Annotated in this window: 54 protein-coding genes and 3 tRNA genes (1 of these 57 running past the window's edge); 20 read left to right on the top strand and 37 right to left on the bottom strand. The window is 61.9% G+C overall.

Features of this window, described 5'->3' with window-relative positions; genetic code table 11:
- On the bottom strand, window positions 1–248 hold the start of the coding sequence (locus AC1DXS_RS03570) for a phosphomannomutase/phosphoglucomutase (protein ID WP_477736204.1). Its footprint begins 1138 nt before the window's first position; 248 of the gene's 1386 nt are visible here — the first part of the coding sequence; the start codon lies at window positions 246–248; its stop codon lies off the left edge, out of view.
- Window positions 249–469: 221 nt separating this feature from the next.
- Here AC1DXS_RS03570 and AC1DXS_RS03565 point away from each other — a divergent pair, with 221 nt between their 5' ends.
- The 13 genes from AC1DXS_RS03565 to AC1DXS_RS03505 all read left to right on the top strand — a co-directional run bounded on the left by AC1DXS_RS03565 (window position 470) and on the right by AC1DXS_RS03505 (window position 9344).
- Complete coding sequence (locus AC1DXS_RS03565; RefSeq protein ID WP_477736203.1) at window positions 470–1978, top strand: DNA-3-methyladenine glycosylase 2 family protein; 1509 nt, start codon at window positions 470–472, stop codon at window positions 1976–1978.
- A gap of 196 nt (window positions 1979–2174) precedes the next feature.
- Window positions 2175–2696, top strand: a complete 522-nt coding sequence (locus AC1DXS_RS03560; RefSeq protein ID WP_477736202.1) for a methylated-DNA--[protein]-cysteine S-methyltransferase — start codon at window positions 2175–2177, stop codon at window positions 2694–2696.
- Window positions 2693–3640: a DMT family transporter gene (locus tag AC1DXS_RS03555; RefSeq protein ID WP_477736201.1), complete on the top strand. Its 948-nt coding sequence runs from the start codon at window positions 2693–2695 to the stop codon at window positions 3638–3640. Before AC1DXS_RS03560 ends, AC1DXS_RS03555 begins: the two co-directional genes overlap by 4 nt.
- Window positions 3637–3807 (top strand): hypothetical protein, encoded by a 171-nt coding sequence (locus AC1DXS_RS03550; protein WP_477736200.1) that lies wholly within the window; start codon window positions 3637–3639, stop codon window positions 3805–3807. The genes AC1DXS_RS03555 and AC1DXS_RS03550 overlap by 4 nt, the downstream gene beginning before the upstream one ends.
- Before the next feature lie 81 nt (window positions 3808–3888).
- Window positions 3889–5118 (top strand): serine hydrolase domain-containing protein, encoded by a 1230-nt coding sequence (locus tag AC1DXS_RS03545; RefSeq protein ID WP_477736199.1) that lies wholly within the window; start codon window positions 3889–3891, stop codon window positions 5116–5118.
- Between the two features lie 72 nt (window positions 5119–5190).
- The gene (locus AC1DXS_RS03540; protein WP_477736198.1) at window positions 5191–5487 is read left to right on the top strand and encodes a hypothetical protein; all 297 of its coding nucleotides are present in this window, start codon (window positions 5191–5193) and stop codon (window positions 5485–5487) included.
- Between the two features lie 99 nt (window positions 5488–5586).
- Window positions 5587–6171: a hypothetical protein gene (locus AC1DXS_RS03535; RefSeq protein ID WP_477736197.1), complete on the top strand. Its 585-nt coding sequence runs from the start codon at window positions 5587–5589 to the stop codon at window positions 6169–6171.
- Window positions 6172–6226: 55 nt separating this feature from the next.
- Window positions 6227–6628 carry a hypothetical protein gene (locus AC1DXS_RS03530; protein ID WP_477736196.1) on the top strand — a complete coding sequence of 134 codons (402 nt, stop codon included), beginning with the start codon at window positions 6227–6229 and terminating at the stop codon, window positions 6626–6628.
- A 107-nt stretch (window positions 6629–6735) separates the two neighbouring features.
- Entirely contained in the window at window positions 6736–7143 is a 408-nt protein-coding gene (locus tag AC1DXS_RS03525) for a hypothetical protein (protein ID WP_477736195.1), read from the top strand.
- A 17-nt stretch (window positions 7144–7160) separates the two neighbouring features.
- Window positions 7161–7679, top strand: a complete 519-nt coding sequence (locus tag AC1DXS_RS03520; protein ID WP_477736194.1) for a DMP19 family protein — start codon at window positions 7161–7163, stop codon at window positions 7677–7679.
- Between the two features lie 531 nt (window positions 7680–8210).
- Window positions 8211–8459, top strand: coding sequence for a hypothetical protein (locus tag AC1DXS_RS03515; protein ID WP_413327766.1), 249 nt, complete (start codon window positions 8211–8213; stop codon window positions 8457–8459).
- Between the two features lie 24 nt (window positions 8460–8483).
- Window positions 8484–8852 (top strand): hypothetical protein, encoded by a 369-nt coding sequence (locus AC1DXS_RS03510; protein WP_477736193.1) that lies wholly within the window; start codon window positions 8484–8486, stop codon window positions 8850–8852.
- A gap of 117 nt (window positions 8853–8969) precedes the next feature.
- Window positions 8970–9344, top strand: a complete 375-nt coding sequence (locus AC1DXS_RS03505; RefSeq protein WP_477736192.1) for a VOC family protein — start codon at window positions 8970–8972, stop codon at window positions 9342–9344.
- Window positions 9345–10125: 781 nt separating this feature from the next.
- Here AC1DXS_RS03505 and AC1DXS_RS03500 read toward each other — a convergent pair.
- The gene (locus AC1DXS_RS03500) at window positions 10126–11277 is read right to left on the bottom strand and encodes a S41 family peptidase (RefSeq protein WP_477736191.1); all 1152 of its coding nucleotides are present in this window, start codon (window positions 11275–11277) and stop codon (window positions 10126–10128) included.
- A gap of 32 nt (window positions 11278–11309) precedes the next feature.
- Here AC1DXS_RS03500 and AC1DXS_RS03495 point away from each other — a divergent pair, with 32 nt between their 5' ends.
- Window positions 11310–11453 carry a hypothetical protein gene (locus AC1DXS_RS03495; RefSeq protein ID WP_477736190.1) on the top strand — a complete coding sequence of 48 codons (144 nt, stop codon included), beginning with the start codon at window positions 11310–11312 and terminating at the stop codon, window positions 11451–11453.
- A 22-nt stretch (window positions 11454–11475) separates the two neighbouring features.
- On the opposite strand, the gene AC1DXS_RS03490 is transcribed toward AC1DXS_RS03495, so the two are convergent.
- The 21 genes from AC1DXS_RS03490 to pip all read right to left on the bottom strand — a co-directional run bounded on the left by AC1DXS_RS03490 (window position 11476) and on the right by pip (window position 33885).
- Window positions 11476–12135, bottom strand: a complete 660-nt coding sequence (locus tag AC1DXS_RS03490; RefSeq protein ID WP_477736189.1) for a DUF1345 domain-containing protein — start codon at window positions 12133–12135, stop codon at window positions 11476–11478.
- Window positions 12136–12179: 44 nt separating this feature from the next.
- Window positions 12180–13334, bottom strand: a complete 1155-nt coding sequence (locus tag AC1DXS_RS03485; protein WP_477736188.1) for an aromatic ring-hydroxylating oxygenase subunit alpha — start codon at window positions 13332–13334, stop codon at window positions 12180–12182.
- 75 nt (window positions 13335–13409) lie between these two features.
- Window positions 13410–14234 carry a siderophore ferric iron reductase gene (locus AC1DXS_RS03480; protein WP_477736187.1) on the bottom strand — a complete coding sequence of 275 codons (825 nt, stop codon included), beginning with the start codon at window positions 14232–14234 and terminating at the stop codon, window positions 13410–13412.
- Window positions 14231–16114: an IucA/IucC family protein gene (locus AC1DXS_RS03475; protein WP_477736186.1), complete on the bottom strand. Its 1884-nt coding sequence runs from the start codon at window positions 16112–16114 to the stop codon at window positions 14231–14233. The genes AC1DXS_RS03480 and AC1DXS_RS03475 overlap by 4 nt, the downstream gene beginning before the upstream one ends.
- On the bottom strand, window positions 16111–16725 hold the full coding sequence (locus AC1DXS_RS03470) for a GNAT family N-acetyltransferase (RefSeq protein WP_477736185.1): 615 nt from the start codon (window positions 16723–16725) through the stop codon (window positions 16111–16113). The genes AC1DXS_RS03475 and AC1DXS_RS03470 overlap by 4 nt, the downstream gene beginning before the upstream one ends.
- Window positions 16715–17953, bottom strand: coding sequence for an MFS transporter (locus AC1DXS_RS03465; RefSeq protein ID WP_477736184.1), 1239 nt, complete (start codon window positions 17951–17953; stop codon window positions 16715–16717). The genes AC1DXS_RS03470 and AC1DXS_RS03465 overlap by 11 nt, the downstream gene beginning before the upstream one ends.
- A 17-nt stretch (window positions 17954–17970) precedes the next feature.
- Complete coding sequence (locus AC1DXS_RS03460) at window positions 17971–19284, bottom strand: lysine N(6)-hydroxylase/L-ornithine N(5)-oxygenase family protein (protein WP_477736183.1); 1314 nt, start codon at window positions 19282–19284, stop codon at window positions 17971–17973.
- A gap of 117 nt (window positions 19285–19401) precedes the next feature.
- The gene (locus tag AC1DXS_RS03455) at window positions 19402–21813 is read right to left on the bottom strand and encodes a TonB-dependent siderophore receptor (RefSeq protein ID WP_477736182.1); all 2412 of its coding nucleotides are present in this window, start codon (window positions 21811–21813) and stop codon (window positions 19402–19404) included.
- Window positions 21814–21937: 124 nt separating this feature from the next.
- Complete coding sequence (locus AC1DXS_RS03450) at window positions 21938–22999, bottom strand: FecR family protein (protein ID WP_477736181.1); 1062 nt, start codon at window positions 22997–22999, stop codon at window positions 21938–21940.
- Between the two features lie 91 nt (window positions 23000–23090).
- Entirely contained in the window at window positions 23091–23648 is a 558-nt protein-coding gene (locus AC1DXS_RS03445; protein WP_477736180.1) for a sigma-70 family RNA polymerase sigma factor, read from the bottom strand.
- 265 nt (window positions 23649–23913) lie between these two features.
- The gene (locus AC1DXS_RS03440; protein ID WP_477736179.1) at window positions 23914–25377 is read right to left on the bottom strand and encodes a leucine-rich repeat domain-containing protein; all 1464 of its coding nucleotides are present in this window, start codon (window positions 25375–25377) and stop codon (window positions 23914–23916) included.
- A 140-nt stretch (window positions 25378–25517) separates the two neighbouring features.
- Window positions 25518–25594: transfer RNA gene (locus AC1DXS_RS03435), tRNA-Asp, on the bottom strand.
- Between the two features lie 103 nt (window positions 25595–25697).
- A tRNA-Glu gene (locus AC1DXS_RS03430) sits at window positions 25698–25773 on the bottom strand.
- Between the two features lie 78 nt (window positions 25774–25851).
- Window positions 25852–25927, bottom strand: a tRNA-Ala gene (locus tag AC1DXS_RS03425).
- 77 nt (window positions 25928–26004) lie between these two features.
- The gene (gltX, locus tag AC1DXS_RS03420) at window positions 26005–27399 is read right to left on the bottom strand and encodes a glutamate--tRNA ligase (RefSeq protein ID WP_477736307.1); all 1395 of its coding nucleotides are present in this window, start codon (window positions 27397–27399) and stop codon (window positions 26005–26007) included.
- A gap of 8 nt (window positions 27400–27407) precedes the next feature.
- Complete coding sequence (locus tag AC1DXS_RS03415) at window positions 27408–28625, bottom strand: O-succinylhomoserine sulfhydrylase (protein WP_477736178.1); 1218 nt, start codon at window positions 28623–28625, stop codon at window positions 27408–27410.
- A gap of 8 nt (window positions 28626–28633) precedes the next feature.
- Entirely contained in the window at window positions 28634–30163 is a 1530-nt protein-coding gene (gene purF / locus AC1DXS_RS03410) for an amidophosphoribosyltransferase (RefSeq protein ID WP_477736177.1), read from the bottom strand.
- Between the two features lie 34 nt (window positions 30164–30197).
- Entirely contained in the window at window positions 30198–30683 is a 486-nt protein-coding gene (locus tag AC1DXS_RS03405; RefSeq protein WP_477736176.1) for a CvpA family protein, read from the bottom strand.
- A gap of 31 nt (window positions 30684–30714) precedes the next feature.
- The gene (locus AC1DXS_RS03400; protein ID WP_477736175.1) at window positions 30715–31509 is read right to left on the bottom strand and encodes an SPOR domain-containing protein; all 795 of its coding nucleotides are present in this window, start codon (window positions 31507–31509) and stop codon (window positions 30715–30717) included.
- Window positions 31510–31598: 89 nt separating this feature from the next.
- The gene (folC, locus tag AC1DXS_RS03395; RefSeq protein ID WP_477736174.1) at window positions 31599–32915 is read right to left on the bottom strand and encodes a bifunctional tetrahydrofolate synthase/dihydrofolate synthase; all 1317 of its coding nucleotides are present in this window, start codon (window positions 32913–32915) and stop codon (window positions 31599–31601) included.
- A 37-nt stretch (window positions 32916–32952) separates the two neighbouring features.
- The gene (gene pip / locus AC1DXS_RS03390) at window positions 32953–33885 is read right to left on the bottom strand and encodes a prolyl aminopeptidase (protein WP_477736306.1); all 933 of its coding nucleotides are present in this window, start codon (window positions 33883–33885) and stop codon (window positions 32953–32955) included.
- Window positions 33886–34093: 208 nt separating this feature from the next.
- Between pip and AC1DXS_RS03385 the strand changes: the two genes are divergently transcribed.
- Together AC1DXS_RS03385 and AC1DXS_RS03380 are read left to right on the top strand one after the other, a co-directional pair.
- Window positions 34094–34438, top strand: a complete 345-nt coding sequence (locus tag AC1DXS_RS03385; protein ID WP_477736173.1) for an ArsC family reductase — start codon at window positions 34094–34096, stop codon at window positions 34436–34438.
- A gap of 277 nt (window positions 34439–34715) precedes the next feature.
- Window positions 34716–35432 carry a glycine zipper 2TM domain-containing protein gene (locus tag AC1DXS_RS03380; protein ID WP_477736172.1) on the top strand — a complete coding sequence of 239 codons (717 nt, stop codon included), beginning with the start codon at window positions 34716–34718 and terminating at the stop codon, window positions 35430–35432.
- A 71-nt stretch (window positions 35433–35503) separates the two neighbouring features.
- On the opposite strand, the gene AC1DXS_RS03375 is transcribed toward AC1DXS_RS03380, so the two are convergent.
- On the bottom strand, window positions 35504–36274 hold the full coding sequence (locus AC1DXS_RS03375; protein WP_477736171.1) for an anti-sigma factor: 771 nt from the start codon (window positions 36272–36274) through the stop codon (window positions 35504–35506).
- Complete coding sequence (locus AC1DXS_RS03370; RefSeq protein WP_477736170.1) at window positions 36271–36846, bottom strand: RNA polymerase sigma factor; 576 nt, start codon at window positions 36844–36846, stop codon at window positions 36271–36273. The genes AC1DXS_RS03375 and AC1DXS_RS03370 overlap by 4 nt, the downstream gene beginning before the upstream one ends.
- A gap of 173 nt (window positions 36847–37019) precedes the next feature.
- On the opposite strand from AC1DXS_RS03370, the gene ppnP reads away from it, so the two are divergent.
- Together ppnP and argG are read left to right on the top strand one after the other, a co-directional pair.
- Entirely contained in the window at window positions 37020–37346 is a 327-nt protein-coding gene (gene ppnP, locus AC1DXS_RS03365; protein ID WP_477712938.1) for a pyrimidine/purine nucleoside phosphorylase, read from the top strand.
- A 34-nt stretch (window positions 37347–37380) separates the two neighbouring features.
- A complete protein-coding gene (argG, locus tag AC1DXS_RS03360; protein WP_477736169.1) occupies window positions 37381–38709 on the top strand; it encodes an argininosuccinate synthase in 1329 nt (442 codons plus the stop codon).
- 58 nt (window positions 38710–38767) lie between these two features.
- Here argG and AC1DXS_RS03355 read toward each other — a convergent pair whose 3' ends face one another.
- The 9 genes from AC1DXS_RS03355 to murB form a co-directional block, all read right to left on the bottom strand.
- On the bottom strand, window positions 38768–39859 hold the full coding sequence (locus AC1DXS_RS03355; RefSeq protein WP_477736168.1) for an endonuclease NucS domain-containing protein: 1092 nt from the start codon (window positions 39857–39859) through the stop codon (window positions 38768–38770).
- A gap of 13 nt (window positions 39860–39872) precedes the next feature.
- Window positions 39873–40730 (bottom strand): HNH endonuclease family protein, encoded by an 858-nt coding sequence (locus AC1DXS_RS03350; protein WP_477736167.1) that lies wholly within the window; start codon window positions 40728–40730, stop codon window positions 39873–39875.
- Window positions 40727–42562: an AAA family ATPase gene (locus AC1DXS_RS03345; protein WP_477736166.1), complete on the bottom strand. Its 1836-nt coding sequence runs from the start codon at window positions 42560–42562 to the stop codon at window positions 40727–40729. Before AC1DXS_RS03345 ends, AC1DXS_RS03350 begins: the two co-directional genes overlap by 4 nt.
- Before the next feature lies 1 nt (window position 42563).
- The gene (locus AC1DXS_RS03340) at window positions 42564–44516 is read right to left on the bottom strand and encodes a restriction endonuclease subunit S (RefSeq protein ID WP_477736165.1); all 1953 of its coding nucleotides are present in this window, start codon (window positions 44514–44516) and stop codon (window positions 42564–42566) included.
- A gap of 153 nt (window positions 44517–44669) precedes the next feature.
- Entirely contained in the window at window positions 44670–46466 is a 1797-nt protein-coding gene (locus AC1DXS_RS03335; RefSeq protein ID WP_477736164.1) for a class I SAM-dependent DNA methyltransferase, read from the bottom strand.
- Window positions 46467–46504: 38 nt separating this feature from the next.
- Complete coding sequence (hsdR, locus tag AC1DXS_RS03330; RefSeq protein WP_477736163.1) at window positions 46505–48943, bottom strand: EcoAI/FtnUII family type I restriction enzme subunit R; 2439 nt, start codon at window positions 48941–48943, stop codon at window positions 46505–46507.
- Between the two features lie 10 nt (window positions 48944–48953).
- Window positions 48954–49868: a nuclease-related domain-containing protein gene (locus tag AC1DXS_RS03325; RefSeq protein WP_477736162.1), complete on the bottom strand. Its 915-nt coding sequence runs from the start codon at window positions 49866–49868 to the stop codon at window positions 48954–48956.
- 551 nt (window positions 49869–50419) lie between these two features.
- Complete coding sequence (locus AC1DXS_RS03320; RefSeq protein ID WP_477736161.1) at window positions 50420–51097, bottom strand: glycine-rich domain-containing protein; 678 nt, start codon at window positions 51095–51097, stop codon at window positions 50420–50422.
- A gap of 187 nt (window positions 51098–51284) precedes the next feature.
- Window positions 51285–52349: a UDP-N-acetylmuramate dehydrogenase gene (murB, locus tag AC1DXS_RS03315; RefSeq protein ID WP_477736160.1), complete on the bottom strand. Its 1065-nt coding sequence runs from the start codon at window positions 52347–52349 to the stop codon at window positions 51285–51287.
- Window positions 52350–52412: 63 nt separating this feature from the next.
- Between murB and AC1DXS_RS03310 the strand changes: the two genes are divergently transcribed.
- Together AC1DXS_RS03310 and AC1DXS_RS03305 are read left to right on the top strand one after the other, a co-directional pair.
- The gene (locus AC1DXS_RS03310; RefSeq protein ID WP_007866093.1) at window positions 52413–52898 is read left to right on the top strand and encodes a YajQ family cyclic di-GMP-binding protein; all 486 of its coding nucleotides are present in this window, start codon (window positions 52413–52415) and stop codon (window positions 52896–52898) included.
- Between the two features lie 2 nt (window positions 52899–52900).
- Window positions 52901–53575: a retropepsin-like aspartic protease family protein gene (locus tag AC1DXS_RS03305; protein ID WP_477736159.1), complete on the top strand. Its 675-nt coding sequence runs from the start codon at window positions 52901–52903 to the stop codon at window positions 53573–53575.
- Window positions 53576–53597: 22 nt separating this feature from the next.
- Here the strand turns inward: AC1DXS_RS03305 and plsY are convergent, their stop codons facing one another.
- From plsY to AC1DXS_RS03290, 3 genes are read right to left on the bottom strand one after another with little or no spacing between them, the layout of a single operon-like run.
- Window positions 53598–54230, bottom strand: coding sequence for a glycerol-3-phosphate 1-O-acyltransferase PlsY (plsY, locus tag AC1DXS_RS03300; protein ID WP_477736158.1), 633 nt, complete (start codon window positions 54228–54230; stop codon window positions 53598–53600).
- Between the two features lie 45 nt (window positions 54231–54275).
- Entirely contained in the window at window positions 54276–54800 is a 525-nt protein-coding gene (locus tag AC1DXS_RS03295) for an aminoacyl-tRNA deacylase (protein WP_477736157.1), read from the bottom strand.
- Between the two features lie 28 nt (window positions 54801–54828).
- Window positions 54829–55890 carry an aldo/keto reductase gene (locus tag AC1DXS_RS03290; RefSeq protein ID WP_477736156.1) on the bottom strand — a complete coding sequence of 354 codons (1062 nt, stop codon included), beginning with the start codon at window positions 55888–55890 and terminating at the stop codon, window positions 54829–54831.
- Window positions 55891–56129 lie beyond the last annotated feature (239 nt).

The following is a 56129-nucleotide window of genomic DNA, read 5'->3' as shown; positions in this document are numbered from 1 at the left end:
ATGGGCGTGGTCACCATGCCCACATCGATCACGTCGATGCCCGTAGCGGCCAGGCCGCGCATCAGCGCCGCGCTCAGCGACTGCCCGCTGAGCCTGCCGTCGCGGCCCACAGCCACGGCTTTCTCGCCTTCGGCCAGCGCCGCCATGCCGAAGGCCTTGCCCAGCGCCTCGGCCATCGCTTCATGGATGGTGGACGGCACGATGCCGCGTATGTCGTAGGCCTTGAAGATGGACGGGTTGATTTGCATCAGGGTCGGTTCCTGCGGATGGGAGATATGGAGACGCAGCCGGGATAGGCTGGGAAAGCGCATTCATTGTAGGTGGCGCCCCTGCGGCTTTCTGTAGGCGGCAGCCGTTTCCGGCCAGTCCGTTCAGACTATTGCAGGCCCCGTTTTGGGCCGTCACGGGCCCCAAGGGACATGTCCGAAAACGGCCAGTCAAAACCGCCCTGCGGCGTATCATTTCTTCCATGGACCGCGACAACACCCCTCTGGCCGACAACGACTGCTACCTCGCCCTGAAGGCGCGGGATGCGCGTTTTGACGGCAGCTTTTTCACCGGCGTGACCTCCACCGGCATCTATTGCCGGCCGGTCTGCAGCGTGAAAACGCCCAAGCGCGAGAACTGCCGTTTCTTCCACCATGCGGCCCAGGCCGAGAATGCGGGCTTCCGGCCCTGCCTGCGCTGCCGGCCCGAGCTGGCACCGCATTCGGTGGTGTGGTCCATCCAGGATGCTTCCTACATCCTGGCCCACCAGGCGGCACGCCTGCTCGACGAGCCCGAAGTCTGGGCCGGCGAAGCGCCCTCGGTCGACAAACTCGCGGCGCGGCTGGGCGTGAGCGACCGCCATGTGCGGCGCATCTTCGAAGCGCAGTTCGGCGTCTCGCCCATGCAGTATTTGCAGACGCACAGGCTGCACACCGCCAAGCAGTTGCTGGCCGACACCGACCTGCCGATCACGCAGATCGCGCTAATCAGCGGCTTTGCCAGTGTGCGCCGCTTCAACGCTGCCTTTGTCGAGCATTACAAGCTCAACCCCACGCAGCTGCGGCGCCAGGGTGCGGCACGCAGCGGCGATGTGGGCGAAGGCGCAACCATACGGCTGGGCTACCGCCCGCCTTATGACGTGCAGGCCATGCTGGCTTTCTTCAGCAAGCGATGCATCAGCGCCATCGAATTCATTGACGCCGAAGCGGCGCGACCCTGCCTGGGCCGGACTTTGCGCATGGAGTCCGCCGGCAAGCAACACACAGGCTGGCTGCTGGCGAGCTTTGAGGAAGACCGATCGCGGCTGGTGCTGCGCGTGAGCGATTCGCTGCGCGAAGTGCTGCCGCTGGTGATACGCCGCGTGCGCACCACCTTTGACCTGGACGCCGACCCGACGGCCGTCAACGGCGTGCTGCATGCCGCCTTCCCCGAAGGCGACGGGCTGCGCGTGCCGGGCGCGCTGGACGGCTACGAACTCGCGGTGCGCGCCGTGCTGGGCCAACAGATCACCGTGRCCGCCGCGCGCACCCTGGCCCAGCGCATGGTGGACCGCTTTGGCGAGCCGGTGGAAACGCCGTGGCCCAAGCTGACGCGGCTCTTCCCCGCCCCCGCCGTGCTGGCGGCCGCCAGCGGCGACGCGCTGGGGCAGTTGGGCATCGTCAAGCAGCGCCAGGCCGCGATTGTGGGCATTGCCCAGGCGGTGGCCGACAAACGCCTGCAGCTGCACAGCGGCGCCGATGTCAACGCCACGCTGGCCACGCTCAAGGAATTGCCCGGCATAGGCGATTGGACCGCCCAGTACATCGCCATGCGCGCGCTGCGCTGGCCCGACGCCTTTCCGGCGGGCGACGTGGCGCTGCACAAGGCCCTGGGCGTGCAGGGCCTGAAGAACCCGGCGCGCGAAGCAGAGCTGGCCTCGGCGGCCTGGAAACCCTGGCGCAGCTACGCCGTGATACGCGCCTGGAGCGGCACGCTGGAGCGCCCCGGCTGACGGCGATTCATGCGTGAGCGGAATGAATCCGGTGCCCCGATTTCATTGGACGGTTCAGCGCCCCGGCGCGAACATCGCCGGTGGATCATCGAGCCGACCTTTGCCCGCAAAACACCCAGCCAGCCAAAGCCGCCTATTCAGGGCTCAAAAAGACCTGATAAGGCAGACACTCGAAACCATTCAAAAGGTGAACAAGATGAAATTCGACAACTCCATCGTCCAGACAACTTTTCACAGCCCCCTGGGGGAAATGATCATTGCCGCCACCGACAAAGGCCTGGCCGGCGTCTGGTTTGCGGGCCAGCGGCATTTGCCGCCGCAGCTCGTGAAACCCTATGTGTGGCGTGAAGACGCCGAGCACCCGGTGCTCAGGCAGGCCATCACCCAGCTGACTGAATACTATGCCGGTACGCGCACCGCCTTCGACCTGCCACTGGACCTGGGCCACGGCACGGCCTTCCAGCAGTCGGTGTGGCAGGCCTTGCTGGCCATCCCGCAAGGCGGCACCTTGAGCTACGGCCAGGTCAGCCAGCGCATAGGCAAACCCGAGGCGGTGCGCGCCGTGGGCGCGGCAGTCGGCCGCAACCCGCTCAGCGTGATCGTGCCCTGCCACCGCGTGCTGGGCTCCGACGGTTCGCTCACGGGTTATGCCGGTGGGCTGCACCGCAAGACCGCCTTGCTTAAACTCGAGGGTGCACTTCAGGAGGCCATGCTGTGAGTTCCACCCCTTCCGGCATCGCCGCGCCCCTGGGCGCGGCCGCCAAGCCCAAAAGCTGGGTCGCCGACTTTGTGATGCTGGCCGCCATTTGGGGCTCGTCCTTTCTGTTCATGCGCATCAGCACGGTGGAGTTCGGCCCACTGCCGACCGCCGCCCTGCGCGTGGCCATCGCCGCGCTCTTCCTGCTGCCCATCGTGTGGCTGCGCGGCCTGCTGCCTGAGCTCAAGGCCAACTGGAAAAAGATTTTCGTCATCGGCGTGCTCAATTCAGGTATTCCCTTTGCCTGCTTTTCCTTCGCGCTGCTCTCCATCACCACTGGCCTCTCGGCCATCCTCAACGCCACCGTGCCCATGTTCGGCGCGCTGATCGCCTGGTTGTGGCTCAAGGACAAACCCAACGGCTCGCGCATCCTGGGGCTGATCGTCGGCTTTGCCGGCGTCGCCATGCTGGCCTGGGACAAAGCCACCTTCAAGCCCGACGCATCCGGCGTGGCGCCGGGCTGGGCCGTGCTGGCCTGCCTGTTTGCCTGCCTGTGCTACGGCATCTCGGCCAGCTACACCAAACGCTACCTGACGGGCATGCCGCCCCTGGTCACGGCCGCCGGCAGCCAGATAGGCGCGACCCTGGGCCTGGCCCTGCCCGCCGCCTGGCTGTGGCCGGCGCAGATGCCGGGCGCACACGCCTGGCTGGCGCTGCTGGCCGTGGGCGTACTTTGCACCGGCGTGGCCTACATCCTGTTCTTTCGCCTGATTGAAAACGCCGGCCCGCCGCGCGCGCTGTCCGTCACCTTCATGGTGCCGGTGTTCGCCGTGATCTACGGCGTGATCTTCCTCGGCGAGCATGTGACGGCCTGGATGGTGATCTGCGCCGTGGTGATTGTGTGCGGCACGGCGCTCTCGACCGGGCTGCTCAAGCTGGGCCGCAAGGCCCCAACACAGGGATGACTTCGGCCCGCAAGGCCAAGCTCAAGATCAAGCTGGCCGCGCCCAAGCCGCGTAATCCGCTGGTAGCGGCCGCCGCTCAGCGCAAAGCGGGCTCACACCGCAAGTCTGAAGCGAGCCTGCGCAAAAAAGAAAAGATGGCGCTGAAGAAGCAGCTGTTTCAGCTGTAATACGCCGTCATGCGCGTGTCGCCCAAGCTGGGTGAGAATCGGGGCTCCATCAACCTGGTTCACACAACAAGGGCGACCCACATGCTGCAGTTCCATGCTTCCGGCCAGGCCGGGCGCGCTACCACTTCCATGGCTTCAACAGCAGGCCTGCGTGCCTTGCTCACGGGCTTCTGCCTGCTGGCCTCCGCCAGCGGCGCACAAGCGCAAGCCTCGCTCGATGCCATGGTCACCGCGGAAGCCAAGGAGGCCGGCTTCCCCGCGATGGCTGCGGCAGTGGTCAGCAAGGGCACGCTGATGGCCGTGGGCACGGGCGGCACGCGCCGCGTCGGCACCCAAATTCCCGTCACGCACCAGGACCGTTTCCACATAGGCTCAGACACCAAGGCCATGACATCCCTGCTGGCCGCCATGATGGTCGAGGCCGGCAAGCTGCGCTGGGACAGCACTTTCGAGCAGGTGTTTCCCGAACTGGCCGCCGGCATGGATGCCGGCGTCAAACGCGTCACGCTGACCCAATTGCTGTCGCACACCAGCGGCCTGCCCTCGGACAACGCGGATTTTGACGCGCTGCTGGCCAAGGTGGTCTTCCAGCCCGGCAACCTCAACGACCAGCGCTACTGGATGGTCAAGCAGACCATCACCAAGCCCCTGGCCCGCGAGCCCGGCGCGTCATTCGCCTATTCCAACCTCGGCTACACCCTGGCCGGCGCCATGATTGAGCGCGTGGGCGAGAAGTCGTGGGAAGAACTGATCTTTGACCGCGTCTTCACGCCGCTGCAACTCACCAGCGCCGGCATAGGCCCGCAAGCCACCCTGGGCCGCATCGACGCGCCGCTGGGCCACGCCATCGTCGATGGAAAGCTCAAGGCCATGATTGGCGGCCCCGAAGCCGACAACCCCCTGGTCATCAGCCCGGCTGGCACGGCCCACATGTCGGTGCTGGATTTTGTGCAGTGGGGCAGCTGGATGGCGGGGCAAGGCAAGCGCGCGCCCTTCCTGGTCAAGCCTGAGACCATGAAGAAGCTCGTCACCCCCGTGGTCTCCATGTCGGCCGCCTCGACCTCATCCACCACGGTGGCGGGCGCAGCGCAGTACGCGCTGGGCTGGGGCTCCACCAAAATGGCCTGGACGCCCTACCCCGTCGCCTTCCACGGCGGCTCCAACAATATGAACAAGGCCTATATCTGGGTCGACACCGAACGCGACGCGGCCATTGTCGTCATGACCAATGTGGCCACGCCCAATACCGATGACGTGATGCAGAGGCTGGCCGGCAAGCTGTATGAGCGTTACGTGAGCGGGGCGAAGTAAAAATCTTTCGGAATCCTTTTCGTTAGGTCTCAAGTGTCGAAGCAACGTCAACGTCATCTTGGCCGACAGCCCATGGAGGAATCAATCCGCCTGGCGCTGGTGGAGTTTGTCGCAGCCGCGGGTGAAGTCGATGTCCAGCGCATGCGCTACGACTGGAGGGAAGACGACGTTCTTATCCAGCTCCATCTGCACAAGCCGATTTCAAGTTCTGCGCTGCTGCATTTCCGGCGCGAAATTGCAGCTATCTTTCGAAAAATCATGACTGCTAGCGACCCACTTCAGGAATGGCTTGTGGTCATTGATCACGCCAGTGAGGAAATCGGACGGGTCTCGCCCTCTACCAATTTGGACGATATCGCGCATGACTGAGAAGCGAAGAACTAACCGCACAATTGACACGTACGCACGAATGTGTCCGCTCCCTTCGATCGCACCTGGCCCTTACCTACCATCTACCTTAGCCTGCCCATGAACACATTTCAGCCCGGGGACTACTACGAAGACTGCTCGTTCCATCCTTGTCTCTGCGTCGAGGTGGATGGAAAGGGGGGAATCAGTGGCATTTCCCTCATCGATGGGTCATCGCCGCGATCATGTGGCATCGTCCGTTGTGGTGTGCGGAAGCTGACGCTCGACGAAGTGATGCTCTGGAAACAGAAGGGACCGCAGAATGCTGACCATCCCTGGGTACCACTGCCGGACAAGCAGTGGTGGTGGCCGCGCCCCATCGAAGGACTCAATCCCGCCGCCGCACTGGAGTTCCTCTACGAGTCATCCTTGAACTACCTGCGCAGTTTTGCAAAATCCCAGCTGGGAAATGAGATCGTTGGCTGGTATGCAGCTTCGGGCCACTCTAATGATCGCGGCCCTGGCTCGCCCGCTGAAGCGTCCTACCAAGTGCGAGGCTCGGCCGCGCGTGGCAGCGTCCGGGTCGAAGCCGTGAAGGAAGGTCGGCTCTGGCCCATTCAGAGAATTCATCTCACGCTCGAAGGGCAGAATGAGTCGTTCGTCTTCGAAGGAGAGTCAGTGAGAGGATGCGGCCGCGCAGGTTAAGGCGACAATCGACATGGGCCCATCCAACCGGAGGCGCAACTAAGTGGAAATGACTATGACAATGACACGTCGCTACTTATTCACTACCGCCGTGGCGCTCCTGGTCATCACAGGTATTGCCGGAGCGTATGTAGCCGGCATTCACATTGGCAGAGGCCAGGCCAAGGACGCGTATGGCCAGATGCTTGCATCAGTTCAAGCGGACCTGGGCCTCACAAAATTGCAGCGCCTGCGTGAGCTTGAAGGTGAACTTTCCCGTGGGTGCACGAAAGAGACACTCGCAAAGTTGCGGATAGACATTGATTCCCAACTTCATGTTCTTGCTTCGCTCTATCAGGATCAGAGGGGTACTTGGGTCATGAACGATCTCGCCAAAAGAGATCCGGCGATCCTGGATCAATTGAAGACCTTTAAGCCGCAACAAGACTCCTGGACGGAGCCGAAATGCATCTTATGAAACGTACTCCGCCTAATTAGCCGTCCAAGTCGAAGGTCTGCGGCCCCGCCTGACCATTTCAAGGATATATTTCCGGGACTCAATACCCACACACCAAGGAGGAAAGCATGAGCGACACAATCTGGGTCCGCAGAAAGTCCAAAGTCGGCACCGATGATTCAGGCGACGACTACGACCACTCGCTCTTTTGCAAGGCCTCTGAAGAACTGGACAAGCTCGCCAAAAGCCTGGGCGTGCGTCCGCTGTCGGACTTCATCGACACCACCGACATGCAGTACAACTTTTCCGAGGAAGACCTTCCAGAATCGTGGATTGTCGAAAATGAAAAATGGTTTGCGCCCGCGGACGCACTGCCCTCCCTCACGAAGATCATCGAGCATTTGAAGGCCGGCGAAGTCAAAGGCATCAAGGAAAAGCTGCGCCCCGAACTGATTGAGGAACTGGACGACTGCCTGGCCAAAGTAGCTGAGGCCGGGAAAGAGGCCGACCAGTTCCATTTTTGCCTCGTGATGTGAGGCCTGGGGCTCCACCCATGCCACCCTACTCGCCGCCGCCCCTGCTTGAGCCGTCCCTGCGCGCCTTGCAGGACTATATGCATCGCTTCTACCCGGACCGGGCCGACAGTGATCCCATCCCCCTCGACTTCTGGTCGGTCGACGATGATGAGCTCTTCCTCGAAATCCTGAGCTACATGCCCTTGCACATCAGCGAAGAAGCGCAAGCCCGCTTCGCCGAGTGGCCTGTCGCCTTTCAACTCGCATTCCCGATTTTCTGGCTTGAAGACGACTATGAATTCAACGGCTGGACCGCGTTGACGAATGCGGGTGAGGATCTTCTTCAACGCGCGGTGGATGCTTACGACCGCATCGGTATGCACGCCGAAGCACAGGCCCTTACCAAGGCCTTGTCATCGGTCCGTCAGGCGCCTGAAGATGAAGAGGCCGCCGAGCGAGCGTACAAGTCCGTCCCGAATCCCTATGCGGACGATGAGGCCAAATTTAATGAGCTGCTGCGCTTCTTTCGTGGGAATTCGGGGCTTTGGCAGGGATGAATCCGAAATCTCCCACCCCACCAAAGCGCCGCGCATGGCTGGCAACACTCGTCGGAGGCGTCGCCCTGACCGGACTTTTTTTCGCATCCATCGTGGCGGAGCCGGCTCTGATAGCCTTGGCGATGGAATCAGCGACAGCGGAGCCCCGGTCCCGCGCAGGCGGTTGGGCCAATAGCGGTGTCTGGCTGGTCTCCATCGGCGCTTGCTGTCTTGCACTACTGGCCATTGGGTATGTCGCGAAGCGTTTGAGCCCGGCAGGCTCGTGGCTTGCACCGAACATCTTATTCGGAGTTGTAGTCGCCTATGGATTCTTCGCCCAGTTTCCGGCTACGCAATCTCACTTGCGAATAGCGCTGTGGTCGATAGCACTGCCGGCGAGTTTGGCGATCGGCGCATGGCTTGCCTCCCGGAAGCAAAATGCTGCCTGATCCACAGCCGATCTGACGTCCCCAGGTCGTTTCCGCCATCAAGCGCCTGCGGAATCGCCTGAGTACCTCGACAAGAAACTGCAGAAATCGTGAAGACTATTCAATGAGTACTTTCCTGATCCGCGCGGGCTGCGTACTGGCACTCATTGGGGCCTTGCTGTTGTCTGGTGCCGAAGACCTTCTACCGCTTGAACTTTGGGCCTGGATGCATGGAATTCCTGCTGACGGCCAGTATTTCAGGGCCGGTCCGGTGGAAGGTCACCACTTCGTTGAGTTCATTATTCTTGGTGTTGGCGTTGCATTTGTAGCGGCCGGTTGGATTTTGCGCCGGAGGCGAAATGCAGATGCTTAGGACGGCGTTCGAGACTGCTGCCTTATGAGTACCAACGCAATGAAAGCATCACCAGCACACTGGCTGGTAGGCAAGTGGCACTCAGATCGCGAGCGGACGATCCACGAGTGGGGTGATTTCCCACCAGGCTCCGCCGACTTTCAAAGATTGGTTCAACGCGACCTCGGAAAACTGTTCATCACCTACGACGGCAATACCTCCACAACGACCTTCGAAGAGACAGGTACCTCAAGTCCTTACAAAGTCTTGTGGTACTCAAATGATTCCGTCTTTCTGGTCATCGGTTCTGGCGAGGAAGAGTCAGGCCAGCACATCCACTTTCAGTCCCTCACTGTCTATTGGGTTCACACTGGGCGTTTTATTGAATTCTTCAGCAAAGTCAATGAGAACTGACAGCTTGCCTGCAAGATTACCCAGACTCACACTGAGGGGCCAAAGCATGCATGAAAAACAGCGAATTCATCATTGAGCAATATCCTGGCGACGAGCTGGTGCATTTCAGGAGAACCCATGTTTGACCACGTCAAATTCGGCGTCAGCGACTATGCGGCGAGCAAGGCCTTTTTCCTCAAGGCACTTGAGCCGCTCGGCGTCACTGTTGCCTCTGAAGGGCCACCGGCCTACGGCGTCGAACTGAGCTCAAAGGCCAAGGCTTCCTTGTGCCTGTTCCAGACCGCGGAGAAACCGGCACATCTTCATCTGGCGTTTGTCGCCAGCAATCGCCGGCAGGTCGAGGATTTCTACCGAGCGGCGCTGGAGGCGGGCGGCAAAGACAATGGCCCGCCCGGCCTGCGCCCGCACTACCACGCGAACTACTACGCGGCTTTTGTCATTGGCCCTGACGGGCACAACTTCGAGATGGTTTGCCACGAACCTGAGGCCTGAATGCCGGGCACATGCTACTTGCATATCCAGCAAACGCTTGCGAGCACACGGTGGAGAAACCAGAGTCCTAGCAATACAGTGACGGCGATTATCAAGAGGCAGCCAGTGGCCCCAGAGGCGGTAAAACTCTGCCTTTTGTGCTTCGGATCGCGAGACGCGTAACGCGCCCTGTTGCAGGTATGGCAAGCAGAAGCTCCCAAACTATTAAAAGCTCCGCACGTCTTGCATTCCCAGTCGCTCATCGCCGCCTAACGTTCGACATGAGGAGCGGCCGCGAGTGGGCGAAGCCCGCTTGTGGATGTCCGCTTGACCGAGATGTTAGGCCGCTGACTGTTGCCCAACGACATAGAAGAGTTGCTCCCGTTCGAACTTGACGGTTGCTTCGCCGAAGCGAACTGTGACTTTTCCATCGACCACACCTACGCCAGACTCTACGATGCCATGCTGTCCGATTGACAGGGGGCACGAGAACTCCGATGGTAAGGAGCGCACTGTTACTTGATGGCCCGGCTTCAATTCGACCCAGCACCGAATGCACTCCAACAAGGGCATTCCGTCTTCTGCGCGCTGTCGCACATGCTCACGTTCCCATTCTCTGGGGTCGCCCCTAACCGAAAGATGAAATGATTCATGGCACACAGGGCAGCGGGCGAATGGCATTCAGAGCCCCTAGCGTTCGACGTAGGGGGCGGATTGGGGCCTGCAGCAAGACATCCCCTTGACGGAAGTGTCAGGCGGCAACCCGACAGACTTCCCGTGAACGCACGCGCACCTCTTCATCTCATGATGGCGCACGAAGCCAGCCGACCGCCTTGCTCAAACCGGGATCCTGGTCCGTCCCTGTATCTTCCAGTCGCTGGAGGTCCGGGGCCTGCAGGTCCGGCTCCAGTCCATTGCCTTGCAACTGCCGGCCACCTGGCGTTTTGTAAAACGCGGTGGTCAGCTTGATCGCCGCGTCTTTCGACAACGGCCTGATCGTCTGAATCGTTCCCCGGCCAAAGGTCTTGCTTCCCATCAATTTCGCGCGGTTGTTGTCTCTCAGTGCCGCGGCGATGATCTCCGCGCCGGACGCAGTACCGGCATTGACAAGCACCAGCAGCGGTACGGACTTCATGGCCTCAGGCCAGTCGTCACGTTTGGCATGGCTGCCTTTCAGAATCTCGTCCCTGTTTGCCGTCCAGGCTTTATTCGATTCAGGCAAGCGGCCCTCTGTGCTCACGACCGGCGCATCCGGGGGCAGGAACATCGCCGCCAGTTCGATCGATGACAGCAGCAGCCCGCCGGGAGAGTTTCTCAAGTCGAGTACAAGGCCACGCAGGGGGCCGGTGGCCTGAAGCTTGCGAAACTCCGCGCGCGCATCAGCGGCCGTGTTGTCATTGACGCTGGGAATGCGCAGGTACCCGATGTCAAACGGCGCCCGCCGTGAAGATACCCGCCTGAGATAAGTTGGCTCTCTCACCAGCGTGAGCGAACGGTTCTCCATCTCGCCCGGGCGCCGGATGGCCAGGCTGACTGTTGTGCCGGGTTTTCCTCGCAGCCTTTTTAAGGCGTCTTGGACCTCGCTCTCTTCCATGGAATGGCCATCGATCTCCACGATGTAGTCCTTGGGGCGGAGCCCGGCTCGAGATGCGGGGGATCCTTCAAGGGCTGAGACCACAGTGGGCAAACCCGCACGAACGACTATCTCGACACCAATGCCGACAACATCTTTGGAAGGCCCTCGCTGGAAGTCCTCGAACTCCTCTTTGTCCAGGTAGGCGGACGGTGCGTCCAGTTTGTTCAGCATGCCCTTCATGCAGGAGGCCAGGACTGCAGTGCCTTCCACGGGCTTCACATAGTCCGTCTGGATCATTCCGTAGATGGCGGCGACTTTTTTCAACTCATCCAACACTTCAGGACTGAGCTTCTGCGCTTGGGCCAGGGCGGGATTCATCGAAATCCCCGAAAGGCCAATAAGCAGAAGCAATGATGCTCGACCGTGGTGAGAAAAAAACATCTTTTAAGAACTCCGCTAAAGGTATGCAGCAGGCTTATGGCCATTGCGCCCGCAAGGTCTGCAAGGCGATTCTAGGCGGCCAGCATGGCGGCCGCCTCCTCAATATGGACTAGCCGCAGAGCAAGCAGACGATTCCTACTGCAACGCCCCCGCCACCACATTGATGCTGAGCGCCAGGATCAGCATGTTGAAGCCGAAGGACAGCACACTGTGCACCAGCGTGAGGCGGCGCATCTCGCGCGAGGTGACCTGCACGTCGGAGACCTGCGAGGTCATGCCGACCACGTGGGCGTAGTACAGGAAATCGAAATAATCCGGGTCCAGCCCGCCGGGGAAACACAGGCCGGGGCCGTCGGGCTCGTTGAGTTTTTCTTCCTGGTAATAACGGTGCGCATAACGGAAGGCGTAAATCGTCTGCATGAACAGCCAGGAGGCGGCCAGGGCCGCGACGGAGAGCAGGATCTGGAAGGTGCGCTCCATGCCCGAGAGGCCTTTGGCCTGCTGCATCACGACCGTGATGGCCGCAACGCAGGCCATGGTGGCCAGCAGCATCAGCAAAAACAGCACCACGCTGGGCTCGTCCTGCGCCTGCGCGCGTTCGCGTGTGCGTTGGGCGTCAAAGCGCACGCACAGCCACCAGGCCAGGCCCAGGTAAACGCTGATGCCGGCGCACCAGCCCAGCAGGCCGCAGAACTGCCAGCCCAGGGGCAGCGGCAGGGCCGCCACGATCAATCCGGTCACCAGGCCCAGGGTGAGCCGCTGCGGGCCCGTGGTTTCGGAGAAATGTTTGCGCATGGGCCATTGTGAGGCCGGCTGCCCCCGGCTTCAAGGCCGAGGTTTCAAGCCGGGCCGTCGGCGCCCATGGTGCGTCGGTACCACTCATGGAAGTGCCGCATGCCATCTTCCAGCGGCGACTGGTAGGGCCCGGTGTCCGAGGTGCCGCGCGCCAGCAGCGCGCGCCGGCCGGCGTCCATGCGTTCGCCGATCTCGTCGTCTTCCCTGGCGGTTTCCATATAGGCGGCGCGGTGCGCCTCCATGAATTCGGGCTCGAAGGCGGCGATCTCTTCGGGGTAATAAAACTCGACCACATTGACCGTCTCCTGCGGTCCCTTGGGATACAGCGTGGACAGCACCAGCACATGCGGGTAGAGCTCAATCATGTGGGTGGGGAAGTAAGTGACCCAGACCGCGCCGAAATCGGGCGGCGTGCCGGTGCGGTACTGCAGCAGGCGCTCATGCCATGTGCTATAGATGTCGGAGCCGGGCGTGCTCAAGGACTCGTGCACGCCGACGCGTTGCATGCTGTACCAGTCGGCAAAGTCCCAGCTCAGCTGGTCGCAGCTGACAAAGCTGCCCAGGCCCGGGTGGAAGGGTGCGACGTGGTAGTCCTCCAGGTAGACCTCGATAAAAGTTTTCCAGTTGTAGTGGCAGGGGTGCACTTCGACGTGGGCCAGCACGTAGTCGGAGAAATCGAACTCCGGCCTTTCAAACAGCGGCGCCATGTCGCGCGCCGGGTCGCGCGGGCCTTCAAACAGCAGGCCGTGGCAGTTGCGCAGGGGAAAGCGCTGCAGGTTCTTGCAGGGCTTTTGTTCGAACTGTGGCGCGCCCAGCAGCTCGCCGCTGCCGTTGTAAGTCCAGCGGTGCAGGGGGCAGACGATGTGACCGCCGGCTGCCGCGAGGTTGCCTTTGGGATTGGCCGGCCCGCTGACATTGCCGGTTTCGCCGCCCAGGATCAGCGCCTGGCGATGCCGGCAGACGTTGGACAGCAGCTCCACACCCTGCGGATTGCGTACCAGCACGCGGCCACCGTCTTCCTGCGCGAGCCGGTGCCAGTCGCCGAGCTGGGGTACGGCTTTTTCATGGCCTATGTAGCGGGCGGCATTGTTGAAGATCAAGGCCTGTTCGCGCGCAAACAGGGCTTCGTCGAAATAGGCGCTGACGGGCAGTTGCGGGTCCGCCGGCATGAGATGCACCAGGCGTGCGATATCGTTCATGGAACTCTCCAGGGCGTGGCGAGGCATGCCGGCCTTGAAAAAGGCACAGCCGCATCGCGGAATCAATGACCCGGACTACGAAGGATCGGCCAGCAAACGGGCGATGCGCTTGTCGAGCGGGAGCTTGGGACAGGTGCTGCATTTCTCGCCGTCGTGACGGCGAAAGTAGTGGCAGCAGACCTTGCGGTCGAGAGCCAGCGCGGGCGTCCCGTCGCGTGCGCGGTAGGCAAACATGCCACAACCGCCGCTGATACCCAGCAGCGCCAGCCACGCCTCTCCCAGCGCGGCGACCTTGGCGTCCTCAAAAAGACCGGGGCTGCTGCGATGCACCAGCAGCAGAGCGCCCAGCACACACTCAGCCTGCAGCCGGTCGGCGGCGCGGCCATGCAGGGCCACCAGCGGCATGAGGGCCGCGCGTGTGGCATCACACAAGCTGCGCAACTCGCCGGCCGCCAGCCGCATGCGCGAAGCCAGCGACTCGGCTTTCATGGGCGCATGCGCCGGCAATTGGAAACCGCTGGGGAATCCGGCCACCACGAGCTGCGTGAGGCCGGCAAGCACAGGCACATGGCTGTCCAGGTGGGCGGCGATCACGCCGAGGTAGACCGGCTGCCAGATCGCCAGCCCCCAGCAGCGCAGCGCCACATAGTGGGCGCCGGCTTCGGGATAGGACACCGCCCAATGTCGGCACAGCGCCTGCAAAGGGGCTGCCGCCGCTACCGAGCCGTCATAGCGCAGCGCGCCGGGCGCCGCCGCCCCGCCCTGCTCTCCGCGCAGCGCGGGTACGACACCCGCGGCCAGTTGCAACACGCGGGCAAGGTCGGCATCGGGCGCGCACGCCCAGGCCTGCGCAGGCGCACCTTCGTGCGCCGGCTCCCCTGCCCGCATGTCCAGGCTCATGCGACGCTTTCCACCGCAGCTTCCGCGGCGGGCCGCCTGGCCGCGCGGCGGCGCATGCCGGCGATCGGGTTCACCAGGTTGCCGGCCATCTTGAGGCTGGACGCGGGATCGGCCAGGTTGACCATCTGCACGTTGTTGCCCAGCTGCAGGCGGTTCAGGCAGGAATGCAGGAACTCGGGCACAAACATGTCGTAGTGCGCGAACTTCGCAGCCATCTCGGGATGGGCCTCCTCGTAGTCGCAGACGCAGTCGGCCACGGCGCGCCAGAAGTCGTCTTCGCTGCAGCAGGCGTTTTCGACCAGCACCTGGTTGATGTGGCGCAGCACACCGTCGAACACGTCGATAAAAATGCCCAGCAGCTTGAAGTGGTCGGGCACGTCGACCGCCAAGCGCTCGACGCGCTCGGGCAGCTTCGCCTTGGCTTCGATATTGAGGATGGCGCATTCCTCGGCGATGTCTTTCATGATGGCGCGCACAGGCACGTGTTTGTCGAGTACCAGGATCAGGTTCTCGCCGTGCGGCATAAAGGTCAGGTCGTGTTTGTAGAAGCAGTGAAGCAGTGGCGTCAGGTAGGCCTTCAGGTAGCTTTTCAGCCAGGCTTTCGTGCCCAGCCCTGAGCGGCGTATCAGCTCGGGCAGCAGGGCCTGGCCGTCCTTGTCCACATGCAACAGCGCGGCCATGGTCATCAGGCGTTCGCCGGGCTTGAGCAGGGGCAGCGGGCTTTCGCGCCACAGCGCCGAGAACATTTTTTTGTAAGGCGTATCCACCGGTATGGCAGCCTCGTAGTAGTGGTTGCGAAAGCCTATGGACGCGACTTCACGCAGGATGGTGAAGCCGTTGGCGCGCAGAAAGGCATCGCCATCCACCAGGTTCTTGATGAACTCGTTGATGGCCGGCGTGCCCGACATGTAGTACGGCGATAAGCCGCGCATAAAGCCCATGTTGAGGATGGACAGCGAAGTCTTGACGTAGCGCTTGCTGCGGTCGCTGGTGTTGAAGAAGGTGCGTATCGACTGCTGGGCGATGTAGTGGTCGCGGCTGTAAGACAGGCAGATGATCTTGCGCTGGGCCACATAGCCGGCGAAGGCGATGGACAGCTTGTTGAACCACTGCCAGGGGTGGGCGGGCATGAAGTTGTAGTCAGCCGGGTCCACGCCCAGCGCGGCGACTTCACGGGTAAAGCCGTCGACGGTTTCCTGCCCGAGCTCCTCGGCCAGCAGCTGTTCATAGCTGAGGGTGGAGATGCTGGAGAAAGCCGCATGGTCCTTGTGCACGGCCAGCCAGATCACGCGAATCTGCGAGCCGGCCTCGGGCGCATAGGCCTGGTAGTCGGCCGCGGTAAAACCCAGGCGGCCGTTGTTGGCGACAAAACCCGGGTGGCCTTCGGTCATGGCGACTTCAATCGCCTGGAAGTCGGTCGCGTCGGCCAGTTGGGCGCTACTGGGGGCGTCGGCCTTCATGCGTTTGTAGGCGCTGCCGAACAAGGTGCTGCTGATCTCGTCAAGGTAAATCGGCAGCAGCTCCTCGCGTATGCCCAGCCGCTGGCGGCATTCGATGATGAACTGCAGCGCATCCAGCGGCTGCTCGGCGCTCTTGAGGTATTTGTGGATGGATTCGGGCTTGATGAACCAGTGGCGCAGCGCCAGGCGCCTGGCCTCGAACTGGTAGCAGGCCGCGCCGTCGTCCGAGAAGAGTTGATACAGCGCGAAGCCGCCTTCGCGCGGGCGCAGCTGTTCGGGCTCGACGATGAGCTCATGGGCGTATTCGGCAATGGCCTTGCGCAGCAGCAGGCGGTTGGCCTGGGCCCAGGCCTCGGGCGTCAGGTGGGCGGCGAAACGGGCCGGGTCGTGTGCGATCTGGTTGGCAATGGTGACGTTCATGAATGGACTTCCTCTAAGGTGGCGGCCGTAGCCTGTTCAAAATCCCGCCGTGTGCAAAAGGCGAGGCTGGCGATCTTCTCGGGGAAGACCACATCGCGGTCGTAGGCAAAGCCCGCGGACCGGTTCAAGGCGTGGACCTTGTGATTGCTGGCATCGGGCTCGACGACGATGCGCCGTGCGCCCAGGTGCGCGAACATAAAACGCATCAGTGCATGGAACACGCTGCGCGAATAGCCGGCGATGCGCCGCTCGGGCGGCGCGATAAAGATGTGCATGCCCAGGTCGCCGGGCCGCACCTCGTAAAAGGCCCGGATGCGGTCCTGCGCGGGGTCGTAGCATTCGGCGAGAAAAGCCGGCCTGCCGCCTTCCCAGCCGATATAGGGCGTGGCGCTGCCGGAGTCCAGCATGCGCTGGTAGGCCTCGCGGACCTCGGCTTCGCTTTTGTCCTGCATCAGCCAGAAAGCGGCGCGCTGCTGGACAAACCAGCGGTGCAGCGTGGGGATGTCCTGCGGTATGCGCAGCGGGCGGAACACAAAACCGGCTTCGTCACGGTAAGGCCTGAGTTCGGCATCAGCGCGGCGGTGCAGCGTATCAATCAGGTCAATTGGCATGGGCGGGCTCCTTCAGGGTGGTGGCATTGGCCGCATTGCCGCCCTCGTCCAGATGCCCGGCGCTGGGTACCTTGAGGATCAGGCGATCCAGCAGCGCGGTAAGCACAAAGCCACCGGCCGCCAGCAAAAATGGCACGTGCAGGCCGTAGCGATTGACGATGGCGCCGGCCGCGAAGGAGGACAGCAGCACGCCCATGTTCTGGAAGAAGTTGGTGATGCTGTAGTCCTGCGCATAGCGCTGCGGCGTGGACAGGCGGAACAGGTTGACTTCGAGCTTGACGATGATCTGGAAGAAAGCCCAGCCGTAGAGCACGCGCCCCAGTACCACCAGCATGGGGTCAGGCGCGGCATGCAGCAGCAGGCCGGCGGCGCCCAGCAGCAGGTTGCCTATCGTGTGGTCGGGCAGCTCGCCGCCGCGCGCGCGTATCCAGGCATGCAGGCGCAGCGCGGCGATGGCCACCACGCCGGGAATGGCGAAGGCCATGCCGGACAGCAGCTCGCTGTCGTTGCCGGTGATCTTCTGCCAGTAGAGCGCGAAGAAGGGGCGTATCAGGTAGGCGCTGAAGTCGAACATCAGCATCACGAGTGCCAGCTTCAGGACGGGCAGGCGGGCCAGCAGGCCGACGCGGCGTGCTTCGGTGGCCTCGGCCAGCGCCTGCGCGCCGCTGTTGACGCGGATGATTTTTCCGCTGCGTATCAGGTAGAAGCAGACCGCCATCTGGAAGTAGTCGCCGGCCGCCATGGCAAAGATGCTGGCGCGCGGCCCCCAGGTCTGCAGCACAAAGCCGCCCACCACCGCGCCGAAGATGGCGCCGAAGTGCACCACCACCGACAAAATGCCTATGGTGGCCGCGTGCTCCTCCTTGGGGGTCAGCCGCATCATGTAGGGGTACATCAGCAGGTAGCTGCTTTTGCACATGAACATCAGCATGGAGAGCACCCAGTAGATTTCGACGGTGGGCGCCTGGTCGCTCAGCAGGCTGAAGGTGCCGGCCGCGAACTGCGTGTAGACCAGCAGGTGCAGCGGCTCGACGCGGCGCGCCACGCGCGCCCAGAAGGGCAGCGTGCACATCACGGCGATGGAAATCGCCGCCACGTAAGCGCCCACGTGCACGGGGCTGTCGATGCCGTAACGCGCGCTGAAGAACTGCGGATAAAACGGGATCAGGATGGCGTCGCTGATGACGGCCAGCACCGTCATGGTGATGATGTGGAATCTGAGCTTCATGCCGTGCGCCCCAAGCCTCAGAGCAGGACAAAGTCCGCGGTGGACGGAATGGTGAAATCCTGAATCGCGACGCGCCGCTCTATCTTGTAGTGCTCCACGCCGGTCAGCTCGCGCAGGATGTAGGAGTTGCGGTAGCAGCTCATCCCCAGGTCCTGGTTGGTCATGCCGTGGGTATGCTGGCCGGCGTTCTGCACAAAGATCTCGCCGCCGTTGAAGTCAGCCGCATAGTTGCGAGCCAGCCGGTAGCGCCCCTGCTCGTCCCAGCGCAGGCGATGCCGTATGCCCTCGACGAAGGGCGGAATGTTCTCGCGGTAGCCGGTGGCAAAGACCAGGCCCTCGCTGCGGTGCGCATAACGCGCCTCGCAGTCGAGCTGGCGGAATTCGATCTCGTAGCAGCCCTTGCCCGCGTCGTAGCGGCAGCCCTGCAGCTCGCAGTTGGTGATCAGGTGGGTGCGCAGCGGCCCCTGCTTGCGCCTGTCGTCCAGCAGGTCGTAGATCTGGTTGATCAGGCTGGCGTTGACGCCCTTGTACAGGCTGTCCTGCGCGCGGATGACGCGTTCCTTCTTGCGGTCGTCGAGGTGGTAGAAATAGTCGATGTAGTCCGGCGAGAACATCTCCAGCGTGAGCTTGGTGGTTTCCATCTGGAAGAAGCGCGAGGAGCGGGTGATCCAGGTCAGGCTGTAATCGTGCGCCTCAGCCTCCTTGAGCAGGTCGTGGTAGACCTCGGCCGCGCTCTGGCCGCTGCCGACGATGGTGATGGAGCGTTTTTTCTGCAGCTCGGCCTTGCGGGTGATGTAGTCGGCGGTGTGCAGGTAGCGGTGGCCGTCGGGTGCGCAGCAGGGGGGAAACATGGGCTTGGAGCCCACGCCCAGCACCAGCTTTCGGCAGCGCATGATGAAGGGCTCGCGCTGCGGCCCCTGCACGCCTGTGACCACATAACAGCCGGCCTCGGCGTCGTGCACGATCTCCTGCACCTCGTACTCGAAGCGCGCCTTGGTCAGCCGCGCCGCCGCCCAGCGGCAGTAGGCGTTGTACTCGGCGCGCGTGAGGTAAAAACTTTCGCGGAAGTAGTAGGAGTAAATCTTCCCCTCTTCCTTGCAGTAGTTAAGGAAGCTGAAGTAGCTCGTCGGGTCCGCCAGGCTGACCAGGTCGGCCAGGAAGGGGTTTTGCAGCGTGGTGTTGTCGATCAGCATCCCGGGATGCCAGTTGAATTCCGCGTTGCGTTCCAGGAAAACCGCGTTCAGGCCGGCGATGGGCTCGGCCAGGCAAGCCAGGCTCAGGTTAAAAGGCCCCAGCCCGATCGCAACAAAGTCATAGATATTCTTGTTCATTACACTCAACTCCCTGATGGACTGGCACGCCGGGTTGGCGCGCCACGTTGGTCGAAAAGAATTCCCGCGGCCGGTTGCTGCACCAGCCGCTTTTCCTCACACGGCCCTACCGCTGCCCTACCACTGGTAGGTCACGGTCGCGGTGGCGCTGCGCGCGTCGCCCCAGTAGCAGTACTGCTGGCTCAGGCAGGAGGCCACATAGCTCTTGTCGAAAAGGTTGTTCACGGCCAGGCGCAGGTTGGCGCCCTTGAACGAGGGGTTCAGCTGGGCCAGGTCGACGCGCAGCATCAGGTCCACCAGCGTGTAGGGCGGCACCTTGAGGCTGTTGGCGTTGTCGGCCCAGCTCGATCCCACGTAGCGCACGCCCGCGCCCGCGGTGTAGCCCGGAGAGAAGTTCCAGTCGCCCCAGAGCGCGGCCATGTGGCGCGGCGCCTGGTAGGGCGTTTTTCCGGTGAAGCCGTCCGAGGACTCGGTGAACTTCATGTCGGTGTAGGTGTAGCTCGCAAGCACAGACACGCTGCGGCTCAGCTGCGAGCGGGCCTCCAGCTCCAGGCCGCGCGAGCGCACCTTGCCGGTGGGCTCGAAATACGTGGCGCCTACCGGGCGCGTAGCGACATTTTTTTGCGACAGCTCGTAGACCGCCGCCGACAGCAAGGTGTTGGAGTCCTTGGGCTGGTAGCGTATGCCGACCTCCAGTTGCTTGGTCTCGGCGGGCGCCAGGTTGTTGCCCTGCCTGTCGTTGCGCAGGCTGGGGTTGAAGCCGTCCGAGTAGCCCACATAGGGTGCAACACCGTTGTCGAAGAGGTAGACGACTCCCGCACGCTTGGTGAACTTGGAGCCGCTCCACTGGGCCGGGTTGCCGGTGCCGTACTGGTTGGAGGCCTTGGCCCAGTCCATGCGGCCGCCCAGGGTGAAGCGCCAGCGGTCCAGCTCGGTCTGGTTTTGCAGGTAAAGGCCGGTCTGCTCCAGCTTGCGGTCTATCGGGTCGCTGGTCACGCCGGTCAAGCCCGGGGCGCCGTAGCTCGGGCTGAACACATTGATGGGCAGCGCGCTGCCCGATTCCCAGCTGCCGCTGACGCGGCGCTTCTGGTAGTCCAGCCCGGCCAACACGGTGTGCTTGAGCGCGCCCGTCTGGAAGCGGCCTTCAAGCTGGTTGTCTATGGTGTTGCCGCGTGTTGATTCGTTGGCGCCCGAGTAGTAGCGCGTCAGCTCGTTGGCGCTGGCCCAGCCGTAGCCGTAGATCTGGCGCAGCGTGGTGTCGGCCCGCACGTGGCGGAAGTTCTGGCGGAACTTCAAGGCGTCGCTGAAGGCATGCTCGAACTGGTAGCCGAGGAAGCGCTGGTTGCGCTGGTATTTCTCGACGCTAGCGTCCCCATCAAAGAAATAGCGCGAGATCAGTCGGCCGTTGTGGCTTGCATTGAGGCTGCCGTCCGCCGGCACCCCACTGTGGTAGCTGCCATTGGGATCGTCCTGCAGATAGGCCTGCAGCAATAAGCGCGTGTCGGTGGACGGGTTGATCGCCAGGGACGCGGCCAGCGCCTGGCGCTCTTCCTTGACGGTGTTGAACTGCGAGTCCAGCGAGCGCGACAGCGCCGTCAGGCGAAACGCCATCACGCCGTCCTTATCGATGGGGCCTGAGAGATCGACAGCGGCTTCGCCGCGGTTGCGGTTGCCCAACGTGAGCTGCACCTCCCGATGCGGCTGGTACTGCGGCATCGTGCTGGTCAGCGCGACCAGGCCACCCGGCGATGCGCGGCCGTAAAGCACCGAGGCCGGGCCGCGCACCACGTCGATGCGCTCGAGGAAGTACGGGTCGACCTGCATGGAGGTGTAGCTGCCTTGGTCGCTGAGCATGCGCAGGCCGTCGAGCAGCGTGCTGTCCACACTGCTGTCCTTGAAGCCGCGCAGGGCCACGTAGTCGTAGCGGTTGGAAGAACCGACCAGCCCGGTGAACACACCGGGCGAGTAGTTCAGGGCTTCGGGAACGCTGCGCGGCTTCTGGTCTTCGAGCTGCTGCTTGGTGATCACCGAGATGGATTGGGGCGTCTCGATGATGGGCGTGTCGGTCTTGGAGCCGGCGGCGCTGCGTTTGGCAACATAGCCCTTGCCGCCGCTGGTCGCCGTTTCCTGTTCGGCGCCGGCCGTCACGGTCACCACCGGCAGAGTCGACGCGCCCGATGTCCCTGCCGTGCCCGAAGTCGCTTTCACAACAAACACATGGCCGTCCACGCTCGCCGCCAACTGGCTGCCGGCCAGCAGTTGGTCCAGCGCCTGCTGTGGCGTCAGCCGGCCGGACACCGCGGGCGCCGTCTTGCCCGCGACCAGCGCGGGCTCCACCATCAGCTCCAGCCCGGCCTGCTGCGCCAGGGTGTTAAGTGCCTGGGCCAGGGGCTGTGCAGCGATGCTGATCTGCATGGGCGTGGCGACTCGCGCGCCGGCCGCGCTTTGAGAGACTTGGGAATAAACCACCGTGCTGCCCAGGGCCAAAGCCAGGGCCAAAGGGGGCAGGTGGAAGCGGGAACGAGGCATGCGTGCAAATCTCCGAAGAAGGGGTAAATAAGAATCCTTCTCAAGTAGACGCATGGGCTTTGGGAAACCCTAGGTCGCGCGCAAAGTTTTTTTGCGCCGCGAAATTGGCCAGGATTAGCCGGGATCAATGACCGGCGGGCACGATCTCGGCCTCGCCGCCCTGCTCGCGCAACCGGACCGGCAAAACCTGCGGCAGGATGCGGGCGAAATTATCGAGCCGGCGCGGATCAAAGGTGCCGGTGACACGCAACGCGGCGACGGCCGGCTCGCGCACGCTCAGGTGCACCGGGCCGTAGCGCTCGAACTCGGCCAGGGCCTGGTCCAGCGGCGTGTCGTCAAAGCTCACGCGGCTTTCACGCCAGGGCGCGACACCCGCGGCGGGAACGGCGGAGACGGCGCCCAGCAGGCCCGTCATGTCGCTGGTGATTTGCTGGCCGGCAAGGAGTTCGACCGTTGTATCGCTTGTCGAACGAGCGGCCCGCGCCACACGCACCCGCCCTTCCTCCACGGCAACCTGCACGCCCGCCTGGCCCGGCATGCCCGGCGTGTAGCGCACCGAAAAGCGCGTGCCGACCACCGTGATGCGCAAGGGGCCGGCCAGCACGTCGAAGGGTCGCGCCGCATCACCGGCGATCTGGAACATCGCTTGGCCCTGCGGCAGGCGGACCTCGCGGCGCCCGCGGTAAATCGCCACCTCGGCGGTGCTCAGCGTGTCCAGCCGCAGGCGGCTGCCTTCGGGCAAGCTCACTTCCAGCTGCTGGCCGCGCGCGGTGGCAAAAGTCTGCGTGAACAGGGCCTGCTGCTGCCAGACATTCCAGGCCAGGTAGCCGCCGCAAGACACCATCAGCGCCACGGCGGCCAGTGCGGCTTGCGGCGCCCAGGCAGCAAGCCCACGCCACCAGGCGCGCGGGCGTGGCGCGGCATGGGCAGCGGCCTTGTCATCGGCGAGGTTCTGCCTCAGCGTGCGCAGGCCGTCTGCCGGCACGGCGTCGAGGGCGCGCCAGTCGTCCTGATGGCGCGCAAAAGCCGCGCGATGGGCGGAGTCCGCCGCGAGCCAGGCTTGGAACCCGGCCTCGTCCGCCGCTTCGAACGGCCCGCCGGCACGCCGGACGAACCAGTCCAGCGCCGCTTCGTCGGTTTGTGTGGGCGGTGCGGCTGGCGGGTGGGCTGGCGGCGGTTTGTTCATGGCGTGCTTGTCAGCTCTTTGATCGGCTCTTGGATGTAGACGCACGAGCCCGCCAAAACCCTAGGCCGGAAAAATAAGGATGCATACAAACTCATTCGTGGGCGGGTTTTCTTCTTCGTAATTTCGGCAGAGGGGCCGCGGCGGGCATTCCATCCAGCGCATCCCTGCATCGCCTGCAAGCATCCATGGCCAGCTTGATGTGCTGCTCCACCATTTTTCGCGAGATGCCCATCAGTTCGGCCACCTCCGCATGCGGCAGGCCGTCGAACTTGTGCAGGATAAAAGCTTCGCGGCAGCGCAAAGGCAGGGCGTCTATGGTGGCCAGCAAGGCATCCACGCCCTGAGCGGAAGAAGCGGCCGCGTCGGGCTCACTGGCCTGCGGTGCCGCGAGGCCGTCAATTTCGTCAGTCCATCCTTCGGCATCCGGATGCAACGCCTCGCCGCGCACCTCGCTGCGGCGGTGCTGGTCGATCTGCAGGTTGCGCGCTGTGCGATACAGCAGCGCACGTGGCTCGGGCACAGCCTGGCCGGAATGCTGCACCGCCAGCACACGCGCATAGCTCTCCTGCACGATATCGGCCGCGGCATCGCGGTTACGCAGCGTGCGGGAACAGAAGTTCAGCAGTTCTTGGTAATAGCGCTCAAGCACAGGTCGGTCATTGCCATGGGAAGTGACGAACCCCTCCAAGCGGCAGACGAGATGTGGCGGTGGCTGACCAGGCGCGCGCGTCGTAGATGGGAATTATTCTCATTATGACCGAAGCGCGCCAAAGCGCTCCAGTTCGGGGCGCCTCGTTACCTTTGATACCAGCGAGCCCTGTTGCCCGCGACTGTCGCTGAGCGGTCATCAGGAAGACCGGCCGCGAACACCCGAGTTCGGCCCCAAGCAGCCCCAGAACCTTGGCGGGTTGAAGCTAGTTCACCACGGTCCTGTGGTGGCCCGCCGGCGGTTCGGGCAGTCGCCAGTAAGGCGACTCGAAGGTCACGTCCACAGCCGGGCATTCGCCCTTGGGGTATAGCCGCAAACTGCGCACGTGTCGGCCGTGTGCTGCCAACTCCGTTCGTAGCCGCGCTTCGTCGGGCAAGGCGACGCCAGGCTGCGTGTAAAGCACGAGCTGGGCAACTTCGTGATGGTTGGCGAGCGCGGCCCAGTCCACCTGGGTTGCCGGCAGCAGCAACTCGCCGCTTTGCAAATGCGGCCATCGCTTCAGAGCGCCGAAGCTGTCAACCGACCCCGCCGCGCCATGCATAAAAATCCAGCGCAAGCTCTTCAGGCCTTCGACTGCTTGCAGTGCCGTGAGCTTGGGGGCCTTGAACATCTCCAGTACCTCCAGCCCTTCCAGGGTGGTGAGGGCGGATATGTCGCTCAGGCTGCGGCTGTGCCCCAGCCTCAGGGTGTGCAACTGGCGCAAGCTTTCAATGCCGGCGAGATTCGCCAGAGGCGCGCCACGAAACTGCAGCGACTGGAGTTGGCTGCAGGGTGCCAGCGCATTCAAGCTCTTGAGTTTGCGTGGGCGGTAGAGCCTCAGGCTTCGCAGGCCGGGGTGCTGCAGGCTTTGCGGCGACAAGGTTTCGGCGTCCAGGCAAGAGAATGCTTTCAGTTTTGGGAGCAGGCGATAGTCCCCATGCGCTGGCGGAGCACTGGGCAGGTAGATCTCCTCCAGTTCATGCAGCACGGGCAGATCGGTGAGCGACACGTTGTCCGACGGACTTCTCAGTTTTCGGATTTGATGGGCGTGCCGGGCCAGCACCTTGAGGCTTTCGATACCGTTTCCGGGGCTGACGCAGTCCACCGCGTTTTCAAGGAGTGCCGCCTCTGTCGCGGCAGTCCAGCGGTACATCGTCAGGTCCAGGTGCCCATCGAATGGGTCGACCGTCAGGCAGTAATCATCATTGCGGGCCAGCAGATCAGGCGCAGGCCAGCGCCAGTGCGTGAACTCGCTGTCATGCGTCTCGCCCAACACCTGCATGGCCGCCACCCACTGCGACAGGGCCGCCTCTTGCAGGGTCAACGGTGCCGAGCGCGCGGCGGTGATCCAGGTCGGATGTTCCAGGTGCTGGCTGCTCCAGGGAGCCAGGTAGCCGGTAGCGGGCCTTGCTTGGGCTTGATGACCCAGCCGGCTCAACTCCGCTGCCAGTTGCCCGGCCTTGCGCTCGTCATTGGTGGCGAAGCCGAAGTCCACAGACTGGGGCTGTGCAGCGGCCTCACGGTGTGCCCGCAGGATGCGCAACTGGCGCTCGATCACGCCCGGCCCCCGTGCCAGGCTGCGGGCACGCCGCTCGTCGGTGAGAAAACCTGCCATGGACCGAGATCCCCCTTCAAATGGCTTGTTGTTCGCCGCATCGGCTAACGCGACGAGGGGTGAAGTTTCGCACAAGGCGCCGAGTCCAATGGCGTGGAAGCAAGGCCGTCAACCTGACTTGCGCAGCCGCTTACTGAAAATCCGGGACGCCGTCAGGACAAGGGGGCTGAAAAAGGAAAAGGGCCTGCAAGAAATCTTGCAGGCCCTTTCGGATTTGGCGGAGTGGACGGGACTCGAACCCGCGACCCCCGGCGTGACAGGCCGGTATTCTAACCAACTGAACTACCACTCCTGGTAGTGACAACATTCGCTCTTTCGAGCCAAGTCGCCTGCCCTTGCGGGACGGCGGTTGTCAACTTGCGCCTTGGGCATCACGCGCGAGGCGTGATGAATGCTGGCGACCCCACGGGGATTCGAACCCCGGTACTCACCGTGAAAGGGTGATGTCCTAGGCCTCTAGACGATGGGGTCAAAACCTTGGAACTTCCGGAACGGGCCCTGCTGTGACACAAGGACCGCACAAACTCTCAAATTCTTCGCGACAAACTTTGGTGGAGGTAAGCGGGATCGAACCGCTGACCTCTTGCATGCCATGCAAGCGCTCTCCCAGCTGAGCTATACCCCCTTCAAGCCATTGCAAGTTGCCCTGCAATTGTGTCGAGCCTTGAATTATAGCCCGAAAATTCAGGCTTTTTCAAATCTTCAAACAAGCTTGAGCCGGGACACCACATCTTCGCGTTTCATGAGCTCCAGAATCGCGTCCAGCGAAGGGGTTTGCGGCGTGCCCAGCACCAGCACGCGCACCGGCATGGCGAGCTGCGGCATCTTCAGGCCCGTGTCGGCCAGCACCTGCTTGATGGCCGCGGAAATCGCCGGCTTGCTCCACTCGGCGCTGCCCAGGGCGTCGGCGAGTTTGGCGAGCGCCGGGCGCACGGCCTCGGTCACATGTGTGGCCAGGTCTTCGGCGCTGGGCTGGCCGCCCGTGACCAGGCGTTGCAGCCAGCCGGCCAGTTCCACCAGCGTGCTGCAGCGGTCCTTGAACAGGCCGCAGCCGCGCGCGATCCAGGCCGTGTCCTGGCCCGTGACGCCTTGCGCGGCGAGAAAGGGAACGACCGCTTCGGCCAGCTTGTCATCAGGCATGGCCTTGAGGTGCTGGGCATTGACCCAGCGCAGCTTGGCTTCGTCGAACTGCGCGGCGCTCTTGCCCAGGTGGTCCAGGTTGAACCAGGCGATGAACTGTTCGCGGCTGAAGATTTCGTCGTCGCCGTGGCTCCAGCCCAGGCGCGCCAGGTAGTTGACCATGGCGTCGGGCAAATAACCTTCGGCAGCGTACTGCGTCACCGGCTTGGCGCCGTTGCGCTTGCTGAGTTTTTCGCCCTGCTCGTTGAGCACGGTGGGCAAATGGGCGTAGACCGGCGGCTCCTTGCCCAGGGCCCTGAAGATGTTGATCTGGCGCGGCGTGTTGTTGACGTGGTCGTCGCCGCGAATCACATGGGTCATGCCCATGTCGATGTCGTCAACCACCACGCAGAAGTTGTAGGTCGGCGTGCCGTCGGGGCGCGCAATGACCAGGTCGTCGAGTTCGTCGTTGCTGATCTCGATGCGGCCCTTGACCTTGTCGTCCCAGACCACGCTGCCGCCCTGCGGGTTCATGAAGCGCAGCACCGGCTGCACGCCTTCGGGCACGGGCGGCAGGGTCTTGCCGGGCGCGGGGCGCCAGGTGCCGTCGTAGCGCGGTTTTTCCTTCGCGGCCATCTGCTTTTCGCGCAGGGCGTCGAGCTCGGCCACGCTCATGTAGCAGGGGTAGACCAGGCCGTCAGCGCGCATCTGCGCGAGCACGGCCTTGTAGCGGTCCATGCGCTGCATCTGGAAGAAGGGGCCTTCGTCGTGGTTCAGGCCCAGCCAGCGCATGCCTTCGATGATCACGTCGACGGCCTCCTGGCTGGAGCGCTCCACGTCGGTGTCCTCGATGCGCAGGATGAAGTCGCCGCCGGTGGCGCGGGCAAAGGCCCACGGGTAGAGCGCGGAGCGGATGTTGCCGAGGTGGATAAAGCCGGTCGGTGAAGGGGCGAAGCGGGTGCGGGTCTTTTGCGTCATTTGAGCTGTCATGCGATGCGGTCCAGGCCGCGGGAAAGGTCGGCCTTGATGTCGTCCACGTGGTCCAGCCCGACGGCCACGCGAACCAGGCCCTGGCCTATGCCGGCGGCCTGGCGCTGCTCTTCGCTGAGGCGCCCGTGCGAGGTGGTGGCCGAGTGGCTGATGATGGTCTTGGTGTCGCCCAGGTTGGTGGCGATGCTGAGCACCTGCGTGCTGTTGATGACCTGGAAGGCGTTGGCGCGCGCCGCTTCGGGCGTGTCGCCACGCACGTCGAAGGACAGCACCGCGCCGCCACGCCCCGACTGCTGGCGCATGGCCAGTTCGTGTTGCGGGTGCGAGGCCAGGCCCGGGTAGTAGACGCGCTTGACGGCGGGCTGGGTCTCCAGCCACTGCGCGACGGCCAGCGCATTGGCGCTCTGGGCCTGCATGCGTATGCCCAGCGTCTCCAGCCCCTTGAGCACAACCCAGGCGTTGAAGGGTGCCAGCGTCATGCCGGCGGTGCGCACAATCGGGCCGAACACGTCGACGATCAGTTTGGACGGGCCGCACAGCGCACCGGCCATCACGCGGCCCTGGCCGTCCAGGTACTTGGTGCCGGAGTGCATGATCAGGTCGGCGCCGAACTCAACGGGGCGTTGCAGGGCCGGCGAGCAAAAGCAGTTGTCGACCGCGAGCAGCGCGCCCACGCTGTGCGCCAGGTCGGCCAGCGCGCGGATATCACACACTTCAGTCAGCGGGTTGGTCGGCGTTTCGGCGAACAGCAGCTTGGTGCCGGGACGCAGGGCGGCCTTCCACTCGCTGATGTCGGTCTGCGAAACGAAGGTGGTTTCCACGCCGAATTTGCCGAACTCGCGACCTATCAGGGCGATGGTCGAGCCGAACATGGAGCGCGAGCAGATCACATGGTCGCCGGCCTTGAGCAGGCCCATGCACATCATCAGGATGGCGCCCATGCCGGTCGAAGCGCCTATGGCCGCTTCCGTGCCTTCGAGCGCGGCGAGGCGGCGCTCAAAGCTGGTGACCGTGGGGTTGGAGGTGCGGCCGTAGGTATAGCCTTCCGTCGGGTTGGCAAAACGCTGCGCCGAGGTTTCGGCGTCGGGCTGCACAAAGCCGCTGGTCAGGTACAGCGCTTCGGAGTTTTCGCCATGCTGGCTGGGCTCCAGCGCGACGCGCACGGCCAGCGTGTCGCGGTGCAGGTTGTCGGGCAGTTTTCTTTTGCTGGTCATGCTCAAACTCAGGCTTCTTGCGGGTTGGGCAGCGCCAGGCGGGAGACGTCGACGTCGCTGTCCTCACCGATTTTTTCGGCGGTGTCGGCGCGCTGCGAGTTCATCGCGGCAATGGTTTCGGCCGTGACGTCGCCCGTGATGTAAACGCCGTCAAAGCAGGAAGCGTCAAAGCCGTCGAGATTGGCGTTGAGCGAGCCGATGGCGCGTTTCATGCCGTCCACGTCCTGGTAGATCAGCGCGTCGCAACCGATCACTTCACGGATCTCTTCAACGGTGCGGCCGTGCGCGACAAGCTCACCCGGCGTGGGCATGTCGATGCCGTAGACGTTGGGAAAACGCACGGGCGGCGCGGCGCTGGCCAGGTAGACCTTTTTGGCGCCGGCGTCGCGCGCCATCTGCACGATCTCGCGGCTGGTGGTGCCGCGCACGATGGAGTCATCGACCAGCAGCACGTTGCGGCCCTTGAACTCGCTGGCGATCACGTTGAGCTTCTGGCGCACCGATTTCTTGCGCACGCCCTGCCCCGGCATGATGAAGGTGCGGCCCACGTAGCGGTTCTTGACGAAGCCTTCGCGGTAAGGAATGCCCAGCAGGTGCGCCAGCTGTGTGGCGCTGGGGCGGCTGGATTCGGGGATCGGGATGATCACATCGATCTCGCTGGGCGGCACGGTGGAGACCACGCGCTTGGCCAGCGTCTCGCCGAGGTTCAGCCGTGCCTGGTAAACCGAGATGCCGTCCAGCACCGAGTCGGGCCGCGCCAGGTAGACGAATTCGAAGATACAGGGATTGAGCTTGGCATTGGGCGCGCACTGCTCGGCATGCACCACGCCTTCCATGTCCACGTACACGGCTTCGCCCGGCGCGATGTCGCGCTCGAACTGGTGCGAGGTGCCTTCCAGCGCCACCGATTCGCTGGCCACCATGACGGTGTCGCCGCCCTCGTTCTGGCCACGGCCTATGCACAGCGGGCGAATGCCGAAGGGGTCGCGAAACGCCAGCAGGCCGTGGCCGGCGATCAGCGCGACGACGGCGTAAGAGCCCTTGACGCGCTTGTGCACGCCGCGCACCGCGGCGAACACGTCGACGGGCTTGAGCGGCAGGCCGCGCGTGGTTTTTTCGAGCTCATGCGCCAGCACGTTGAGCAGCACTTCGGAGTCGCTCTCGGTGTTGATGTGGCGATGGTCGGTGTTGAAGAGCTCAGCCTTGAGTTCGGCCGCGTTGGTCAGGTTGCCGTTGTGCGACAGCACCAGGCCGAAGGGCGCATTGACGTAAAACGGCTGGGCCTCGTCCTCGCTGTAGGCGTTGCCGGCCGTGGGGTAGCGCACCTGGCCCAGGCCCACCGTGCCCGGCAGCGCGCGCATGTTGCGCGTGCGGAACACGTCGCGCACCATGCCCTTGGCCTTGTGCATGTAGAACTTGCGCCCCTGCTGCGTGACGATGCCCGCCGCATCCTGGCCGCGATGCTGCAACAGCAGCAGGCCGTCATAGATGAGCTGGTTGACGGGGGCTTTGCTGACGACGCCGACTATCCCGCACATGGTGTTCCGATCATGATGAGTTGACTCTTCAAAGTTAGGTTAAATATTTCGCAAACTGTTCGGGCAACACCGGCTTGATGGCTTTGAGCGTGGCCGCCAACACCGGCGCGCCTTTCGATTCCCGCCACCACTCGCTGGTCTTCAGCGCCGTCATGTCGATCACAACCGTCGCGGCCAGCAACAACACCACACCGCGCAACACGCCAAACGCCGCGCCCAGCACGCGGTCCACAGGCGCCAGGCCGACCGCGGCCACCAGCTTCTTGAGCAGAAATGCCAGCAGCCCCGCCGCGAACACCGAAGCGATAAAGATCAGCACAAAGGCGGCCGCATAACGCACCGGGTCGGCGGCCGACTGCACGGGCAATCGGGCGGCCAGGTCAGGCGCAAACCATTGCGCCACAAAAAACGACACCACCCAGCCCAGCACCGACAACACCTCGTACACCAACCCGCGCCATGCGCCCAGCAGCATGGAAAAAACCAGCACCCCCAGCAAAATCCAGTCGACAGCCGCCACGAATCTGCTAACCGCGTTACTTCGTTGCTTCTTACAAGGTCAGGATGGCGGCCGGCAAATCAAGGGTCTTGATTTTCACGGCCGCTTTTTCAGCCTCGGCCTTGCTGGCAAAGGGGCCCACGCGGACCCGTATGCGCTTGCCGTCCTTGGTCTCAGCCACTTGCGTATAGGTTTTGAGCCCCGCTTTTTCCACCTTCAGGCGTGCTTCGCGTGCCTTGGTGACGTCGGAGAACGCACCCACCTGGACCACGAACCGGCCGTCGGCCTCGGCGGCGGACGGTTTGGCGGCCGGCGGCGTCGTGCCATTGAGCAGCGCGCTGGCGCGGGCAGCGTCGGCATTGGCGACGGGCTTGGGTTCGGGTTTTGCGGCCGGTTTTGGCTCAGGCTTGGGCGTCGGTTTGGCCTCGGGTTTGGGCTTGGGTGTGGCCTCTGGCTTGGCGGCTACCGGCGCAGATGCGGCAGAAGCGACGGCGGCAGGCTTGGACGGCAGGATTTCTTCCTTGGGCGCCAGGCTGGCGTTGGCGGCCACTCTTTCGGCCGGTGCGGCGGCGGACGCCGCTGGCGCCGGAGCCGTTGCAGCCGGCACCGCCAGCGGCTTGACGGCGCCCTTGCCGGGAATTTCGATAGGAATGTCGACCGGAATCGGCCTGGGCTGGGTGTCAAACAGCAGCGGGAAGCCCACCACGCCGATCAGCACCAGCACGGCCGAGCCGATCAGCCGGTGTTTGGCGCGCTTGCGCATCACTTCCACGCTTTCCGGTTGAGCGGCTGGCCCGGCATTGGGGGCAGTGTTGGAGCCGCCCCGGCGGAAGTTGAAAAACGGCATGGTTGGCTTGAATCCGATAAGGGGTGACGTTAACGGTGGACGCGGGCTCCAGGTCCTGCGGAACACCCGGCCGGGCCGGTGTGCGCGGCTTAGCTGGCCAGGTGCGGGGCCGAAAGACGCGGTACGCCGTCCTTCAAAATACCGCCCACCGTGTAGAACGAGCCGAACACGACGATTCTATCAGCGGGGGTCGCGGCCTTGACCGCCGCCTGCAGCGCCGCTTCGGGGCTCGTGTAGCTGCCGGCCGAGGCGTCAGGCCGGGTGTTGGCCGCCGTCCAGCGAGCCTGCAAATCGGCCGCCGTGGCGGCCCGCGGCGTCGGCAAATCGGTGAAATACCACTTGTCGATCAGCGGCCCGACCCGCGCCAGCATGGGGGCCAGGTCCTTGTCGGCCATGGCTCCGAACACCGCGTGGGTGCAGGGATAAAAGCCCATGGCGTCAAGGTTTTCGGCCAGCGCGGCGACCGAGTGCGGGTTGTGCGCCACGTCCAGCACCAGCGTGGGCTGACCGGGCACGATCTGGAAGCGGCCCGGCAGCTCAACCATGGACAGGCCGTTGCGCACCGCCTGGGCCGTCACCGGCAGCCGGTCGCGCACGGCCGTCAGCGCCGCCAGCACGCCCGAGGCATTGACCAGCTGGTTGGCGCCGCGCAGTGCCGGATAAGCCAGCCCGGCATACCTGCGCCCGCGCCCTGCCCAGCCCCACTGCTGCTTGTCGCCCGAGAAATTGAAATCCGTGCCGAAGCGCCACAAGTCAGCGCCTGTTGCGGCGGCATGATCAACAATGCTTTGCGGTGGCATGGGGTCGCTCACGATGACAGGCTTGCCGGCGCGCATGATGCCGGCTTTTTCGCGGCCTATGCTTTCGCGGTCGGGCCCCAGGTATTCCATGTGGTCCAGGTCTATGCTGGTGATCACCGCGCAATCGGCGTCCAGCATGTTGACGGCATCCAGCCGCCCGCCCAGGCCAACCTCCAGGATCACCACGTCCAGCTTGGCATCGGCCAGCAGTTGCAGGATGGCCAGGGTGGTGAATTCAAAGTAAGTTAGCGAAATCGCATCGCCGCCCTGTGTGCGGGCCGCCTCAACGCGCGCGAACTGGGCCACCAGCTCGGCCGCCTTCACGATGTCGCCGCGCACGCGGCAACGCTCTTCAAAATGCACCAGGTGCGGCGAGGTGAAGACGCCGGTGCGGTAGCCGGCCTGCAGCAGGATGGCTTCGAGCATGGCGCAGGTCGAGCCTTTGCCGTTGGTGCCGGCCACCGTGATGATGGGGCAGTCAAAGGCCAGGCCCATGCGTTTGGCGACGGCGCTGATGCGCGTCAGCCCCATGTCTATGCCCACGGGGTGCAGGTGCTCGCAGTAGGCCAGCCAGTCGTCGAGAGTTGTGAGTTGCGGTTGTTCCATACAGGCCCGCATTGTCGCAAAGCTGGAATACCCCCGTTCAGCGAGCGAAGCGGTCCGTCGCCGCCACCAGCCTTTGCTGGATGCCCGGCTCGCTAAAAGCATGACCGGCATCCGCGACCAGCTGGAAATCGGCCTCGGGCCAGGCGCGGTGCAAATCCCAGGCGGTTTTGGCCGGCGTAGCCACGTCGTAGCGGCCCTGCACGATCACGCCGGGAATGCCGGCCAGCTTGTGCGCATCGCGGATCAGCTGGCCTTCTTCCAGCCAGCCGGCGTGCACGAAGTAATGGTTTTCGATGCGCGCAAACGCCAGCGCAAAATCGTCGCCGCCGTGCAGCTCGGTGAAGGCCGGGTCGGGCAGCAGCGTGATGGTCTGGCCCTCCCAGAGGCTCCAGGCGCGAGCGGCTTCCAGTTGCGCCGCCCTGTCGCTGCCGACCAGGCGTTTGCGGTAGGCGGCCATCAGGTCGCCGCGCTCGGCTTCGGGAATCGGCGCGAGAAAAGCTTCCCACAGGTCGGGGAAGAGCCAGGAGGCCCCTTCCTGGTAGTACCACAGCACCTCGGCGCGCCGCAGCGCGAAGATGCCGCGCAGTATGAGTTCCGACACCCGGGCCGGATGCGCCTCGGCATAGGCCAGGGCCAGCGTGCTGCCCCAGGAGCCGCCGAACACCAGCCAGCGCTCCACGCCCAGCAGGATGCGCAGGCGCTCAATGTCGGCCACCAGGTGCCAGGTCGTGTTGTTGTCCAGCGAGGCGGCGGGGCGTGAGCGGCCGCAGCCGCGCTGGTCGAACAGCAGCACGCAGTAGCGCTCGGGGTCGAACAGGCGGCGATGCTCGGGCGAGCAGCCCGCGCCCGGGCCGCCGTGCAGAAACACCGCCGGTTTGCCCTTGGGGTTGCCGCACAGCTCCCAGTAGATCGAATGGCCGTCGCCGGTTTCCATGACGCCGGTGCGAAAGGGTTCTATGGGCGGATACAGCGGGGATGCGGATGCAGGTGCGGATGCGGATGCGGTGGGCTTGGCCGAAGCAGCGGTCATGAATGTTCCGTGAAGTGTGGATGCGGACAGAGGGCCGGCCAGGGGGCCGGCGCCGTTTGATTATTCCAGCCCCGCAGTTCGCCTGCTGGCGCACCCTCTTCCACACCCTGCTTCACACCCTTTTTCCCACATCTGCCAGAATCTTCGCATGATCATTCTCTACGGCATCCCCAATTGCGACACCGTCAAAAAAGCCCGCGACTGGCTCACTGGGCACGGCGTCGAATACCAGTTCCATGACTTCAAAAAACAGGGCGTGCCGCCCGAGCAGCTGGCGCGCTGGGCCCAGGCCGCCGGCTGGGAAACCCTGCTCAACCGCAAGGGCACGACCTGGCGCAAGCTGGACGAAGCCGCGCAGGCCGGCGCGACCGACAGCGCCGGCGCCCAGGCCTTGATGCTGGCCAACCCCAGCGTGATCAAGCGGCCCGTGGTGGACTGGGGCAAGGGCATCACGGTCGGCTTTGATGCGGCGGCCTGGGCGCAGCGGGTTTAACGGTTAAGAATTTGTTACCGCCGGCGCATTTGCAGCCTCCTTTGCAGCCTCCACAAAATAGGTGTTATTCACGTTTTCGGCCGGTTTTGACGTGCTTTACCTCCCTTTACCTCCCCACGGGGCCTGCCTGCCAAACCTTTACAGCCGATTTACCGAACTCCGCGCCCCAAAACGACTCTGACTTACTAAAATCGCAGTAGCCGTCCAGCCGCAGCCCGCACCACGGGAGCACCGCCGGGCAGCGCAAATTCAGCCAATTGCTGAAAAGGGTTTAACCATGAAAAAAGCACTCATCCTTTCCACCGTCGCCGCAGCTGCAGGCCTTGCCGCCGTACCCGCCTCCGCCATGGACATCCTGGCGCGGGTGATTTCCAGCACACCGGTGGTGCAACAGGTTGCCGTGCCGCGCCAGGTGTGCACCAACCAGCCGGTCATCACGCAAAGCCCCAATTCCGGCGCGGGCGCCTTGATGGGCGCACTGGCCGGCGGCGCAGCCGGCAATGCCATCGGCAACGGCGGCGGCCGTGCAGTCGCGACGGTGATCGGCCTGGTCGGCGGCGCCATGATCGGCGATCGCATCGAGGGCAACAACCAGCAGGTCCAGAACATGCAGCAATGCACGACGCAGACCTACTACGAGAACCGCCCCAGCCACTACAACGTGGTCTATGAATACCAGGGCACGCAATACAGCACCCAGATGGCCACCGACCCCGGCCAGTACGTGCGCCTGCAGGTCACGCCGGTAGGCGCCATGGCGCCCGCGCCGCAGACCTTCCAGTCCGCGCCCCAGCCCCAGGCCTACAGCCAGCCCATCCCCGTGCAGCCGGCCTACGTCGAGCAATCCACCACGTATGTGCAGCCGGCTTATGTGCAGCCCGTGGTGTACCCGGCTTACTATCCCCGGCCTTACTACGCGCCCTACTACCCGCCCATCGGCCTGTCGCTGAACTTCGGTTACAGCCGGGGCTACGGCCACCACCACTGGCGCTAAAACGCCTTTCGGCTTGACGTAAAAAAGGGGCGTTCACAACGCCCCTTTTTTGTGGCCCGCCTGTTGCCGCCCTACTTCGGCGTTTCAATGAGCGCGCCCTTGAACAGCACCGGCCCTGTCGGCCCGCTGCCCGGCGGCACGCCGCCCCGGGGCTCCAGCGTGATCGCCAGCGTCGGCACCTGCCGCATGTCGGTGCCCGCCGCGGTCAGGCGAACCACCGGGTCGGCGTTCAGCACACCCAGCGATTTGGGCGCCACACCGGGCGGCAAAGCCCATAGCTCCAGTGACTTGTCGGCCTGCTCGCGGAAGCCGCCCACACGCTTGAGCACCAGGGTTTTGTTCTTCGGGTCAAAGGTCACCAACAGCGAGGCCGCGGCCTTGTCGTCCGTCAGCACGGCCACGTATTCAATCTCCGGTGTGGCTGTGAGTTTGGCCGACAGTTCGCTGACCTGCCCGCTGAGCCGCGAATTGACATTCAGCCCCACCACAACGGCCAGCACCGCTGCCAGGGCGCCCGCAGCGCTGGCGCCTCGCCACAGGCCCAGGCTGGCCCACCAGCCAGCAGACACCGGCGCACGGCGCGCGGCCTGCATGGCACGCGCCTCCTTGTCGGCCCTGACGAGGTTTTCAATGCGCGTCCACACGGCCGGGCTGGGCGCCATCTGCGGCTGCAGCTCCGCAACGGACGACAGCCGGCTTTGCCAGACCAAGGCCGCCGCGCGCAAGGTAGCGTTGTCGCGCGCCAGGGTCTCAAAACGCCTGCGCGCGCCGCCGCGCAAAGTGCCCAGCGCATAGCTGGCCGCGAGTTGCTCCATCAGGGCGGGGTTGTTTTGAATGTTCATGCGAACCTCGCCATGCAGCCGCGCAGTTGTTCGAGGCCGCGCCGTATCCATGTTTTCACTGTGCCCAGCGGCAGCTTCAACTGCTCGGCCAGCTCGCTGTGGCTCAGGTCACGCAAATACGCCAGGCTCACCACCTCACGCTGCTTTTGCTCCAGCCGGGCCAGGCACTGGTGCAGGGCCCAGGCCTGTTCGCTGGCCTGTGTCGTGTCCATGGGGTTGGGCGAGTCGCCGGCCACGGTATCGGAGAGCACATCGTCCAGCTCCTGCATCAGGTCGGCCCGGTCGGAGGCGCGGCGGCGCAGGAAGTCCAGGCCGCGGCTGCGAACAATCAGCCCCATCCAGGCCATGGGTGGCGAAAGTGTGGCCTTGTAGTCGCCGGCAATGCGCCAGATGGTCAAGAAAGCCTCCTGCAGCACGTCTTCGGCCCATTCGCGCTTGCCCACCACGCGCAGTGCCACACCGTAAAGCTTGGACGAGCTCAGGTCGTACAGCTCGCGCAGGGCGTTTTCATCGGCCCCGGCCACACGGTCGATCAGCGCAATCAATTGAAGATCCGGGCTTTCTGATTTCATGGACAACATTCTGGGTTATTCATGGGGGTACGCGATAGAGGGCCGGGTGGATTCAAAGCTGGCACGGCCCAGGGCCAGTCGTGACCTAAAATCAGTGGTTTTTGGCGCCGGACCGCGCTGCGCGGCGCTTTCATTGCCTTTTTCCACCTTTCGCCACCTTTTCAGCCCTCCTCATGCCCACCGAAAAAATCGACAACGTCAGCGTCAGCACCCAGGCCAATGTGTACTTTGACGGCAAATGCGTGAGCCACGGCATCACCTTCGCCGACGGCAGCAAAAAATCGGTGGGCGTGATCCTGCCCGCCACCCTGACCTTCAACACCGGCGCGCCCGAGATCATGGAATGCGTGGCCGGCGCCTGCGAATACAAGCTGGCCGGCAGCGACAGCTGGGTCAAGTCCTCGGCCGGTGAAAAATTCAGCGTACCCGGCAATGCCAAATTCGAGATCCGCGTTGCCGCAGGCGAAGCGGCCTACCACTACATCTGCCACTTCGGCTGATCCCTCTTTCCAGCATCCATCCCCAGGACCCCTCATGGCCACCATACTCCAGAACCTTCCCGCCGGCCAGAAAGTCGGCATCGCCTTTTCCGGCGGACTCGACACCAGCGCCGCCTTGCACTGGATGAAGCTCAAGGGCGCAATCCCCTACGCCTACACCGCCAACCTGGGCCAGCCCGACGAACCCGACTACGATGAAATCCCGCGCAAGGCCATGCAGTACGGCGCCGAAAAAGCCCGCCTGATCGACTGCCGCAACCAGCTGGCGGCCGAAGGCATCGCCGCCCTGCAAAGCGGCGCCTTCCACATCACCACCGCGGGCGTGACCTACTTCAACACCACGCCGCTGGGCCGTGCCGTAACCGGCACCATGCTGGTGTCGGCCATGAAGGAAGACGACGTCAACATCTGGGGTGACGGCAGCACCTTCAAGGGCAACGACATCGAGCGCTTCTACCGCTACGGCCTGCTGACCAACCCGGGCCTGAAGATCTACAAGCCCTGGCTGGACCAGCTCTTCATCGACGAGCTCGGCGGCCGCGCCGAAATGTCGGCCTTCATGACCAAGGCCGGCTTCGGCTACAAGATGTCGGCCGAAAAAGCCTATTCGACCGACTCCAACATGCTGGGCGCCACGCACGAGGCCAAAGACCTGGAAGAACTCGCCACCGGCATGAAGATCGTGAACCCCATCATGGGCGTGGCCTTCTGGAAAGATGAAGTCGAAGTCAAGCGCGAAGAAGTCACGGTGCGCTTTGAAGAAGGCCGGCCCGTCGCGCTGAACGGCAAGGCCTTCAGCAGCATGGTCGAGCTGATCCTCGAAGCCAACCGCATCGGCGGACGCCACGGCCTGGGCATGAGCGACCAGATCGAAAACCGCATCATCGAAGCCAAGAGCCGCGGCATCTACGAAGCCCCGGGCCTGGCGCTGCTGTTCATCGCCTACGAGCGCCTGGTCACCGGCATCCACAACGAAGACACCATCGAGCAGTACCGCGACAACGGCCGCAAGCTCGGACGCCTGCTCTACCAGGGCCGCTGGTTCGACCCCCAGGCCATCATGCTGCGCGAAACCGCCCAGCGCTGGGTGGCCAGCGCCATCACCGGCGAGGTCACGGTGGAGCTGCGCCGCGGCAACGACTATTCGATCCTGAACACCGTCTCCGGCAACCTGACCTACAAGCCCGAGCGCCTGAGCATGGAAAAGGTTGAGGATGCGCCCTTCTCGCCGGCCGACCGCATCGGCCAGCTGACCATGCGCAACCTGGACATTACCGATACGCGGGCCAAGCTGGGGATTTATTCCGATGCCGGGATGCTGCAGTTGGGTAAGGGGGATGATTTTTTGAAGTTGGGCAAGTAAAGCGGTTCAAGCTCCAAACAAAAAGCCCGTCAGGTGGAAGCCTGACGGGCTTATTTTTTTACTTGTTATCCCAATGCTTGAAGAGCGTTTTCAAACGCTCCACGGTGTGTCGCCATTTAGGGCTAGTCGGTTTGCATACGGTGTTCTGGTTTCCGAACAAACCTAGCTCATTGATTGCGTTTTTTTCTTCACGAGTGTCGAGCCATTGGACCCGAACAAAGTACTCGGCACGCTCCGCGTCGCTAGCCAGCGACTTGTAGTGCTCCGCGTTTTGCAAAACCTCTAGAACTGGCTTTTCGCCTGTTGGTGTCTTCACAAGAAATGATGTACCGGGTTGCACTGGCTCGAGCACCCTGCCAACACCCACATATCCTGTTCCGGGGATCTTGACCCAGACCCGGTCGCCCGGCTGAAGCAGCTTCAGCGTTTGGCTATACCAAGCCCCCCCACCGCCGCTCACAAAGCCAAAGCGAAGTGCATCTTCCCAGCTGCGGTGTCCGTAAGACACGTAAAACTCGCCATTCCATGGCTCACGCCCCTCGCCAGTAAGCGCACTGCTTGTCTGCGCGGCATTGACCTGCGTCTCGCCGGGATCAAGCAGCCATGCCCGGCTCAGCAAGTGCTCATCACCGTGCTGAAACACGGTGAAGAACATCACATTGATTGGAATATCACGCGCATTCAGGTAACTCACGATGCGTTCAGTGGCCGGGTCCAACTCTGCGGCAACCAACACAATTTGATGCGACTGGTTGAGAGCCTCTTCATCCAGCACTGCGCCAAACCTACTTTGAAATGCATCCTCCAGCCGTCCACCGTTTGAGAAGCGGGCATAAATTTTTACTAACCGATCCGCCGTAAGCCGCGACACCCATTCCGCATAGTCAAGCGCCTGTGCCACCACGTCCCGCGGTGTGCGATCGCGTTTGAGCTCGATCAAAACCAATGAACCATCAGGTGCAATCGCCAACAGGTCAACAATGCCGCCATCGTTAGTGCGCTCCTGACGACCTATCAGCATCCATTCGCTGGAAAGGATTCGCGGATCGCGAACGATCATGTCTTCAAGCAGCTGTTCGCTAGCGAGGCGGGTTGTGATAAGTGGAGCGGGCGCATCGCTGACGCGCCAAATGGCGTGGTGGATCGGCATATTTTGTCTCCCTCTATGCAACCAACCTGGAAAGCTGTACGTCATTACGAAACAGAACACACCATTTCGCTACTGATGAAAGTTCAGCTTTGGGATTCGTCAGCTCCCGTACTTGCTGCCGAATATGCTTGAGCCTCTCCTTCGCTACTGGATTAGCGGCCGAGTCGTTGCGTGCCTTGGCAACCTTGTACTGCTCAATCAAGTTATCGACTTTTTGCCAAACCTTCCGGCGCTCATCGGACAAAGCGGGGTGTTCATTCAGTTTCAGACGTTTCACCGTCTCAATCACACGCTGGCTGTCCCAGGCCGAACAAGCCGGGACAGGAATGACATCTCCCTTCTCATCAAATGCAACGAGTTTCACATCATCTTCGTCAATGGGGTCGATCAGGTAAGGAGCTTCCGACTCTTCGCACTGGGCGACGTAACTCGAACACATTGAACCAGTGCGCAGCGGAAACCAGCCACCCTTCTTGCGGTTACCCACGTTGCCGCATAGGCGGAAATTCGTGTAGTTGAACGCTAACCACCAATACCCATCCCGCAAAGTGCCATCAAGAGCCTTCGCTTCCTTCTTTGGTCGGAAATGCTCGACGTCATAGTGCGAGTAGAGTTCACGCGCTTCAGAAAACCAACACTTACCATGCGACATAGCCATTAGCCATGGTTTGAGACTGCCCCAGTGATCGCTGTGCTCATCGATCACCCGATTTCGCCATTTCGTTTTGTTCTTTTTTTCATACCCTTCCATCAGCTTTAGAAGCCTTGCTGATTTAGCTCGCCATGTATCCCACTTGTCCTGGCTCCAAGCAGTCCATTCCGGAATGTCAGCATTCGTTGGCAACCGGTTTTCAAGATCGATCCAAATCATTGGTCTTTCTCCTCATCGCGCAAAATTTCATCGATGATCTGGTCAGCAACCTTGTCCTGCTCCGCAATCTCATCGGCCGTCAAATTGGGGCGGCGTAGGCGGCGGTGCTCAGCCAGCTTGCGCACGAACAATGCGTAGTCCGGGTCTCGGAAATCCGCGTTCGAGAAGCCAAGGTCTGCCAGTTCAGTCGAAAGTAGTGTCAACTCAGCATCTTCCTCGGCCGTACGTGGTGCTTTGACAAAAAGATCGTTACGGCGCTTGAGCCTACGCTCAGTTTCCAAGTCGAGCGTAGAAGACAAGCCGAACAATTCACTTTTCAGCAACCCCGTCACGCCCATGCCTTGCGGGTGTTCATCGGGCGTGTCCACCACTGTCCGATAGGCATCACGACGCATTATGTGCACCTGCTCACGCTTCAAGCTGCCCACCATCATCGGGTCGTGGGTGGTAATGAGAATCTGGGATTGTCCTGTCGATGTATCAAAGGCGTTGCGATCAAAGGCCGCACTGTCAAATGTGCCTTCATTGATATCGCCAAGCACGCCTTCAATGTCATCGAAGTAGCGGAGTTTCCAAATCGGGTTCAGGTGCGTGTCTGGCTCGTCCAGCAAGAACAGGCAGTGGTCTTCGCGGGTGATGCGCATCAGGCCCAGCACGGTGAGCATTTGCAGCTCGCCTTCCGACAAATGGGTAAAGCTCACTTTGCCGCCGAATTCGTCCCGTTTCTTCACGGTGATGCGCACTTCGTCGATCAGGTCGCCAATGTAGGCACCTTCGGCATAGCGGAAGAAGCTGTCGGTGCTGCCCACCAGCTCGCCCAATAGCTTTAGTTTCTCTTGGCTGGGCACAAACAGATAAAGCTGCTTTTGCTTTTCAGTACGGCCACGGAAGTCGATCTGTTTAGTTCCCTCTTGTTCAATCGGTGCCCAAGCCACTTGCCAGAGCTTGTCAAGAAACTCACTCACCACATTGCCACGCGCATACCAAAAGCGCGGGTCGCCTTCAATCAGTTCCTGCTCGTCAAACTTGCCGCTACGGCGCTTTTCGCGCAAGCGGTGAGGCTCTTTTAAAACAAACAGCGCAGACTCTAGCGATTCGATATGCAGGTTTTTGAGCACCTTCTGAAACACCGGATCGTCGGACAGCAAGCATGCCAACAGTACCAACTGGCTATGGCCGCCACGGCAGTAAAACAGACGACGCAGACGGTCATCACCAAAGCGCTGCGAACGGCTCTCGATGTCTTCTCGCAGTTTTGCCGCAGCTTCTGAATCGAAGTCCGTATTGCGGTAAAGACTGGCCAGCGCAGCACCACTCAATTTCTCAGACGCCGTAATCTCCTGTTGACGGTTAAAGCGTCGCTGGTGCTCTTGAAACAAAGTCTCTATGCGCTCATTGCGGCCTGAGTAATAGGCAAAAATGTGTGTGGGCAGCAGTCGCGGCCCTCGGCGCTCATCACGCGGCACTTTGTCAGGTGCGTCGTTCTTGGAAAGGTACTCTTGGTTGACACGATCGCCATCCACCCACACGAAGGGGCGCTTCTGCTTGGCCGTGTCCGCCTCAATGCGCACCGCATGACCGCGAATGGTGTATTCCAGCGTGTAATCGAATGCAGCTTCGCGATCCAAGTCCACATCGCGGAAGATTGTGATCAGCACCTCAATCAGGTTGGACTTGCCGATGCCGTTCTGGCCGATCAGGGCATGGCTGCGGATGGGCTTGACCTGTACATTCGCATCCGCACCCGAGGCGGACTGCAGGTGCGACGCAAAAACGATGTCGAGCTCACGCAGATTGCGAAATGCCGGAATGCGGATGCGCTGCAACTGCATATCAGACACTCACCGCGTCGGCTGGCTTTTCGCGCATTTCGGCGGGCGCCGGCTCCAAAATCCAGCCTTGGGCCACCTCGATTTTCAGTTGCGCATAAAAAGTATCAATCTCGCCACCAAAGCGCTGCCACAAATCCTTGGCGCTCATTTCACCGTGGTGGCGCGCCAGCATGGTCGCCAGCGGGGCTTGAGCCTTGATGTTGGGCGCAGTGCCCAAACGCAAGGGGGAGATCAATTCGGTTTGCGGGGCTTTCATCGGTTCCTCCTCTTGTTCGATGCTGATGCCGGTGAGGGCGACGACAGCAGATGTGGCGAGACGTTCTGCAACTTTCTCGGATTCACGAAGTTGATGCTCAATCTCTTCGCAGAAGCGCATTAGCTCTGATACACGAGCGACGATTCTGTGCTGCTCGTCCAGAGGAGGAACAGCTATTGGTAGCTGCTCCATTTTTTCTTTGGTCATATGTGCCATGGATATTCCATGACCTGAGGACTTGATAGCCTCTGTTCTTTCTTGAAGGACTAAATAGAGGAAGTCTCTGCTTAGATTTTCACCAGAAAAAAGATCGAGCTTCCAAATGTGGTAATGGAAAATCGCTTTAGGTCCAGGCCATATGAATGGCCCAAATGATGCTGACCATGCGTAGAGGAGATCGCCCTCGTTACAGTACTTATCTGCGTCTAGGTCAAGATTGGAGTAGTACCAGTCCTTAGAAGTAAAAAGATTGCCCACCCGAAGTACCGGAGTACCTTTCTGAAGCAACTCTGGCTTTGAATATGCGCGCCCATTCAAAACACGTACCAATTCCCCAAGCCTCGCGAAAGCCCAACCTTCTGGACACTGATAGTTGAGTTCTTCCTCTTCGATAGCGCGATAAGTCACATTTTTTTTTCGCCTGCCGGTTTCACTTGACCCAGACGCCAGTCGCCGGATTTCTGAAACATTCAGCTCAGCAACCGCATCGGTAGCTTTTTGCTCGGTGAGCAGTCCCCGAACAGCCAATTCAAGAATCAATGTTCTTAATGTCCCGACATCCCTGGAAGAGCTGAATAGTTCAGAGAAGCTGGTATTCAGCCTCGTCCAACTGACTTGTAGTTCATGCGGGTTAACGGCACTGGCGACAGCTTGCAGGGTTGACTGGCGCAGCTTGTTCTGCAGTGCGCGGCGAGCTTGCTGCTGCCCCTCCAGCGTGTCGCACAAGGCCATTAGCTCATCGACTTTGCCGACGATGCGGGATTGCTCGGTTTTGGGTGGAAAAGGCATCGCGCAGAGCGCGAAGTAGTCCGTCGGCAGGCGCTTCTGACCTGCCGTACCAGTCATGCTGGCTTCACCTCTCACGCGGAACAGCGGTGAGCGAAGGAACAGGTAAACATAGCCCGAATGCACGCCTTCGCTCATTGGCCTGAACACATGAAACTCTGTAGAACCAGCACCAATCCCGTGTTTCAGGCCGCAGACTACAGCAGCCTTACCGTTCTCGAAGCACGGTGTAATTTTGGCGAGCAGTACATCGCCATTAGCGAAATGCGTATAGCCTTTGCTGATGGCTGGCCAATTTGCCTCCTTCCCGGCCAAAGCCTCACCGTGTTTTTCTGATACGGCGGCCATAGGAACGAAAGTCGCCTTGGCTTCTTGCGAAGCCAGATTGCGGGGATTAATTTCGCCAAGATCAAGCAGCCTACTCCATTGCCAACTGGGCGGCAATTCAATGGCAGGCAGTGCTAGCGGAGCAGATTCAAGTTTGGGAGCACGTTTCCACTTTTTTTCAGCAATGAGTCGCTCACGAATCCGAGCGACGTTATCTAGCTCTACCTGCACACTGCCGTCATCTGCTTGTTGAGGAACCAGCTTACCAGTGACGGCAAACTGATAGATCAATTCGCGCAACCGCTCAATACCCCCCGGCGCATTCGCAATATGACCAAATTCCGCCAAAAACTGTTGCGCGTCCATTAGGCTGCCTCCTCATCGGCCAAGCAAGCGCCCGACAGAGCTTGTTGAATTTGCTCAATGCTGGGGTGTATGGTCTGCAGCGCGGCGGGTAGGGCTAGGTGGCGGTACCGGGGCGTGAGCCAAGCCGCATAGCTTGACCGCGTGGAGATGATGTCAGGCATCGGCGGCCTCCTCGCCCGTGAAGTGGTGGGCCAGTGCGGCAGCGAGTTCGCTTTTGAGCTGGTTTTCGGTTTCCTCGATCTCGCCCTGCAGCTTTTTGTACTTCTCTAGCAGCACGTCGGGGTCGTGAGTTTCTTCCTCGGGGGCGTTAGGGTTTTTGATGTCCAGATTGAAGATGGGCCAGTAAAGGCGGTCGCCAGCGGCTTGGGCGTCGCGGGCTTGCTGGCGCAGGGACTCGGCTTGGGCGCGTAGCTCGGCAATTTGGGCGTCGATCTTTTCTCGGTAAGCAGCATCGGTGGTACCCGCCAAGCTTTTGCGCAAGTCGCCCGTTCGGCCCTCCAACGCTGCGGCTTGATTGTTGAGGCGTTCGGCATTTTGCCATTTAGGCTTGGCGGCGCCCTCGGCCTTTTCGCGTTTGGTTTTGAAATCGAGCTTCCAAGCGAATTCATTCTCTACGCGGTTAGCAAAGTCGCTTTCCTCCGTGCCCCACCAGTCTTGCTCGGGCTTAAATTCTTCCAACCGGATGGGTTTGGTTTTGGAATAGCTTTTGTAGCCTTTGGGGTACGGGTGCTCGTAAAACCAAATGGTGTCGGTGTGGAAGTGCTCAGTGCCATCGTTCACTGTGTTGCCCTTGGTGAAGAACAGCAAGTTGGTTTTGATGGTGGTGTAAGGGGCGAACACACCTTTGGGCAATCGGATGATTGTGTGGAGTTTGCAGTCGCGCAACAGCAGTTTTTTGAGCGTTCCTTTGATGCCTTCGCCAAACAAAAAGCCGTCGGGCAGTACCACGGCGGCGCGGCCGTTTTCTTTGAGCAGCTTTTTGACAATCAGCGCTATGAACATATCGGCGGTTTCGCGGGTGCGCAGGTCTGCCGGATAGTCGCTACCCACGCCATCGTCTTCGTAGCCGCCAAAGGGCGGGTTGGTGATGATGCAGTCCACCTTTTCATGCGCAGCCCAGTCGTTCCAGCCGCGGCCTAGGGTGTTACGGTGCTCAATCTGGCTGGGCACGTCGATGCCGTGCAGCAGCATGTTGGTAGTGCACAGCAGGTGGGGAAGCTGCTTTTTCTCGAAGCCACGAATCAGGGCTTCGATCTTTTTTTTGTCGCCAGYCTTGGATTTGGTGTTGATCTGCTTGCTGAAGTGATCAATTGCCGCCGTCAGGAAGCCGCCGGTTCCACAGGCTGGATCCAGCACTTTTTCGTCGCCCTCAAGCCGCGGATTGACGCGCTCGACCATGAATTCGGTAATGGCTCGCGGAGTGTAAAACTCGCCCGCGTTGCCTGCACCGCGCAAGTCGTTGAGAAGTTGCTCGTATACGTCACCGAGCTGAGCACGCTGCTTAAAGTCATCAAAGTGGATAGCCTCCTCCAGCTTCTCGATGACCGCGAGAAGCTGGGTGCCGGATTTCATATAGTTATTGGCGTCTTCAAAGACACTGCGGATCACCGCATGCTGGGGGCCCTTGCTGGCATCCAAGTCTTTGAGCTTGGGGAACAGCTGGTTGTTGACGAAGCTGATGATTTCGCTGGGTGCGATTTGCGGCTGCTTCTTGCCGTCTTTACCCGGCACATAAGCTGCCCAATTGCGCCAACGGAATTCTTTCGGTAGGGGTGATGTGTATTTCTTGCGATCGCTCTTTGCGTCGTCTTCCCACTCAATTTCGCGCTGATCGAACACTTTGAGGAAGAGCATCCATGTGAGCTGGCCGAGGCGTTGGGCGTCGCCATCGACACCGTCGTCCTTGCGCATAATGTCCTGAATGGACTTGATGGTGCTGCTGAGATTCATGAGGTATTTTTTTCTTTCATCGAGCCTGAGGTGAGTGCTCAGGCCTGTTTCTGGTCTGGCTGGTCGTAAAGCGCTTGCTCAAGCGCCTGCACGGCCTGCGTGTACTGATCGACGCCGCCGAAGATACCGCGCCGAATCTGGGTTTTGCTGCCGAATTGGTCGAACGGCGGTAGTTCAAGCACCTTGGCGTCTTCAATGTCTTGAACGCCATGATCGGCAAACTTGTCGAGCAAAGCTTCTAACACAGCACGGGCTTGATTCCCGTATTTTCCGAACACATCACGCTTTTTGACGTTGCTGGCGCGCTCGCGACGAGTGAGCGGCTTCTGGTCGAAAGCAACATGAGCAACGAGGTCGAATGCGTCCAACTCTTCACCGTTGCTGACGGCCTGTTGCAAGACTTCCAGGGGCACGCCATGATCGGCCAGTTCTTCGAGCAAGGCCTGCTTGCGTTCCGCAGCATTCCAGCGGCGCAGGAAGTCCGTCATTGTGCCAAACTCGGCTTGCAGCGCTTTGCGGATTTCATCTTTGAGCAAGACGCGGTAGTCTTCAGTGATGAGTTTGCCATCAGCGTCCAGATACTGGGAGCGCTCGACCGCCACGCGCACATTGACATCGTCAACCACATATTTAACGCGACCCTCACCACCGCCTCCTCGACCCGCGCCGCCGCCTGAGGGCGTGTCATTACCACCGGTCGGGCTCGGGCCATAAGGTGGGGGCTCAGGCTCCCGAATGCCTGGCACTCCGGCGATCTCCGGCGGCACCACCGGCTCGTCTGGCTTCGGCTCATAGATCACCACGGGTTCTCCATCAAAATCAGGATCGGCAAACAGGCGGGTGGCGCCTTTGAAATCCATGATGGTGAAGTACAGCTTTTGGTAGTCCTCACGCAGGCGAGTGCCACGACCAATAATTTGCTTGAACTCGCTCATCGAGTTGATGTTTTGGTCCAGAACGATGAGTTTGCAGGTCTTGGCATCTACGCCAGTGGTCAGCAGCTTGGAGGTCGTGGCGATGACAGGGTAAGGCTCGTCGTTGTCGATGAAATAGGAAAGCTGCGCCTTGCCCTCGTTGTCGTCGCCAGTGATACGCATAACGTAGCGGCGGTTGTTGGCTGCCGCCGGGATGAGCTTAACCAGCTCTTGCCGCATGCGTTCGGCGTGATCTTGGTCGTCACAAAAGACAATGGTCTTGGCCATTGGGTCGATGGCCTTGAGGTATTCCCATACCTTACTGGCAACGAGCTTGGTGCGTTTTTCCAGCACCAGCGTGCGGTCAAAATCTTTGGTGTTGTATTGGCGTTGCTCAACGGCCTGGCCGAATTTGTCCAGCTTGCCTTTTTCAGGCGTATAGCCGACCGCATCGACATCGGTGGAAATGCGGATGACCTTGTAGGGAGCGAGGAAACCGTCTTCAATGCCTTGCTTGAGCGAGTAGGTGTAGACCGGGTCGCCAAAGTAGGTGATGTTGCTGATTTCCTTGGTTTCTTTGGGCGTGGCGGTCAGGCCCAGATGGGTGGCACTGCTGAAATAGTCAAGCACGTCGCGCCATGCGGAATCATCGGCGGCGCTGCCGCGATGGCACTCATCAACAACAACCAGATCGAAGAAATCAGCCGGAAATTGCTTGTAAATCTGCTTCCACTCTTCCTTGCCAGTAACCGCCTGATAAAGAGCAAGGTAGATCTCGTAGTTTTTCTTGATCTCGCGATTGGTGACCTTGTGCATGACCTCACCAAAGGGGGCGAAATCCTGTTGCATGGTCTGATCGACAAGGATGTTGCGGTCTGCAAGAAACAATATTCGTTTCTTGGCTTTGGCTTTCCACATGCGCCAGATGATCTGAAATGCGGTGTAGGTCTTGCCAGTGCCGGTAGCCATGACCAGCAGCACACGTTGCTGCCCTTTGGCTATCGCTTCGACGGCGCGGTTGATCGCCACACGCTGGTAATAGCGCGGCTCACGACCACTACCGTCTGTGTAATACGGTTGTTCGATGAGTTTTACGGCAGCTGGTGCGGACAATCCCTTCCATTGCTGGTAAATCGGCCACAGGTCAACGAATGCTGGAAACTCGCTCAACTGGAGTTCGCGTTCAACGGGTTGCGTAATACCCGTACGATCGTGAAGCAAAAAACCTTCCCCATTGCTACTGATGGCAAATGGGGCATCCAGCATTTCGGCATAGGTCAATGCCTGCTGCATGCCATTGCCAACAGAAAACTTCGCTTGCTTTGCTTCCACCACAGCGAGAGGGACGTTTGGCCTTGCGTAAAGTACAAAGTCCGCACGCTTAGGACCACCTTTGGAGTCTGGATTTTTGATACGCGCTGCGAGTTTTCCGCGCACCATGACACGACCGTCAGTGAGCCTCACCTCTTCGCGGAACTGATGCTGCTGCCACCCAGCCTGCACGATGGCCGGCGTGATGAACTTGGTGCAGATGTCGCGCTCACTGAGCTGGTCCTTGTCCATTCTTCTCTCGTTATTGGGCAAACAGCCCCTGATGCTCCCGGCAATACTGCAATCCGCCAAAGCGCTTGGCGTTGTTCCAGCAAAATTTGCCTTCGGGGAAGCTGATCTTCTCACGGCAGTGGGCGCAAATCAGCTTTTTGGCCAACGAGGCGTCGGGTTGTGCGGGCGCCGGGGTGGCGGGTGGCGCTGCAAATACGGGCGCTTGAGGCCGAGGCTCCATGACAGCCTTAGCCGGTTGAGGTTTGGGCTGCATGAAGTCTGGCAGATCCAGAAGGTCGGGCGGACGGTGTTGGCGCTTGAGCTTCTCGCCCCACTCCCTGATGGTGTCTGGGCTGCGGATATTGAGCATGGCCTTGAGCACAGCACCCGTACCGATGCGGTCCACCAGCTTTTCATGCCAGGCGCGGAACTGGTCGGCCTTGATGAGGAAGCTGGTGTCAAACGCCTTGGCGTCCGGCCGTTGAATGATGGCTTGCGGGTGCATCAGCACCACGTTATGGAACTCGGGCAGCTTGTCGGTGCGGGTACTGATTTCCAGCCGTTCCAGCAGCTTGCCCAGGATGCGTGCGTGGCGACGGCTTTGCTCGTAGGGGGATGGGATACCGTAGCGCTCCCTGCCGTATCGCACGGTAAATTCACCATGGGCGTTGACTTCCAGGTCGCCTGAGTAGTTTTTGGTTTCGATCAGCACCATGTAGCCGGTGCGATTGATGACCAAATGGTCAATTTGGGCCACCTCGCCATCGATCTGGAACCGCAGGTCGTGCAGCAGGACGTTGTTTTGGCCATCCTTGTAATGGCCGTCGAGGTGGAAGGCGGCTTCTCGCTCGCCCTTGATGCCGGCGGTCAGGTTGCGTAGTTCAACGCGCAGCCACTCTTTTTGGCGGGCGTCCAGCAGGCTGGACTTTTGCAGGTCTTGCAGCAATGCCAGTCGTTTGCTTTTGTCGTCGGCTGATTTGATCAGCATGTGGTCTCCCCCTATTGGCAATGACTATATCCCGCAGTGTCAGGGCTTACCCCTGTGGGGCCTCAGCCTCCATGAGCAGCTTTACCAAGGCTCAGTGATGAGAAGTACACCGCCTTGCCTGGCTCCGGCCTCATGTTAAATATTTCAATTATTTTTAACGTGAAAAAAGCCTTGTGTTAAATAACATCTCTCTTTTTGGCCCCCGACAAGCGCGGCAGGGGGGCAAATGGCACCCACGAGCTTTAAACGCTGCTCTGACGGCTTCAAAACCCGGATTTTCGGCACCAAAAACGCTAGAAGCCCCGCCTGACGGGTGCAAGCAGCTATTAAAAACATAGCGAATGTCAAAAAACCGCCTTCGGGCGGCTTTTTAAACCAATCTTTAATACGAAGCGCAAGTATGAAAGCCGGCTTGAACAAAACGCAGATGCCTTCCACGCGCACGCCAACCCAGCCGCTTTTGCCTGGCCAGGTACTTCCCGGACGGCGCCTGTAGGTGCTGGCAGCGGCTAATCGCCACCCCCGCCGCAACCCGAGCCACAACCCGAACTGCATCCGCTGCTGCCATCCGAAGAATCCCCGCTGCTGCTGGACTCGCTGCTGCTTGTGGACTGGCTGCCGCCAAACCCGTCGGCGTCACCGCTGTAGCTGCCGTCCGAAAAGCTTTCGCCGCAATAGGCATTCGACTGCGCGCCGTCGCGGTGTACGCCCTTGCAGTCGGCCAGATAGACAAAGCCGCCGGGAATCGCGAACTTGGCATCCAGCGCGAACAGCAGCGGCAGCCGGCTGGGCTGCTTGGGGTTGATGGATTCGTCGCGGCAGGACCAGAACCAGGCGCGGCGCAGGCCGTCGTTGGTGGAGGCTTTGCGGCCCAGCACTTCGGCCGGCACGTGGTCGATAAAACGACCTACCACCAGGTCGCACCACTCACGGTAGGCCGAGGTGTGCAGGATGAATTCATGCCACATGCTGTCCACCACCTGCGAGGGCATGGCGACAAAACGCTTGTTGCTGCGCTGACAGGCGATAAAAAACTGGCGAAGCCCGCGCTCCACGAGTTCGGTATCCCTGAGGGTCAGGTGCGGGTAGGTGTCCATCAGCTTGCGCCTGAGGAACCTGGGCAGCGGCGTTTCACGGACCAGCCGGCCGCGCTCCCAGGTCGCCCACATTGCGACAAGAGACAGCATGCCGGCCAACAGAACAATGAGAAACAGTGCCCCGTCCGGACGACGCCAGCCAGAAAATATCGAGCCTAGAAACAAGCAACCCCAGAGGAGGCCCAGCAATACGGCGGCCAATCCTGAATACTTCAGCGCCAACCGGCGCCCGAACGACACCTGCGGCCCCATGTAAACCTTACCTAAACGTGCCATGTCACACCACCACCGGTTCGGGCTCCAGCAGGATGCCGAAGCGTTCATACACACTGGTCTGGATGGCTTTCGCCAGCGTCATGACCTCGCCGCCCGTCACCGGGTCGGCTGTGCCGCCGCGGTTGACCAGCACCAGCGCCTGTTTCTCGTAGACACCGGCATTGCCTATGGATTTGCCTTTCCAGCCGCAGGCGTCTATCAGCCAGCCCGCGGCCAGCTTCACCGCGCCGTCGGCCAGGTGGTAGTGAACAATCTTGGGTTCGCGCTGGATGATGTCGGCGCACTGCTCGGGCGAGACCGTGGGGTTCTTAAAAAAGCTGCCGGCGTTGCCTATCACCTTGGGGTCGGGCAGCTTGGCCTTGCGGATGTCGCAAATCCACTCGTAAATCTGCATCGCATCCGGCGCCTGCACACCCAGTTGCTGCATCTTTTTTTCGATGTCGGCATAGCCCAGCACGGGCTTCCAGGCTTTGGGCAGGGCCAGGCGCACCCGGGTGATGATGGCCTTGCCTTCCAGCCCGAAGCCGTGGCCGCCCGGCGCGGGGGCCGCGCTGCTGTGCTTGAACACCGAATCGCGGTAGCCGAAGGCGCATTGCGCGGCATTGAGGGAAAAAGCCTGGCCGGTCGTCAAATCGATGGCGTCCAGCGATTCAAAGCGATCCTGCAGCTCCACCCCGTAGGCGCCTATGTTCTGCACAGGCGACGCACCGACTGTTCCGGGAATTAATGCCAGGTTTTCCAGGCCGGGGTAGCCGTTTTGCAGGGTCCAGGTGACCAGGTCGTGCCAGTTTTCCCCGGCGCCGGCCTCGATGATCCAGGCCTTGGCGTCTTCGCGCAGCAGCCGTTTGCCCATGATCTCGACCTTGAGCACCAGCGGCTTGACGTCGCCGGTCAGCACGATGTTGCTGCCGCCGCCCAGCACGAACTTGGGGGCGGCCTTCAGGGCCGGATCCCGCAGCACGGCGGCAATATCGGCTTCATCGGCCACCCGGACCAGGCTCATGGCCTTGGCCACGATGCCAAAGCTGTTGGAATGCTGGAGCGGAACGTTTTTCTCGACTAACATCCGGGGGATTGTCTCACCCCGACGCCCCTACCTGTCCCCGTCCCCCTCATAAAGACTTGCACCATGCCCTCTTTCGACACCGTTCTTGAAGCCGATCTGGTCAAGGTCAAAAATGCCGTGGAAAACACCGGCAAGGAAATCGCCACGCGCTTCGACTTCAAGGGCACTTCCGCCTCCATCGAGCTCAAGGACAAGGACATCACGCTGATCGGCGACAGCGACTTCCAGCTCGACCAGATCAACGACATCCTGCGCAACAAGCTCACCAAGGCCGGCGTGGACATCCGCTTCCTGGATATCGGCAAGGCCGAAAAAATCGGCGGCGACAAGGTCAAGCAGGTCTCCAAGGTGCGCAACGGCATTGAGGCCGAGCAGGCCAAAAAAATCCAGCAACTCATCAAGGGCAGCAAGGTCAAGGTGCAGGCCTCCATTCAGGGCGACGCGGTGCGCGTGACCGGCGCCAAGCGCGACGACCTGCAGACGGCCATGGCCATGATCCGCGCTGAAATCAGCGATTTCCCGCTGAGCTTTAACAACTTCCGGGACTAGATATGCCCTCCACCAAGCTTGCCACCGTTGCGGCACCGTTGCTGCTGACGCTCGTCCTGTTGCACGGCGCCGCACAGGCCCAGACCGTGGGCCTTGCCGGCATGCTGGGCAGCAAGGCCTTGCTGATTGTGGATGGCAGCCCGCCCAAGACGGTGGCCCCCGGGGAGACCCACCAGGGCGTCAAGGTGGTCTCCACCACGAGCGACCAGGCGGTGGTGGAGCTTTCGGGCAAGCGCCATACGCTGCGCATCGGCGAAGCACCCATGAGCGTGGGCGCCGGCGGCGGACCGGGCACGCAGGCCGGACAGGGCAACCGCATCGTGCTGACGGCGGGCAGCGGCGGCCACTTCATGACACAAGGCCAGATCAACGGCAAGATGGCCCAGTTCCTGGTCGACACCGGCGCCAGCGCCGTGTCCATGTCGCTGGCCGATGCCGAGCGCATGGGCATTGACTACAAATCGGGCCGGCCCGTGCAGCTGAGCACGGCCAACGGCACCATCATGGGATGGCAGACCTCACTCGCGTCGGTGCGCGTCGGTGATGTGGAGGTGTTTAACGTGCCGGCCGTGGTGGCGCCTCGCTCCATGCCTTTTATCCTGCTGGGCAACAGCTTTCTCACGCGCTTCCAGATGAATCGCACCAATGAGGAAATGGTGCTGACGCGGCGCTTCTAGCCGGAACAAGGATCGCGCCGGCTCAGGCCTTCTTGCCGCTGCCGAGTTTCGACTCCGTCCCCTTGAGCAGCTTGCTGATGTTCTCGCGGTGGCGGTACACCAGCAGCGCGCTGATCGCGAACATCACCAGCAGCATGGCCTTGTCGACATACCAGACTTCACGGTCGCCAAACAGGTAATACAGGGGCGCGAAAACCGCGGAAACCAGGGACGCCAGCGAAGAGTAGCGCGAGAAAAACGCGACGATCACCCAGGTCGCCAGCGTCGCCAGGCCCAGAATCCAGCTCACGCCCAGCAGCACGCCCGCCGCCGTCGCGACACCCTTGCCGCCCTTGAACTGGAAGAACACCGGGTAGAGATGCCCGAGGAAGGCCGCGAAACCGACAGCGGCCACCGTACCGTCGCCCAGGCCGTAGTCGGCGCCAAACCATTTCACCAGCACCACCGGCAGCCAGCCCTTGAGGCCGTCCAGCAGCAGGGTGGCGATGGCGGCCGGCTTGCTGCCCGAACGCAGCACATTGGTGGCGCCCGGGTTTTTGCTGCCGTAGCTTCGGGGGTCGCTCAGGCCCATGAGCTTGCTGACGATGACCGCGAAGGACAGCGAGCCGAGCAGGTAGGCCAGCAGCGTGGCGCCGATTGCGTATGCGTAAATCATGTGTCCCTCTTTATGTATGGTGGCGGCCGGCGTGCGGGCCCGCGTTCAGCCGTAGCCTGTCACGTTGTCCAAGCTCAGCGCACAATTCACCGATTTTGCACCGAGCAACGTGACACACACCTGCGGGTCCATCCCCACCAGGTAACCACGCCGCCCGCCGTTGATGGCGATTCTAGGCAAAGCCAGAATGCTTTCTTCGACATAGACCGGCATGGCCTTGCGCGTGCCGAAGGGCGAGGTGCCGCCCACCAGGTAGCCGCTGTGCCGGTTGGCGACTTCGGGCTTGCAGGGCTCGACCGACTTGGCGCCTATCTGCCGCGCCAGGTTTTTGGTCGACACCTTGCGGTTGCCGTGCATCAGCACCAGCAGCGGCCTGGCGTCCTGGTCCTGCATGACCAGGGTCTTGACGACGGTGAAAGGATCAAAGCCCAGCACCTCGGCGCTGTGCTGGGCGCCGCCATGCTCCAGGTACTCGTAGGGGTGCTCGGTGAACTCGACCTTGCTGGCTTTCAGCAGCTGCGTGGCCGGCGTCTCGCTGACGTGGTCTTTTTTGCCGTCTTTTTTGGCCATGCTGCAACAACGCCCGACAAGTCCCGGCTCACAATGCCGGGTCGCGCGTTTCCCAGCGGATTTTGTCGATCTCGGCAAGCACCTCGGGCGACAGCGTGGTGCCCCAGACATCCAGGTCTTCATCAAGCTGCGCGACCGAGGTCACGCCGATGATGGTGCTGGCCACCTGCCACTTGGTGTAGCAAAACGCCAGGGCCATCTGCGTGGGCGTCAGGCCGTTGGCGCGGGCCAGCGCGTTGTAGCGCCGCGCGGCGGCCAGTGCCTCGGGGCGGCCCCAGCGCTGCTTGCGCGTGGACTCGAATTTGGCGATGCGTGCCTCCTTGGGTGCCTTCGCGCCTTCGAAGCCCGACTCGTCGTACTTGCCCGTCAGCAGGCCGAAGCCCAGCGGCGAATAGGCCAGCAGCGAAACGCCCAGGCGGTGCATGCTTTCGTCCAGGCCGTTTTCCACGGTGCGGTTGACCAGGCAATACGGGTTTTGCACCGAGGCCACGCGCGGCAGGCCGTGCTGCTCGGCCAGGCGCACAAACTCATGCACGCCGTAAGGCGTTTCGTTCGACAGGCCTATGGCCCGCACCTTGCCCGCCTTGACCAGGCCGGCCAGCGCCTGCAGTTGCTCATGGATGGGGGTCGCGGAGCGTTCCTGCGCGGGGTTGTAATACACCGCGCCGAAAGCCGGCACATGGCGCTCGGGCCAGTGGATCTGGTAGAGGTCAATCACATCCGTCTGCAGGCGCTTGAGGCTGGCGTCGCACGAAGCCACGATGTCTTTCGCCGTCATGCCGCTGCCTTCGCGCACCCAGGGCATGCCGCGCGAGGGGCCGGCCACCTTGCTGGCCACCACCACCTTGGCACGTGCCGAGGGGTTTTTGGCGAACCAGTTGCCGATGATGGTTTCGGTGGAGCCGAAAGTCTCGGCGCGCGCCGGCACCGAATACATCTCGGCCGTGTCGATGAAGTTGACGCCGCGCGCCAGCGAGCGGTCCAGGATGGCATGCGAGGTTTTTTCATCCACCTGTTCGCCGAAGGTCATGGTGCCCAGGCAAACAGGTGTCACCTGCAGGTCGCTGGAGCCGAGTTGGACTTTATTCATGGGATTTGCGGGTTGAGGAGAAAAAACGACGAAAAGCGTTGTTGCGTCAATGAGAAAGCCGTGTGACGGACTTCACGAAACGGCTAGTTTAAGGGTTAGAACCTGCTCACGGCCTAGGCGGGGCCGCGTTGGGATGCAATCGGGATGAGTGGGCCGACCGGGCACGCCGCATGGGCTAATGCCCATGCAAGGGCCTGGGTGGCTCAATCGCCCGATTTCACCCCAACCCGGAGGGCAAG

This window comes from Polaromonas sp. P3_B1, from assembly GCF_056402935.1.
This window is presented reverse-complemented; position numbering and strand designations above follow the sequence as displayed.

Excerpts from the sequence above, each read along its gene's own strand:
- AC1DXS_RS03560 (WP_477736202.1), top strand. The coding sequence starts at position 2,175 with ATGAAATTCGACAACTCCATCGTCCAGACAACTTTTCACAGCCCCCTG.
- AC1DXS_RS03550 (WP_477736200.1), top strand. The coding sequence starts at position 3,637 with ATGACTTCGGCCCGCAAGGCCAAGCTCAAGATCAAGCTGGCCGCGCCC.
- AC1DXS_RS03545 (WP_477736199.1), top strand. The coding sequence starts at position 3,889 with ATGCTGCAGTTCCATGCTTCCGGCCAGGCCGGGCGCGCTACCACTTCC.
- AC1DXS_RS03540 (WP_477736198.1), top strand. The coding sequence starts at position 5,191 with ATGGAGGAATCAATCCGCCTGGCGCTGGTGGAGTTTGTCGCAGCCGCG.
- AC1DXS_RS03535 (WP_477736197.1), top strand. The coding sequence starts at position 5,587 with ATGAACACATTTCAGCCCGGGGACTACTACGAAGACTGCTCGTTCCAT.
- AC1DXS_RS03530 (WP_477736196.1), top strand. The coding sequence starts at position 6,227 with ATGACAATGACACGTCGCTACTTATTCACTACCGCCGTGGCGCTCCTG.
- AC1DXS_RS03525 (WP_477736195.1), top strand. The coding sequence starts at position 6,736 with ATGAGCGACACAATCTGGGTCCGCAGAAAGTCCAAAGTCGGCACCGAT.
- AC1DXS_RS03520 (WP_477736194.1), top strand. The coding sequence starts at position 7,161 with ATGCCACCCTACTCGCCGCCGCCCCTGCTTGAGCCGTCCCTGCGCGCC.
- AC1DXS_RS03515 (WP_413327766.1), top strand. The coding sequence starts at position 8,211 with ATGAGTACTTTCCTGATCCGCGCGGGCTGCGTACTGGCACTCATTGGG.
- AC1DXS_RS03510 (WP_477736193.1), top strand. The coding sequence starts at position 8,484 with ATGAGTACCAACGCAATGAAAGCATCACCAGCACACTGGCTGGTAGGC.
- AC1DXS_RS03505 (WP_477736192.1), top strand. The coding sequence starts at position 8,970 with ATGTTTGACCACGTCAAATTCGGCGTCAGCGACTATGCGGCGAGCAAG.
- AC1DXS_RS03500 (WP_477736191.1), bottom strand. The coding sequence starts at position 11,277 with ATGAATCCCGCCCTGGCCCAAGCGCAGAAGCTCAGTCCTGAAGTGTTG.
- AC1DXS_RS03495 (WP_477736190.1), top strand. The coding sequence starts at position 11,310 with ATGATGCTCGACCGTGGTGAGAAAAAAACATCTTTTAAGAACTCCGCT.
- AC1DXS_RS03490 (WP_477736189.1), bottom strand. The coding sequence starts at position 12,135 with ATGCGCAAACATTTCTCCGAAACCACGGGCCCGCAGCGGCTCACCCTG.
- AC1DXS_RS03485 (WP_477736188.1), bottom strand. The coding sequence starts at position 13,334 with ATGAACGATATCGCACGCCTGGTGCATCTCATGCCGGCGGACCCGCAA.
- AC1DXS_RS03480 (WP_477736187.1), bottom strand. The coding sequence starts at position 14,234 with ATGAGCCTGGACATGCGGGCAGGGGAGCCGGCGCACGAAGGTGCGCCT.
- AC1DXS_RS03475 (WP_477736186.1), bottom strand. The coding sequence starts at position 16,114 with ATGAACGTCACCATTGCCAACCAGATCGCACACGACCCGGCCCGTTTC.
- AC1DXS_RS03470 (WP_477736185.1), bottom strand. The coding sequence starts at position 16,725 with ATGCCAATTGACCTGATTGATACGCTGCACCGCCGCGCTGATGCCGAA.
- AC1DXS_RS03465 (WP_477736184.1), bottom strand. The coding sequence starts at position 17,953 with ATGAAGCTCAGATTCCACATCATCACCATGACGGTGCTGGCCGTCATC.
- AC1DXS_RS03460 (WP_477736183.1), bottom strand. The coding sequence starts at position 19,284 with ATGAACAAGAATATCTATGACTTTGTTGCGATCGGGCTGGGGCCTTTT.
- AC1DXS_RS03455 (WP_477736182.1), bottom strand. The coding sequence starts at position 21,813 with ATGCCTCGTTCCCGCTTCCACCTGCCCCCTTTGGCCCTGGCTTTGGCC.
- AC1DXS_RS03450 (WP_477736181.1), bottom strand. The coding sequence starts at position 22,999 with ATGAACAAACCGCCGCCAGCCCACCCGCCAGCCGCACCGCCCACACAA.
- gltX (WP_477736307.1), bottom strand. The coding sequence starts at position 27,399 with ATGACGCAAAAGACCCGCACCCGCTTCGCCCCTTCACCGACCGGCTTT.
- AC1DXS_RS03415 (WP_477736178.1), bottom strand. The coding sequence starts at position 28,625 with ATGACCAGCAAAAGAAAACTGCCCGACAACCTGCACCGCGACACGCTG.
- purF (WP_477736177.1), bottom strand. The coding sequence starts at position 30,163 with ATGTGCGGGATAGTCGGCGTCGTCAGCAAAGCCCCCGTCAACCAGCTC.
- AC1DXS_RS03400 (WP_477736175.1), bottom strand. The coding sequence starts at position 31,509 with ATGCCGTTTTTCAACTTCCGCCGGGGCGGCTCCAACACTGCCCCCAAT.
- folC (WP_477736174.1), bottom strand. The coding sequence starts at position 32,915 with ATGGAACAACCGCAACTCACAACTCTCGACGACTGGCTGGCCTACTGC.
- AC1DXS_RS03385 (WP_477736173.1), top strand. The coding sequence starts at position 34,094 with ATGATCATTCTCTACGGCATCCCCAATTGCGACACCGTCAAAAAAGCC.
- AC1DXS_RS03380 (WP_477736172.1), top strand. The coding sequence starts at position 34,716 with ATGAAAAAAGCACTCATCCTTTCCACCGTCGCCGCAGCTGCAGGCCTT.
- AC1DXS_RS03375 (WP_477736171.1), bottom strand. The coding sequence starts at position 36,274 with ATGAACATTCAAAACAACCCCGCCCTGATGGAGCAACTCGCGGCCAGC.
- AC1DXS_RS03370 (WP_477736170.1), bottom strand. The coding sequence starts at position 36,846 with ATGAAATCAGAAAGCCCGGATCTTCAATTGATTGCGCTGATCGACCGT.
- ppnP (WP_477712938.1), top strand. The coding sequence starts at position 37,020 with ATGCCCACCGAAAAAATCGACAACGTCAGCGTCAGCACCCAGGCCAAT.
- argG (WP_477736169.1), top strand. The coding sequence starts at position 37,381 with ATGGCCACCATACTCCAGAACCTTCCCGCCGGCCAGAAAGTCGGCATC.
- AC1DXS_RS03355 (WP_477736168.1), bottom strand. The coding sequence starts at position 39,859 with ATGCCGATCCACCACGCCATTTGGCGCGTCAGCGATGCGCCCGCTCCA.
- AC1DXS_RS03350 (WP_477736167.1), bottom strand. The coding sequence starts at position 40,730 with ATGATTTGGATCGATCTTGAAAACCGGTTGCCAACGAATGCTGACATT.
- AC1DXS_RS03345 (WP_477736166.1), bottom strand. The coding sequence starts at position 42,562 with ATGCAGTTGCAGCGCATCCGCATTCCGGCATTTCGCAATCTGCGTGAG.
- AC1DXS_RS03340 (WP_477736165.1), bottom strand. The coding sequence starts at position 44,516 with ATGGACGCGCAACAGTTTTTGGCGGAATTTGGTCATATTGCGAATGCG.
- hsdR (WP_477736163.1), bottom strand. The coding sequence starts at position 48,943 with ATGGACAAGGACCAGCTCAGTGAGCGCGACATCTGCACCAAGTTCATC.
- AC1DXS_RS03320 (WP_477736161.1), bottom strand. The coding sequence starts at position 51,097 with ATGCTGTCTCTTGTCGCAATGTGGGCGACCTGGGAGCGCGGCCGGCTG.
- murB (WP_477736160.1), bottom strand. The coding sequence starts at position 52,349 with ATGTTAGTCGAGAAAAACGTTCCGCTCCAGCATTCCAACAGCTTTGGC.
- AC1DXS_RS03310 (WP_007866093.1), top strand. The coding sequence starts at position 52,413 with ATGCCCTCTTTCGACACCGTTCTTGAAGCCGATCTGGTCAAGGTCAAA.
- AC1DXS_RS03305 (WP_477736159.1), top strand. The coding sequence starts at position 52,901 with ATGCCCTCCACCAAGCTTGCCACCGTTGCGGCACCGTTGCTGCTGACG.
- plsY (WP_477736158.1), bottom strand. The coding sequence starts at position 54,230 with ATGATTTACGCATACGCAATCGGCGCCACGCTGCTGGCCTACCTGCTC.
- AC1DXS_RS03295 (WP_477736157.1), bottom strand. The coding sequence starts at position 54,800 with ATGGCCAAAAAAGACGGCAAAAAAGACCACGTCAGCGAGACGCCGGCC.
- AC1DXS_RS03290 (WP_477736156.1), bottom strand. The coding sequence starts at position 55,890 with ATGAATAAAGTCCAACTCGGCTCCAGCGACCTGCAGGTGACACCTGTT.